55 protein-coding genes (2 of these 55 running past the window's edge) are annotated in these 57671 nt (G+C 70.2%); 24 read left to right on the forward strand and 31 right to left on the reverse strand.

What is annotated here, in order from left to right:
• Positions 1–645, forward strand: partial view of an NAD(P)H-binding protein gene (locus AB0H93_RS03965; RefSeq protein ID WP_358567052.1) — the 3' portion only. The gene continues 186 nt to the left of window position 1, outside the view; the window shows 645 of its 831 coding nt (coding positions 187–831); its start codon lies beyond the left edge, outside the window; the stop codon is at positions 643–645.
• 61 nt (positions 646–706) lie between these two features.
• On the opposite strand, the gene AB0H93_RS03970 is transcribed toward AB0H93_RS03965, so the two are convergent.
• The 3 genes from AB0H93_RS03970 to AB0H93_RS03980 all read right to left on the reverse strand — a co-directional run bounded on the left by AB0H93_RS03970 (position 707) and on the right by AB0H93_RS03980 (position 3322).
• Positions 707–1081, reverse strand: coding sequence for a hypothetical protein (locus AB0H93_RS03970; RefSeq protein ID WP_358567055.1), 375 nt, complete (start codon positions 1079–1081; stop codon positions 707–709).
• Between the two features lie 29 nt (positions 1082–1110).
• Complete coding sequence (locus AB0H93_RS03975) at positions 1111–1986, reverse strand: NAD(P)-binding domain-containing protein (RefSeq protein WP_358567057.1); 876 nt, start codon at positions 1984–1986, stop codon at positions 1111–1113.
• 241 nt (positions 1987–2227) lie between these two features.
• Entirely contained in the window at positions 2228–3322 is a 1095-nt protein-coding gene (locus AB0H93_RS03980; protein WP_358567060.1) for a chitinase, read from the reverse strand.
• Between the two features lie 183 nt (positions 3323–3505).
• On the opposite strand from AB0H93_RS03980, the gene AB0H93_RS03985 reads away from it, so the two are divergent.
• The gene (locus AB0H93_RS03985; protein ID WP_358567063.1) at positions 3506–3982 is read left to right on the forward strand and encodes a DUF2127 domain-containing protein; all 477 of its coding nucleotides are present in this window, start codon (positions 3506–3508) and stop codon (positions 3980–3982) included.
• 86 nt (positions 3983–4068) lie between these two features.
• Positions 4069–4374 carry a DUF3099 domain-containing protein gene (locus AB0H93_RS03990; RefSeq protein WP_358567066.1) on the forward strand — a complete coding sequence of 102 codons (306 nt, stop codon included), beginning with the start codon at positions 4069–4071 and terminating at the stop codon, positions 4372–4374.
• Positions 4375–4382: 8 nt separating this feature from the next.
• On the opposite strand, the gene AB0H93_RS03995 is transcribed toward AB0H93_RS03990, so the two are convergent.
• Complete coding sequence (locus tag AB0H93_RS03995) at positions 4383–5507, reverse strand: LPXTG cell wall anchor domain-containing protein (RefSeq protein ID WP_358567069.1); 1125 nt, start codon at positions 5505–5507, stop codon at positions 4383–4385.
• Positions 5508–5999: 492 nt separating this feature from the next.
• Here AB0H93_RS03995 and AB0H93_RS04000 point away from each other — a divergent pair, with 492 nt between their 5' ends.
• From AB0H93_RS04000 to thpD, 5 genes are all read left to right on the forward strand, one after another.
• Complete coding sequence (locus AB0H93_RS04000; RefSeq protein WP_358567072.1) at positions 6000–6719, forward strand: trypsin-like serine protease; 720 nt, start codon at positions 6000–6002, stop codon at positions 6717–6719.
• A 403-nt stretch (positions 6720–7122) separates the two neighbouring features.
• Complete coding sequence (gene ectA / locus AB0H93_RS04005) at positions 7123–7623, forward strand: diaminobutyrate acetyltransferase (RefSeq protein WP_132484584.1); 501 nt, start codon at positions 7123–7125, stop codon at positions 7621–7623.
• Between the two features lie 80 nt (positions 7624–7703).
• Positions 7704–8948 carry a diaminobutyrate--2-oxoglutarate transaminase gene (gene ectB / locus AB0H93_RS04010; protein ID WP_358567075.1) on the forward strand — a complete coding sequence of 415 codons (1245 nt, stop codon included), beginning with the start codon at positions 7704–7706 and terminating at the stop codon, positions 8946–8948.
• Between the two features lie 88 nt (positions 8949–9036).
• A complete protein-coding gene (locus AB0H93_RS04015) occupies positions 9037–9447 on the forward strand; it encodes an ectoine synthase (protein ID WP_358567078.1) in 411 nt (136 codons plus the stop codon).
• A 203-nt stretch (positions 9448–9650) separates the two neighbouring features.
• Complete coding sequence (gene thpD / locus AB0H93_RS04020; protein ID WP_358567081.1) at positions 9651–10553, forward strand: ectoine hydroxylase; 903 nt, start codon at positions 9651–9653, stop codon at positions 10551–10553.
• A gap of 66 nt (positions 10554–10619) precedes the next feature.
• On the opposite strand, the gene AB0H93_RS04025 is transcribed toward thpD, so the two are convergent.
• The gene (locus AB0H93_RS04025) at positions 10620–11903 is read right to left on the reverse strand and encodes a hypothetical protein (RefSeq protein ID WP_358567084.1); all 1284 of its coding nucleotides are present in this window, start codon (positions 11901–11903) and stop codon (positions 10620–10622) included.
• Between the two features lie 107 nt (positions 11904–12010).
• On the opposite strand from AB0H93_RS04025, the gene AB0H93_RS04030 reads away from it, so the two are divergent.
• Positions 12011–12370, forward strand: coding sequence for a VOC family protein (locus tag AB0H93_RS04030; RefSeq protein WP_358567087.1), 360 nt, complete (start codon positions 12011–12013; stop codon positions 12368–12370).
• A gap of 243 nt (positions 12371–12613) precedes the next feature.
• Positions 12614–12835 (forward strand): hypothetical protein, encoded by a 222-nt coding sequence (locus AB0H93_RS04035; RefSeq protein WP_358567089.1) that lies wholly within the window; start codon positions 12614–12616, stop codon positions 12833–12835.
• 132 nt (positions 12836–12967) lie between these two features.
• On the opposite strand, the gene AB0H93_RS04040 is transcribed toward AB0H93_RS04035, so the two are convergent.
• Positions 12968–13558 (reverse strand): TetR/AcrR family transcriptional regulator, encoded by a 591-nt coding sequence (locus tag AB0H93_RS04040; RefSeq protein WP_358567092.1) that lies wholly within the window; start codon positions 13556–13558, stop codon positions 12968–12970.
• A gap of 97 nt (positions 13559–13655) precedes the next feature.
• Between AB0H93_RS04040 and AB0H93_RS04045 the strand changes: the two genes are divergently transcribed.
• A complete protein-coding gene (locus AB0H93_RS04045; protein WP_358567095.1) occupies positions 13656–14588 on the forward strand; it encodes an alpha/beta hydrolase in 933 nt (310 codons plus the stop codon).
• A gap of 218 nt (positions 14589–14806) precedes the next feature.
• Here the strand turns inward: AB0H93_RS04045 and AB0H93_RS04050 are convergent, their stop codons facing one another.
• Both AB0H93_RS04050 and AB0H93_RS04055 read right to left on the reverse strand, forming a co-directional pair.
• Positions 14807–16453 (reverse strand): hypothetical protein, encoded by a 1647-nt coding sequence (locus tag AB0H93_RS04050; protein ID WP_358567098.1) that lies wholly within the window; start codon positions 16451–16453, stop codon positions 14807–14809.
• 201 nt (positions 16454–16654) lie between these two features.
• Positions 16655–18088, reverse strand: coding sequence for an MBOAT family protein (locus tag AB0H93_RS04055; RefSeq protein ID WP_358567101.1), 1434 nt, complete (start codon positions 18086–18088; stop codon positions 16655–16657).
• Between the two features lie 150 nt (positions 18089–18238).
• On the opposite strand from AB0H93_RS04055, the gene AB0H93_RS04060 reads away from it, so the two are divergent.
• Positions 18239–19093, forward strand: a complete 855-nt coding sequence (locus AB0H93_RS04060; RefSeq protein WP_358567104.1) for a phospholipid scramblase-related protein — start codon at positions 18239–18241, stop codon at positions 19091–19093.
• Between the two features lie 227 nt (positions 19094–19320).
• On the opposite strand, the gene rlmB is transcribed toward AB0H93_RS04060, so the two are convergent.
• From rlmB to AB0H93_RS04095, 7 genes are all read right to left on the reverse strand, one after another.
• Positions 19321–20274: a 23S rRNA (guanosine(2251)-2'-O)-methyltransferase RlmB gene (rlmB, locus tag AB0H93_RS04065; protein WP_358567107.1), complete on the reverse strand. Its 954-nt coding sequence runs from the start codon at positions 20272–20274 to the stop codon at positions 19321–19323.
• 3 nt (positions 20275–20277) lie between these two features.
• Positions 20278–21672, reverse strand: a complete 1395-nt coding sequence (gene cysS / locus AB0H93_RS04070; RefSeq protein WP_358567110.1) for a cysteine--tRNA ligase — start codon at positions 21670–21672, stop codon at positions 20278–20280.
• A gap of 71 nt (positions 21673–21743) precedes the next feature.
• Complete coding sequence (locus AB0H93_RS04075) at positions 21744–22424, reverse strand: HAD-IA family hydrolase (RefSeq protein ID WP_358567113.1); 681 nt, start codon at positions 22422–22424, stop codon at positions 21744–21746.
• Positions 22425–22506: 82 nt separating this feature from the next.
• Entirely contained in the window at positions 22507–22707 is a 201-nt protein-coding gene (locus AB0H93_RS04080) for a hypothetical protein (protein ID WP_358567116.1), read from the reverse strand.
• Positions 22708–22866: 159 nt separating this feature from the next.
• Entirely contained in the window at positions 22867–23349 is a 483-nt protein-coding gene (gene ispF, locus AB0H93_RS04085; protein ID WP_358567119.1) for a 2-C-methyl-D-erythritol 2,4-cyclodiphosphate synthase, read from the reverse strand.
• Entirely contained in the window at positions 23346–24035 is a 690-nt protein-coding gene (ispD, locus tag AB0H93_RS04090) for a 2-C-methyl-D-erythritol 4-phosphate cytidylyltransferase (RefSeq protein WP_358567122.1), read from the reverse strand. The genes ispF and ispD overlap by 4 nt, the downstream gene beginning before the upstream one ends.
• A 19-nt stretch (positions 24036–24054) precedes the next feature.
• Positions 24055–24543: a CarD family transcriptional regulator gene (locus AB0H93_RS04095; RefSeq protein ID WP_009947449.1), complete on the reverse strand. Its 489-nt coding sequence runs from the start codon at positions 24541–24543 to the stop codon at positions 24055–24057.
• 298 nt (positions 24544–24841) lie between these two features.
• On the opposite strand from AB0H93_RS04095, the gene AB0H93_RS04100 reads away from it, so the two are divergent.
• The 3 genes from AB0H93_RS04100 to disA all read left to right on the forward strand — a co-directional run bounded on the left by AB0H93_RS04100 (position 24842) and on the right by disA (position 28158).
• The gene (locus tag AB0H93_RS04100; RefSeq protein WP_358567125.1) at positions 24842–25429 is read left to right on the forward strand and encodes a copper chaperone PCu(A)C; all 588 of its coding nucleotides are present in this window, start codon (positions 24842–24844) and stop codon (positions 25427–25429) included.
• A gap of 252 nt (positions 25430–25681) precedes the next feature.
• Positions 25682–27058 (forward strand): DNA repair protein RadA, encoded by a 1377-nt coding sequence (radA, locus tag AB0H93_RS04105; RefSeq protein ID WP_358567128.1) that lies wholly within the window; start codon positions 25682–25684, stop codon positions 27056–27058.
• Positions 27055–28158: a DNA integrity scanning diadenylate cyclase DisA gene (gene disA, locus AB0H93_RS04110; RefSeq protein ID WP_358567131.1), complete on the forward strand. Its 1104-nt coding sequence runs from the start codon at positions 27055–27057 to the stop codon at positions 28156–28158. The genes radA and disA overlap by 4 nt, the downstream gene beginning before the upstream one ends.
• 57 nt (positions 28159–28215) lie before the next feature.
• On the opposite strand, the gene AB0H93_RS04115 is transcribed toward disA, so the two are convergent.
• Positions 28216–28809: a hypothetical protein gene (locus tag AB0H93_RS04115; protein WP_358567134.1), complete on the reverse strand. Its 594-nt coding sequence runs from the start codon at positions 28807–28809 to the stop codon at positions 28216–28218.
• Positions 28810–29160: 351 nt separating this feature from the next.
• Here AB0H93_RS04115 and AB0H93_RS04120 point away from each other — a divergent pair, with 351 nt between their 5' ends.
• From AB0H93_RS04120 to AB0H93_RS04145, 6 genes are all read left to right on the forward strand, one after another.
• Positions 29161–30063, forward strand: coding sequence for an A/G-specific adenine glycosylase (locus tag AB0H93_RS04120; protein WP_358567137.1), 903 nt, complete (start codon positions 29161–29163; stop codon positions 30061–30063).
• A complete protein-coding gene (locus tag AB0H93_RS04125) occupies positions 30063–30581 on the forward strand; it encodes a 2'-5' RNA ligase family protein (RefSeq protein WP_358567140.1) in 519 nt (172 codons plus the stop codon). Before AB0H93_RS04120 ends, AB0H93_RS04125 begins: the two co-directional genes overlap by 1 nt.
• 188 nt (positions 30582–30769) lie before the next feature.
• On the forward strand, positions 30770–31450 hold the full coding sequence (locus tag AB0H93_RS04130) for an ATP-binding cassette domain-containing protein (RefSeq protein WP_358567143.1): 681 nt from the start codon (positions 30770–30772) through the stop codon (positions 31448–31450).
• Entirely contained in the window at positions 31447–33387 is a 1941-nt protein-coding gene (locus AB0H93_RS04135) for a YhgE/Pip domain-containing protein (RefSeq protein WP_358567146.1), read from the forward strand. Before AB0H93_RS04130 ends, AB0H93_RS04135 begins: the two co-directional genes overlap by 4 nt.
• A gap of 98 nt (positions 33388–33485) precedes the next feature.
• Positions 33486–34454, forward strand: coding sequence for a hypothetical protein (locus tag AB0H93_RS04140; RefSeq protein ID WP_358567149.1), 969 nt, complete (start codon positions 33486–33488; stop codon positions 34452–34454).
• A gap of 68 nt (positions 34455–34522) precedes the next feature.
• On the forward strand, positions 34523–34831 hold the full coding sequence (locus AB0H93_RS04145) for an antibiotic biosynthesis monooxygenase (protein WP_093267950.1): 309 nt from the start codon (positions 34523–34525) through the stop codon (positions 34829–34831).
• A 99-nt stretch (positions 34832–34930) separates the two neighbouring features.
• On the opposite strand, the gene AB0H93_RS04150 is transcribed toward AB0H93_RS04145, so the two are convergent.
• Positions 34931–35932, reverse strand: coding sequence for an endonuclease/exonuclease/phosphatase family protein (locus tag AB0H93_RS04150; protein WP_358567152.1), 1002 nt, complete (start codon positions 35930–35932; stop codon positions 34931–34933).
• An 83-nt stretch (positions 35933–36015) separates the two neighbouring features.
• Here AB0H93_RS04150 and AB0H93_RS04155 point away from each other — a divergent pair, with 83 nt between their 5' ends.
• Positions 36016–36969, forward strand: a complete 954-nt coding sequence (locus tag AB0H93_RS04155; RefSeq protein ID WP_358567155.1) for an ATP-binding cassette domain-containing protein — start codon at positions 36016–36018, stop codon at positions 36967–36969.
• Positions 36970–36977: 8 nt separating this feature from the next.
• Positions 36978–37784: an ABC transporter permease gene (locus tag AB0H93_RS04160; protein ID WP_358568432.1), complete on the forward strand. Its 807-nt coding sequence runs from the start codon at positions 36978–36980 to the stop codon at positions 37782–37784.
• Between the two features lie 487 nt (positions 37785–38271).
• Here the strand turns inward: AB0H93_RS04160 and AB0H93_RS04165 are convergent, their stop codons facing one another.
• Positions 38272–41448, reverse strand: a complete 3177-nt coding sequence (locus AB0H93_RS04165) for a BTAD domain-containing putative transcriptional regulator (protein WP_358567158.1) — start codon at positions 41446–41448, stop codon at positions 38272–38274.
• 362 nt (positions 41449–41810) lie between these two features.
• Between AB0H93_RS04165 and AB0H93_RS04170 the strand changes: the two genes are divergently transcribed.
• The gene (locus AB0H93_RS04170) at positions 41811–42536 is read left to right on the forward strand and encodes a DedA family protein (RefSeq protein WP_358567161.1); all 726 of its coding nucleotides are present in this window, start codon (positions 41811–41813) and stop codon (positions 42534–42536) included.
• A 116-nt stretch (positions 42537–42652) separates the two neighbouring features.
• Here the strand turns inward: AB0H93_RS04170 and AB0H93_RS04175 are convergent, their stop codons facing one another.
• The 13 genes from AB0H93_RS04175 to AB0H93_RS04235 form a co-directional block, all read right to left on the reverse strand.
• Positions 42653–43483 (reverse strand): NAD(P)H-binding protein, encoded by an 831-nt coding sequence (locus AB0H93_RS04175; protein ID WP_358567164.1) that lies wholly within the window; start codon positions 43481–43483, stop codon positions 42653–42655.
• A gap of 71 nt (positions 43484–43554) precedes the next feature.
• On the reverse strand, positions 43555–44367 hold the full coding sequence (locus tag AB0H93_RS04180) for a helix-turn-helix transcriptional regulator (RefSeq protein WP_358567167.1): 813 nt from the start codon (positions 44365–44367) through the stop codon (positions 43555–43557).
• 98 nt (positions 44368–44465) lie between these two features.
• Complete coding sequence (locus tag AB0H93_RS04185) at positions 44466–47018, reverse strand: ATP-dependent Clp protease ATP-binding subunit (RefSeq protein WP_358567170.1); 2553 nt, start codon at positions 47016–47018, stop codon at positions 44466–44468.
• A 244-nt stretch (positions 47019–47262) separates the two neighbouring features.
• Positions 47263–48135 (reverse strand): ABC transporter ATP-binding protein, encoded by an 873-nt coding sequence (locus AB0H93_RS04190; protein WP_358567173.1) that lies wholly within the window; start codon positions 48133–48135, stop codon positions 47263–47265.
• Positions 48132–49223 carry an iron ABC transporter permease gene (locus AB0H93_RS04195; protein ID WP_358567176.1) on the reverse strand — a complete coding sequence of 364 codons (1092 nt, stop codon included), beginning with the start codon at positions 49221–49223 and terminating at the stop codon, positions 48132–48134. The genes AB0H93_RS04190 and AB0H93_RS04195 overlap by 4 nt, the downstream gene beginning before the upstream one ends.
• Complete coding sequence (locus AB0H93_RS04200; RefSeq protein ID WP_358567179.1) at positions 49220–50302, reverse strand: iron ABC transporter permease; 1083 nt, start codon at positions 50300–50302, stop codon at positions 49220–49222. The genes AB0H93_RS04195 and AB0H93_RS04200 overlap by 4 nt, the downstream gene beginning before the upstream one ends.
• A gap of 289 nt (positions 50303–50591) precedes the next feature.
• Complete coding sequence (locus tag AB0H93_RS04205; RefSeq protein ID WP_358567182.1) at positions 50592–50945, reverse strand: Lsr2 family protein; 354 nt, start codon at positions 50943–50945, stop codon at positions 50592–50594.
• A gap of 185 nt (positions 50946–51130) precedes the next feature.
• On the reverse strand, positions 51131–52585 hold the full coding sequence (gene lysS, locus AB0H93_RS04210; RefSeq protein WP_358568435.1) for a lysine--tRNA ligase: 1455 nt from the start codon (positions 52583–52585) through the stop codon (positions 51131–51133).
• 331 nt (positions 52586–52916) lie between these two features.
• Positions 52917–53711 (reverse strand): type III pantothenate kinase, encoded by a 795-nt coding sequence (locus tag AB0H93_RS04215; protein WP_358567185.1) that lies wholly within the window; start codon positions 53709–53711, stop codon positions 52917–52919.
• Positions 53712–53801: 90 nt separating this feature from the next.
• On the reverse strand, positions 53802–54278 hold the full coding sequence (gene panD, locus AB0H93_RS04220) for an aspartate 1-decarboxylase (RefSeq protein ID WP_093267982.1): 477 nt from the start codon (positions 54276–54278) through the stop codon (positions 53802–53804).
• 84 nt (positions 54279–54362) lie between these two features.
• The gene (gene panC, locus AB0H93_RS04225) at positions 54363–55256 is read right to left on the reverse strand and encodes a pantoate--beta-alanine ligase (RefSeq protein WP_358568438.1); all 894 of its coding nucleotides are present in this window, start codon (positions 55254–55256) and stop codon (positions 54363–54365) included.
• Positions 55257–55270: 14 nt separating this feature from the next.
• Entirely contained in the window at positions 55271–56170 is a 900-nt protein-coding gene (locus AB0H93_RS04230) for a DUF2520 domain-containing protein (protein ID WP_358568441.1), read from the reverse strand.
• A gap of 479 nt (positions 56171–56649) precedes the next feature.
• On the reverse strand, positions 56650–57671 hold the 3' portion of the coding sequence (locus tag AB0H93_RS04235; RefSeq protein ID WP_358567188.1) for a PrsW family intramembrane metalloprotease. It continues 262 nt past the right edge of the window; only the last 1022 of its 1284 coding nucleotides appear in the window; its start codon lies off the right edge, out of view; the stop codon is at positions 56650–56652.

Below are 57671 nucleotides of genomic sequence, written 5' to 3' on the forward strand. Positions count from 1 at the left end.
ACTCCGATGAAACCGTCCTTCTCCGCCGGATCCGTCGCCTCCTTCGTCGCCGCCGCCGAGACCGCCGGGATCGGGAAGCTCGTACTGCTCTCGGGATTGAGCGCCGGATACGGCAGCCGGCCGATGCTCTCGCGCGAGGAACCGGTGACGGAATCGGCGCTGGACTGGACGATCCTGCGACCAGGCGCCTTCCAGCAGAACTTCGCCTCGAGGCCGTACCCCGAAGCCGTCCGCGACGGCGAACTGCGGCTACCGCTCGGCGCGGCCCGCTCGGCGTACATCGACGTCGCGGACATCGCCGAGGTGGCGGTCGAAACGCTGACCACCGAGGGCCACTCGCGGCGGATCTACGAACTGGCCGGTCCCCGAGCGCTGTCGTTCCCGGAGGTGCTCGAGATCATCAGCCGCGAAACGGGCCTGCCCGTCCGGTACGTGGACGTTCCCGTGGAGGAGTGGACGGCCCGCATGCGCGCGGCCGGTGTCTCGGACGAACAGCTGGCGTGGTCGCTTGAGACGTTCGCGGCGCTCCGCCGCGGCGAGTACGCGGAGCTGCACAAAGGCGTCCAGACCGTCCTGGGCCGCGAGCCCCGGGACTTCGCCGCCTACGCCAAGGCGGCCTCGGCGGCGGGCGTCTGGGCACGTTGAGAACCAGGTGGCCGGTCAGCGCCGACCGGCCACCCAGCACCGCCGTTCGCCGGGAGACCGGTCAGAGCTGGAATTGCTGGAGGTGGCGTGGATCGAGGCCCCGGTCTCCGAGGACGTTCTGCAGGGTGGCGACGACCTCGCGGTTCACGCCGTCGTGCACTTCCGGCTTGTCCAGGGCCGTCACCAGGTCGTCGTGGTGGCAGGGGACGACGATCCGGGGCCAGCCCAGCGCCTGGAGCACGCGTTCGAAGTAGTCGTGCACCGCCGCGTTGCCGCTGGAGCCGAGGACGAGCACATCCGGCCTGGCCCCGGCGACCTCCCGCTCGACGAAGTTCGCGGTGCCGCTGAGGAACATCACGCGCAGCCGGTCTCCCACGGTGACCTGGTAGCCCAGCGTGCCGCCCTCGACCAGTTCCCCGAGAACCGGAATTCCCACTCACGACTCGGGGGAGATCGCGTTCCCGCTCAGCTCGGGTTCTTGATGCTCTCGATGATGCGGGCCAAGCCCTCCTTGCCGTGGCCGGCGTCGATCTGGCGCTGGATCAGGTTCTGCACCATGCCGATCACCTCGGTGCTGATGCCCTGGGCGGCGCTGGCGTCGATGATGTCGCCGAGACTGGAGAACTCCAGGCTCTGCTGCCCGTCCACGGTGTAGTCGCCGCCGTCGATCACGGCGGCGAATCCGGCGAACCCACCGGTCATGGCCGACAACCAGGCCGCCGACCGCTCGGCGAAGTCACCCGCCGACACCCCGGCGGGCGCCATCATGGCCGCACCGTGCACGAATCCGGCGAACATCACGTACATCCCCGACAGCAGCGCGAGGTCGTAGAGCGACGCCACCCCGGCGTCCTCGCCGAAGTAGGCGCTCTCGCCCCACAGGTCCAGCAGCGGCCGGTGCTGTTCGAAGGCGGGCTCCGACCCGCTGTAGAGGATCGACGACCCCGGCCGGCCGATCATCGACGGGACGGCCATGATGCCGCCGTCCAGGTACACCACGCCGTGCCCGGCGGCCCAGGCCGCGAACTCCCGGGACTGCTCCGGCGTGGTCGTGGTGACGTTGACCAGCGTCCGGCCGGCGAGCTCGTCGACCACCGGGTCGAGGACCTCGTGGACCGAAGCCGCGTCGTACAGGCAGGCCACCACCACGTCGGCGGCGGCCACCGCCTCGCGAACCGATCCTGCTTCGACCGCGCCCCGGTCGACCAGCGCGTCGGCCTTGCCCGCCGACCGGTTCCAGACCGTGGTCGGATACCCGGCCTCGACGACTGCGGCGGCCAGCGCGCCGCCCATCTCGCCCAGACCGAGAAGGCTGACTCGGGAATCCTTTTCGTTGCTCAACTTCGACGCTCCTCGGTGCTTCTTCCGATACCGGAATCGTTTCCGCAACCGATGAGTCCGACAAGTACCGACTAATTAGTGGGGTACTTACTTTCTGGGAAGTGATGAGCGAGCGGGTGGCCGGTCAGCGCATGCCCCGCGCCGACCGGCCACCCGGGTAGGACCTGCGTCCAGGCCCTCCGGCCGCGGGTCCCGGGCTGCTGCGCCAACCGGACGGACCCGCGACCCGCACGCAGGGCCGTCAGCGGCCCTGCAGGGACTTGACGTTGTCGCCGAAGGTCCAGGACTTCGAGCCGTCCCAGTTGAGCGACCAGGTCATCAGGCCCTTCAGGCCGCCGTTGTAGTTGTTCCACGCCTGGGCCACCAGGCCCGGCGACATGTAGCCGCCGCCCGCGCCCGGCTGGGCGGGCAGGCCGGGAACCTGCTTGTCGTAGGGCACCTTGATCGTGGTGCCCTGGATGACCAGGCCGTTGTTCAGGCAGTCGGTCTGCACCACGAAGCCCTGGACCGTGCCCGCCTGGTACGAATCGCCGGAGCAGCCGTACATGCTGCCGTTGTAGTACTGCATGTTCAGCCACCAGAGCCGGCCGTTGTCCGCGTACTTCTTCACGATCGGCAGGTACGCGCCCCAGATCGATCCGTAGGTCACGCTGCCACCGGTGACGTACGCGGTCTCCGGCGCCATCGTCAGGCCGAAGTTGGCGGGCATCTTGGCGAGCACGCCGTCGATGATGCGGATCAGGTTGGCCTGCGAGGGCGAGAGCTCGTTGATGTTGCCACTGCCGCTGAGGCCGGTCTCGATGTCGATGTCGATGCCGTCGAAGTTGTACTTCTGCAGGAGCGGGACCACCGTCTCGACGAACCGGTCGGCGACGGCGCTGGACGACAGGTCGATGCCCGCCGTGGCGCCGCCGATCGACATCAGGATCGTCAGCCCGTTCGCCTTGGCCTCGCACATCTCGGCGGGCGTGGCCACCTTCACCGTGCTGTCCATCCCGTCTTCCCACAGGACGGTGCCGTCCGAGCGGATGACCGGGAACGCCGCGTTGATCACGTTGTAGCCGTGCTCGCGGATGGCCGGGTCGGTGATCGGCGTCCAGCCGAACGGCGGGTGCACGCCGTTGGCCGCGCCGTCCCAGTTCTCCCAGTAGCCGTGCAGCACCTTGCCCGCGGGCTTCGACTTCACCGGGCACGTCTCGGCCGCCGCGGGCGCCGGGTTCGCGGCGTTCGCCACCGGCTGCGCCTCGGTCCCTGCCGCGACCTGCGGGATCGACAGCGCGGCGACGAACGCCGCCACCAGCCCGGTTCTCAGCAGACGTTTCGTCCGACCGCTCATTCCCGAATCCCTTCGCGACAGGACCAATTCCGCGATTGGTCCGGTGTTCATCCGATCGTCATCAAGAACTTTTATGACAAATTTCGCGACCGGAAACAAGATTTCGGAAAAAGTGGTATTTACCAATTTGACCGAAAGTCGCGCGAGATCGCCGGACCCGGCCCCGGGCCGCATGATGGCGCCATGGGCACCCGAACCACGTTGACCGACAAGCTCTTCCGCGTCGCCGTGCTGCTCAAGGGCCTGGACGGCGCCGTGCAGCTGATCGCCGGGGTGCTGCTGATCTTCTTGTCCCCCAACACCATCACGCGGCTCGGCCACGCCGTCGTCACGCGGGACCTGCTGGGCCCGCCGGCCGGGCCGCTGGCCGGCCACTTCGAGGAGGCCCTGCAGCACTTCGCCGGCGGCAACCGGACGTTCGTGATCACCTACCTGATCGCCCACGGCGTCATCAAGATCGGCCTGGTGATCGGCCTGCTCCGCAAGATCATGCCGCTGTACCCGGTGGCGATGGTGGCGCTGGGCCTGTTCGTCGTCTTCGAGGTGCTGCGGGCGGTGCAGACGAAGTCGGTGGTGCTGCCGCTGTTCGCGGCGCTGGACGTGGCGATCATCGTGCTCGTGCTCCGCGAATACCTCGAATTGCGCCGCCAGAACCAGTGACCGGGCCGTCGAATTGCGCCACGCTGGAAGCGCCGGGACCTCCGCAGTTTCAATTGAAACTGCGGAGCCGGCTCCGGAGGTGGGCCATGCGACGACGGCGCGAAGAGGCCGTGCTGATCACCGATGCGGCACCGTCCCTCGACGATGAGCAGCGGCACCGCAAGAGGGTCTACGCCGTGCTGATGGTGGTGCACCTGGTCGGCTTCACCGCAGCCGGGCTGCTGGCGCACTTCTGGTTGCTGGCGCTCGGCATCGTGGTCGTCACGGGCGCGCTGCCGTGGATCGCCGTCGTCCTCGCCAACGACCGCGCGTCCCGGCGCGAAAAGCCCCGCGCAAAGCGTGGTGGCGACCCCGAAATCGAGGACCGCCACCACGACCAGATCGATATTTGACGTTGTCGTCAGGGCTCGTCGCCAACCCGGCGCTTGCGCAGCACCAGGAGCAGCAGGATCCCGGCCAGCAGCAACGCAACGCCGGCGATCGTCAGCGGGCCCGCCGGCGAACCGGTGGTCGCCAGGTGGTGCGGGTTCGACGTCGATCCGCCGTCACCGCCGCCGATACCGCCACCTCCGCCCGGGCCCGGGTTCCAGCCGCCCGGCGGCGTGACGCCGTCCGTCGGGCCGGGGCCGGGCGGGCAGGTGCCGTCCGGCGGCTCCGGGCACGGCGGAACCGGCGGGCAAGTCGGCTCCGTGGGCTCGGTCGGCAGGGTGGGCTCGGTGGGTTCCGTCGGAGCGGTCGTCGATTCCGTCGGGCAGGTCGGAGGCGTGGTGGGTTCCGTCGGTTCCGTGGGCTCGGTCGGCTCCGTGGGCTCGGTCGGCTCCGTGGGCTCGGTCGGTTCGGTCGGTTCGGTCGGCTCGGTCGGAGTGGTCGGCTCCGTCGGCGGCGTGGTTTCGCCTTCCTCGCAGGAAACCCGGACGTCGCCCACCGTCACGTCCAGCAGGCTGCCGTCGTGCACCACGTTGCCCGAGGCGTCCCGCATCACCGCGTCGACCGAGACTTCGAGGGCCGCGTGCGCGGTCCCGTCGCCGGTCTCCCGGACGTGGGAAACCGCGATCGTCAACGTCACTTCGCCGATCCCCGGCAGGCCGAGGTCGCTCCCGGATGTCGTCACCGTCGACGTTCCCGCACCCACCGGCCGGGACGGGTTGTCGAACAGGTAGATCGTGTTCGAGTCGCTGGCCGCGTACGCCTCCTGGCCGGGCGTGAGCGGCGCCTGGGTGCAGCGCGCCCAGGTGTGCACGGCGCCGAAGCTGAGCACGTTCGGGCCGCCTTCGACGAGCTTGACGCCGAATCCGCTCCAAGCCGCCTCCGCCGACCGGGATCCGGTGGCGTCCGCGGTCTGGGCGGTGGCCGTGCCCGGCGGGACCGGGGTTCCGTTCCACCCGCCGACGCGGCTGCGGACACCGTCGGGATCGCTCTGGTCCCACGAATCCAGGGTGTTGCCGAGTGGGGCTTCGACCTGCCCCAGCCGGCCGGCGAACCCGTCGATGCCCGCGGTCGGGACGTTGCGGATGTCGAGTTGCATGAGGGTGCTCCCGGCACCGGGGGCCTGGGCGACGGCACCGGTTCCCGCAGCAGTCCAAGCAACCGCCGCGATCACGGCAGCGGTTGCCGCCCGTGCAACGTTTCTGATCACGCGGGGCAGCGTAGATGTCCTAATAGGACCTTGCTGACCAGCTGACATGCCCCATTGCGCGGGCAATCACCTCAACTCGCGAGCCCGCCGACCGAATGCGATCATGCGCGGTTCGGCAGCGCCCGCCCGGCGCCGGGCCCGCGAGCCCGACCCGCCCCGACGAAAAGGGAATTGATCTCGATCGCGTTTCGCGGATCCGCGAAATACGGGAATTCGCGACGGCGGTCCGACTTCTGCGACCTCCGGACATCTTGATCAATTTCGATCTTTCACCAGCAATTGGCGAATTGTGCCCAAGCGATGGACATCTTCACTCGATCGAGTGAAGAGTCTCCTCTCGGTTCGAACCAGCTGTGCCCTCGTGAACCGAAGGAGATCAGCGTGTCGCTCGCCCGAAACCTCGCCGGACTCGCCGGAGCCGTGTTGGCCGTCGCCGCCTTCGCCGCCCCGGCCCAAGCGGAGACCCCGCCGCCGGACGTCTCCACCAAGATCATCGACGGCCGGGAGGTGGACAGCGCACCCTGGGCGGCGCGGCTGTTCGCCAACGGCCAGGAGAACTGCAGCGCCACCATCATCGCCCCGGAGTGGGTGCTCACCGCCGAGCACTGCGTCGCCGGCGGCGGCTCCCTCAGCTTCAACATCGGCAACGTCGACCAGACGCAGGGCGAGAGCGCCAACGCCAAGCCCGGCGGAGTCCACGTCCACGACTCCGCCGACCTCGCGCTGGTGAACATCGACCACGCGGTCCAGACCGAGTACGCCCCGCTGGGCTCGGTCGGCGACGTCCAGGTCGGCCAGACCGTGCAGACCTACGGCTGGGGCGCGACCTGCACCGACCAGCCCGAGATCCAGTGCCAGTCGCGGATTCTGAAGGTCGCCGACGTGAACGTGACCGACATCGCGTGCGGCGACTACCGCGGCGGCACCGCGGTGTGCGCCACCCGCGGCGACGGCATCCCGGCAGGCGGCGACTCCGGCGGCCCGATGTTCTCCGGGAACGTGCAGGTGGGCGTGGCTTCGACCAGCGACCGCCAGTCGAACACGGCCTACACCAACATCACCGAGTACCGCGACTGGATCCAGTCCATCGCGGGCGTGTAGATCAAGATCGCGTAGCGGTCCGTCCGGGCGCCCGCAGGCCCCGGGCGGACCGCTTGTGCATTGATGTTCACCCGATCCGAGCAGTTTTTCGGACTATCTGAGAACTTCTTCTTGATGCATCCCGACGGCGCCGCGAAATTCAGCGTTTGCGCAGGTCAAGGCCGCACTGAATGGATTGATCTAGCAATCCCGAAGTCGATCGGTAGCATCGCGCCGAAGCGCATTGCAACGTTTGTGTAGTGCTTCTCACGTGTAAAATCGCGTCTCGCCTGGTAGACGGATAGTTATCGCGTCGAGAGCCTGACGCGTTACGGATGTTCTGTTAAGTTGGCAAAGCATGACCGGCGACAAACCGAGCCATAACATCGACAAACGGAATGGCGACAGCGGTTCAGCCGGACGGTTGGAGATCGATACTCCGGTCGTCGCGGACGGCCCTGAGCTCTACCGAATCACCCGTGATTCGGCGGTGCTCGATGTGAACTCGTCCTACGCATATTTGTTGTGGTGCCGGGACTTCGCGCAGACCTCCGCGGTGGCACGCACCGACGGTGCGGTCGTGGGATTCGTGACCGGTTACATCCGGCCGGACGCCCCCGACACGCTCGTCGTGTGGCAGATCGCCGTCGATGCATCCCAGCGCGGTGGTGGCGTGGCGGGCCGACTCCTCGGCCACCTGGTGGACCGCGTGCTGCCGCGCGGTGTGCGGTACCTGGAGACGACGATCACGGCTGACAACGCTGCATCGATCAACCTGTTCACGGCGCTGGCGCGCAAGCGCTCGGCCGGCCTGGAACGCAGCGAGCTGTTCACCGCCGACCTGTTCCCTGATGCGCACCTGGGGGAGGACCTGTACCGCATCGGGCCTTTCGAGCCCGTTCCGGCGGCCGCCGCCGGAGCCTGACGGCCGCCGTCCTGGCACGAAATCTTGTTCTTGAAGTGCCGGGCGCGCGCACAACGCGCTGCCTGGCCGAACGGAGGATCGTGAACGACATCTTCGCAACCCTGGAATCGGAAGTACGCAGCTACAGCCGCACTTGGCCGACGGTCTTCGACCGCGCCGGCGGCAGCTACCTCTACGACGAGGACGGCACCGGCTACCTGGATTTCTTCGCCGGTGCCGGCGCGCTCAACTACGGGCACAACAACCCGTTGCTGAAACGAAAACTGATCGAGTACATCGAGCGCGACGGCGTCACGCACGGCCTGGACCAGTCCACTGTGGCCAAACGCGCGTTCCTGGAGACCTTCCAGAGCAACGTGCTCAAACCGCGCGGGCTGAACTACAAGGTCCAGTTCCCCGGCCCGACCGGCACCAACTCGGTGGAGTCGGCGCTGAAGCTGGTCCGCAAGATCACCGGCCGGGAATCGATCATCAGCTTCACCAACGCCTTCCACGGCATGACGCTGGGCTCGCTGTCGGTGACCGGCAACTCGATGAAGCGCGGCGGCGCCGGCATCCCGCTGGTGCACGCCACGCCGATGCCCTACGACGACTACTTCGACGGCCAGGTCCCGGACTTCCTGTACTTCGAGAAGATGCTGGAGGACAGCGGCAGCGGCCTCAACGAGCCCGCCGCGGTGATCGTCGAGACGCTGCAGGGCGAAGGCGGCATCAACTCGTCGCGGCCGGCGTGGCTGCGCGGGCTCTACGAGCTCTGCCAGAAGCACGGCATGCTGATGATCGTCGACGACGTGCAGATGGGCTGCGGCCGCACCGGTCCGTTCTTCAGCTTCGAAGAGGCCGGCATCCAGCCGGACATCGTCTGCCTGTCCAAGTCCATCGGCGGCTACGGGCTGCCGCTGGCGCTGACGCTCATCAAGCCGGAGCACGACGTCTGGGAGCCGGGCGAGCACAACGGCACGTTCCGCGGCAACAACCCGGCGTTCGTCACCGCCACCGAGGCCCTGAAGCAGTACTGGGCCGACGACTCGCTGGAGAAGTCCACCATCGCCAAGGGCGAGCGGGTCGGCGAGGTGCTCGAGGAGCTCGCCGCCAAGTACGGCGCGGTGGCCAAGGGCCGCGGGCTGGCGCGCGGGCTCGGCTTCGAGGACACCGACGTGGCGGGCAAGGTCTCCAAGGCGGCCTTCGACCGCAAGCTGCTGGTGGAGACCTCGGGCCCGAGCAGCGAGGTCATCAAGATCATGCCGCCGTTGACCGTTTCGGATGACGAACTGGAGCAGGGTCTTCAGATCATCCGCGACTCGGTCCAGTCTGTCCTGGCCTGATCGGTCGTGAGTGTGCAACCGGGCTGGAGCCCGGTTGCACACTCACGACCACTGACCTGCACGACCACGAAGATCCACTGGAGGAACTGTGATCGTCCGGCACCTGTCGGAAATCGAGGAAACCGACGCCGACATCAAGACGGAGAACTGGCGCAGCAAGCGCATCGTGCTGGCCAAGGAGAAGGTCGGCTTCTCGGTGCACGAGACCACCCTCTACGCCGGCACGGTAAACGACTTCTGGTACGCCAACCACATCGAGGCGGTCTTCATCACCGAAGGTGAGGGCGAGATCGAGGACAAGGCGACCGGCGAGGTCCACCAGCTCAAGCCGGGCTCGCTGTACCTGCTGAACAACCACGACAAGCACCAGGTCCGGCCGCGGACGACCATGCGCACGGTGTGCGTGTTCAACCCGCCGGTGACCGGGCGCGAGGTGCACGACGAGAACGGCGTGTACCCGCTGGTCGTGGAGGACGACGAGACGCCGGTCGCCGGCTGAACTCGCTGTTCGAGCTTGCGAACCGCACGTGGCGGGTAACCGGAAGTGGTTGCCCGCCACGTGCGTTGACGGGTCTTCCCACGCGCTGACGTGGGGAGTTGCGGGCGCATACGTGCGCCGCTTCTAACCGAGGAACCGAGAAATGGCGGCGGTGCCACCTGCACCGGCCGCTCCGGCGGGAATTCGCGAAGGAGGCGCAAACCATGACCGTCGCTGATCTGAGCACCCAGGATCGCTATCCGACCCGGGTGAGCGCCGAGCCGGCGTTGATCCGGCGAGAGGACCCCACCGTCTGGCCCGGCGTGACGGCCGGCCCGGCGACCGCGGAAGAGCTCGCGGCCCACCAGGCCAAGGGTTTCCACGTCGTCGAGGGCCTGCTGTCACCGGCCGAGGTCCAGACCTACTGGCAGGAGCTGGAACGGCTCACCAGGGACCCGGCGGTGCGGGCCGATGAGCGGACCATCGTGGAGCGCAGCTCCGACGAGGTCCGCTCGATCTTCGAGGTGCACCGGATGAGCGAGCTGATCGCGGAGCTGGTGCGTGATCCGCGAGTGCTGGACCGGGCCAGGCAGATCCTCGGCTCGGACGTGTACGTGCACCAGAGCCGGATCAACTACATGCCCGGCTACCGGGGCACGGGCTTCTACTGGCACTCCGATTTCGAGACCTGGCACGCCGAGGACGGCATGCCGGCGATGCGCGCGGTGAGCATCTCGATCGCGCTGACCGACAACTACCCGTACAACGGCGGGCTGATGATCATGCCGGGCTCGCACCGGACGTTCGTGTCCTGCGTGGGCGAAACGCCGGACGACAACTACAAGTCGTCGCTGAAGCAGCAGCGCATCGGGGTGCCGACGGAGGACGACATCACGAAGCTGGCCTACGAGCACGGCATCGAGCAGTTCACGGGTCAAGCGGGGTCGGCGCTGTGGTTCGACTCGAACTGCATGCACGGCTCGGGGAACAACATCACGCCGTTCCCGCGCTCGAACATCTTCGTGGTGTTCAACAGCGTGGAGAACGAGCTGGTGGAGCCGTTCGCGGCGAGCAACCCCCGCCCGGACTTCGTCGCCTCCAGAAGAACGATCCCGATCCAACGCTGACCGGCGGAAGTGCGGGGCACCTGCGACCCCGGGTGCCCCGCACCCTCCCCGTGGCGGAGCGGAAGGTCAGCGGATGGGGTGGGCTGCGAGGATCGCGCCGACCTGGTCGGCCACTTCCGGGTCGAGCATCGGGTAGCGGCCTCCCGCTACGAAGCGCTCCGAGAGCTCGAAGGTGACCACTTCGCCTTCCGCCAGCAACCGGCCCGCCGCCACCGGGTCCACCGCGACGTTGTCCGGGTGCGTGACCGTGATGTTGGCGAACGTCGCCGCCAGGTACGGGCTCGCGAACTGGGTGAACGAGTCGCCGACCATCCGCACCGGCCGGTCGATCATGCCCGGCAGCGCCGGCGACTCCAGGTGCAGCGGCTGGTGGAAGTCGCTGGGCTTGAACTGCGTGTTGTCCTCCGGCCCGCCGTCGGGCGCCAGCGAGTACGCCTGGATCGGCACGGTCCGGTCCTGCCCGAGCAGGTCCGGGATGTCGGCGCTGTGCTGGTACTGCCGGGACGGCCGGACCAGCCAGCTGCTCGTCACGCCCGGCTGCAGGCGTTCCGCGAGCTGGTAGATCATGGCGATGCCGCCCTCGTGGGTCCAGTGCGTGTCGATGTCGTGGTAGATCGGCCGCTGGTTGCGCGCCGCGACCTCGCGCAGCTGGGCGCGCAGGTCCACCGCGCCGGTCGCGGCGGGCACCCGGCGCCAGAACTCGTCGCGGACCTGCGTCGAGCAGTCCTTCCCGGCGTAGCCGTCCGGCATGTTCTCCGGGTAGACGGTGGACTTGTCCGGGGCGATGACCAGCTGGAACTTCCGGCCCGACGCCTCCACCACGGCGCGCCAGCGGCGCAGCCCGGCGATCACCTCGTCCAGCGTCCGCTTCGGCACGCACCGGTACGCCACGTCGTGGCCGAGGTACAGCCAGCCGTTCTTGCCCTCGATGACGGCGGGGAACACGTTCTCGTTGATCGGCGGTTTCTCGTCCACCTGCCCGGCACCTATCGGCGAGGTGTGCGAGCCGCCGGCCAGCCGCGCGGGCTCGCCGAACACGCCGCGGCTGAGCGCGTCGACCGACTGCACGGCGCCCTTGCGGAACGGCAGGTTGTCGGTGGCCCACGCGTTCAGCCCGGTGAAGAACCCCCAGCCTTCGGTGACGCTGGGGAAGGCCGCGAGCGGGCGGTTCTCCAGCTGCTCGGCGCGCGCGCCGAAGACCCAGGTCACCACCGGCGCGGTGAAGAACAGCACCGCGCACACCAGCGCGGCCAGCTGGCGCCTGCCGTGCCGGGGCCGGTGCAGCGGGTGTTCCCGCGGCAACCACGCCTCGTGGACCGGGGGAAGATCGGAATGCTCCTGCCGCGACACGGCACCACGTTAACCGGGCACGCACCGCAACCGGCCCAGAACTCGCGGATTCCCGGCGCCTCGGTGCGCAGCGGTGGAATTTCCGGGCTCGGCGGTAGCGTCCACGCATGTTCCGCGAAGCCTTCCCGATCTTGTCGACGCCCGACCTCGGCCGTGCGATGCGCTTCTACTGCGATGTGCTCGGATTCGAGCCGCAATACCGGTTCCCCGCCGAAGGCGAACCCGAATTCGTCACGCTCCGCCTGGAATCCCTCAAGCTCGGCCTCGGCGCGAATCCCGAAGTGCGGCCGGGCCGCCATTTCGCCCTGTGGCTCTACACCGACGACGTCGACGAAGCGGTGGGCCGCCTCCGAGCCGCGGGCGTCCCGATCCTCCAGGAACCCCAGGACATGCCCTGGGGCGAACGCATCGCCACGGCCGCCGACCCGGACGGCAACCAGATCCATCTCGGCGCAGCGATCACCTGACCGACACCGTTTTTCCGCCGGCCCGACCCGTGAGTGTTTTGTGTTGTCATAGCGGCACAAACCACTCACGGGCCGCTACCTGCCGAAAAACGACCGGCTCGCGTTCGCGGCGCCATAGGGGAAGGCGGGTGTCCTCTTCGGGCAGTTTGTGCTCCGGATTCTTGGGCGGGCACTCCGCACCCGGATAGCGTTTTCCACGAAAGCGGATCCGCGCAACATTCCTACTATCTCGGAGGAATCATCGTGCTTCGCAAGATCACCATCGGGGTCGCGGCCGTCGCCGGACTCCTCGCCTTCAGTGCCCCGGCCATGGCCTCCGGTGGCCCGTACCCGGCAGGCGTCTACCCGTCGTACGAAGCGGCTGAGGCGGCGTGCGAGGCCGGGAAGGCCCAGGGCCGCTGGACCGGCTGCTCCATCGAGGCCGGCATGGGCGACCCGATCCTCCTGTGGGTCTGGACCGACTGAACGAACTGACTTCCAAGCGCCGCCCCACATCCGAAGAAGGCGGCGCACCAAGACGCACACCCCGGGGTGCGGGTTCAACAGGCGCATTGAACCTGCACCCCGGGGTGCTTCTTCTCAAGAACGGACTGCGTATCAGCCAGCAGGGGTAAGCCGGCCTGCGACGGTCTCGCAGGCGAAGCGCACCACGGTCCGCAGCTCCCGATCCGACGCGCCGGCGCGGCTGAGCACCGCGAGGGATTGGTTGATCGCGACGACGTAGATGGCGAGGTCGTCGAGCGTCGCCGGATCGGCGCGCGGATCGTCGAGCGCGGCTCGGACGCGCGCCTGCTGGATGTCGAGCAAGCGGCGGACGTGCGCGGCGCTTTCGGGCGTCAGCGCGGACGACTGGGCGACCGACTGGGCAACGAGGCAGCCCTCCGGCACAGCGGGGTCGTTGATCCTGTCCAGGATGACGCCGAAGAACGCCTCGACGGCACGGGCCGGATCGCCCGGGTGCGCGGTGAGCGCGTCCTCGTAGCGGGAACCGTACGTCGCGGAGTACCGGTCCAGCGCTCGGCGGAACAACTCGTCCTTGCCGCCGAACGCGCCGTAGAGCGATCCCCGGCCCAGCCCGGTGGCAGTGCCGAGCATGTCCAGCGACGCGTCCGCGTATCCCCGCTGCCAGAACACCGCCATGGCCTTGTCCAGGGCTTCGTCGACGTCGAACTGCTTGCGACCCGACATGCGCCTCCTCCCGCTTCGACGTGAGCCTACCTACTTCTTGGAACGAACGGTACAAGAATCATGGACCGATCGATCCAAGATGGTTTACGGTCGGAGCATGGGAGAAACAACCGAGCCCGCTGGCCGCGGCTCCGCGAGCGGCGCCCCCGGGCTGCCCGCCGGGTTCACCGACACGTTCCGCAGCCGCTGGGTGCAGGTCGGTGACCTGCGCCTGCACGCCGTGACCGGCGGCGACGGGCCGCCGTTGCTGCTGCTCGCCGGCTGGCCGCAGACCTGGTACGCATGGCGCGAGCTGATGCCGGCGCTGGCGCGGGACTTCACGGTCGTCGCACCCGATCCTCGGGGCGTGGGCCTGTCCGGCAAGCCGGACGCCGGCTACGACACCGGCACCCTCGCCGCCGACATGGCCGGCCTGATGAGCGCGCTGGGCCACGACCGCTTCGCGATGGTCGGCCACGACGTCGGCATGTGGACCGGATACGCGCTGGCCGCGGACCACCCGGAGCGCGTGGAACGCCTGGCCCTCGCCGAGGCCGTGATCCCCGGTTTAGCGCCCTCCCCACCGCTGTTCGCGCCGCAGGAGGCCGTCGATCGGCTGTGGCACTTCGGGTTCAACCGGCTCGGCTCGCTGAACGAGGAACTCGTCGCAGGCCGGGAACGGCTCTTCTTCGGGTACCAGTTCGCGACCAAAGCGGCCCGCCAACTGCCGGAGCACGCCGTCGACCTGTACATCGAGGCCCTGGCCACCGATCGCGAGGCCCTGCGCGCCAGCTTCGAGTTCTACCGCGCGATCGACACGACGATCGAGCAGAACGCCCGGCGCAAGGCGCGGAAGCTGACCATGCCCGTGCTGACCATCGCCGGCGCTCGCTCCGTCGGCGACCTGGTCGGCGAAACCCTGGCCCCCGCCGCCGAAGACGTCGCGAGCGTCGTCCTGCCCGACTGCGGGCACTACCCGGCCGAAGAAGCCCCGCAGGAAATGCTCGCCGCCCTGACCGAATTCCTGACCCCGTACCGCGCCGCATTCTGATCGTCAGAACCAGTAGTACTGATGAATGAAAGTCCGGGACTGGCGGAGATCACCCACCGGACGGCACCGAACTGCACCTTTCGCCTTTGGGCGAGGTGGACATTCGGTGTTGCTGGTTGATCCCGGACGGCCTGACGGCCAGTCAACGACGCCCGAGCCAGACGACCATCCGGCCGAACCTTCTGATCTCATTCGCCATCTCTATGTGCGCGGTGCGCTCAGCCGCCGCCAGTACCGGTGTCGCTGCCGGTGCCACCGGTGCCGCTGTGGCCGCCCGTGCCAGTGCCGGTATCGCTGCCGGTGCCGCTGCCACTGGTGTCGCTGCCAGTGCCGCTGCCACTGGTGTCGCTGCCGGTGCCGGTGCCGGTCCCGCTGTCGCTGCCGGTGCCGGTCCCGCTGTCGCTGCCAGCGCCGGTGCCGCTGTCAGTGCCCCCGCCGGTACCGCTGTGACCGCCGGTTCCGGTGTCGCTGCCAGTGCCGTCGCCTGTGCCGGTACCGCCGGTGTCGCTGCCGGTGCCGCCGGTGTCGCTGCCGGTGCCGCCGGTGTCGCTGCCGGTCCCGGTGCCGGTGCCGCTGCCGCCGCCAGTGCCGGTGTCGCTGCCAGTGCCGGTACCGCCGGTGTCGCCGCCGGTGCCGCTGTGGCCGCCGGTGTTGCTGCCGCTGTCGCCGCCAGTGCCGGTGCCGCCGGGGTTGCTGCCGTGCTGCCCAGGCTCGAACGGGTTCGGGGGTGCGGGTGCTGCCGGGGGCACCACTGGCTCACTGTTCGTGCCCTTACCGGGCTCGAACGGGTTCGGCGGCACCGGTTCCGGGACGTGAGGCGGTACGAACGGGTTCGGGGGCGGGGATTCGGGCCCACCGAACGGGTTCGGCGGCGGGGATTCAGGTCCGCCGAACGGGTTCGGCGGCACCGGTTCCGGAACATGAGGTGGCACGAACGGATTCGGCGGCGGCGGTTCCGGTGCTGCCGGTGTCGACGGGGCCTGCACTCCGGGAGGTTCGGGAGGCCGTGGCTCGGGAGCACCCCCGCTCGGCCAGAACGTGTAGATCAGGCCACCGACGGCGACCACTGCGCCCACCACGGCGACGACCTTCTTGAAACGCCCCTTGACGACCTCGAACCCGACTTGCGCCGCCTTGACCAGACTCGTGCCTGCCAGCCACTTCCCGATCTGGCTCACCATGCCCGGGCCTTCGGAAGGCTCCGCTACACCCGGTCCCGGCGCCGGAGGCAGCTGGGCACCCGGCTCACCGGCAGGTCCCACGGGCGACGGCTCGGAAGGTCCGGGGGTCGGCTGCGCCTGGCCCGGCTTCAGGGTCCAGTCCGGCGTTTTCTCACCGGTGCGCAACGTGGTCGTCTTACCGGCACCCGCATCCACCGCCGGCGGCTCGCCGGCACCCGGCATCGGCTCCGCAGGCTCGGTGACCGGAAGCTCAACGTCATCACCGGCCGGCCGACCCGGTTCGTAACCCTCGACCGGCCCCAGACCGGAATCTTCAGGCGGCGTCACGCCGAACTCGTCCAAAGCGGTTTGGTCCGCCCAGTTGTCCCCTTGGTGGCCGTTCAGGAAATCCTCGCTCGCGCGGGACCCGTTGAGGCGAGCGGTCCGCGCCTCCTCGATGCGTTGCCTGGTCGCCTCGATCTCCCGCTGACCGTCCCGGATTTCGTCGCTGAGCCCGCGTGCGTCCTCATCGAGGTGCTCGACCTCCGACACCGGTTTGCCGAGGGCCTCGGCCTCCTGCACCTCCGGCCGATGCATCTTCTGGTGCATCGCCAGCGCCTTCTGGGCGACCTCCAGGCCCCTCTCCTGGTTTTCGATGTAGTTGTCGATCGCCTTCTGGACGACCTGCTGCTTCGTGGTGACCATTCGTCCCCGCCTCCGGATCCTCCACGCGCTCGTCCGAAGAGAGGGCTGCGCCAGCGGACGCCGTCCGGCCGGACCACCATGTGGTGCAGCCGTCCCCGACAGGCCGGGAATCTCCACTTCCCAGTCCACGCCACATCCATTCGTGGACCGACAGAGCAGAAAGTCCCAACGAGCAAACGCCTGGGCAGGGCCCGGTGATGGTCAGAATTGGTAGTACAGGAACGGGCTGAAGGAGCCGGTGGCGACGAGCAGGCCCGCGTAGCCGAGGCCGAGGGTCAGGACGCCGATCCGGAGCGCGTAGGCCTGCGGGGTCCGGACCGCCTCCAGGAACGGGCCCGTGCCCGAGTTCGCCGGCAGCGCCACGACCACCAGCGCCAGCAGCAGGAACACCAGGCGCTGGTTCGTCACCGACGCCGCGACGATGTCCGTCAGGCCCGCGAAGTCCGGCAGCAGCATGTGGCCCAGCATCACGAACGCGCTGCCCAGGTCCGGCGACCGGAAGAACACCCAGCCGATCACCACCAGCAGCATCGTCAGCGCGCGGCGGCCGAGGCGGGCCCGGGTGCTGCTCGGCGCGTGCGACCAGCCGAAGGCGCGCTCCACCACCAGCAGCGCGCCGTGGAACAGCCCCCACACCAGGTAGGTCCACGCCGCGCCGTGCCAGAAACCGGTCAGCACGAAGATGATCGCCAGGTTCCGGTAGGTGCGCGCCGTGCCTCCGCGGTTGCCGCCCAGCGGGATGTAGACGTAGTCCCGGAACCAGCGGGACAGCGACATGTGCCAGCGGCGCCAGAACTCCGTGACGGTCACCGACGAGTACGGCCGGGCGAAGTTCTCCGGCAGCCGGAACCCGAGCATCCGGCCCAGCCCGATCGCCATGTCCGAGTAGCCGGAGAAGTCGAAGTACAGCTGCATCGTGTACCCGATCGCGCCGAGCCAGGCGATCGCGAACGTCATGTCCTCGTTCGGGGTGGCGAAGCAGGCGTCCACCATCGGCGCCAGCGTGTCCGCGATGACGACCTTCTTCGTCAGGCCCCACGCGAACCGCGGGAAGCCCGCCGCGATGTCGTCGAGCCGGTGCGTCCGCTGCTGCGGGAGCTGGTCGGCGATCTCCCGGTAGCGCACGATCGGACCGGCCACCAGCTGCGGGAACATCGCGATGTAGGTGATGAACGAGACCGGATCGCGCAGCGCAGGGCGCTCGCCCCGGTAGATGTCCACCACGTAGGAGATGTGGTGGAACGTGTAGAACGAGATCCCGATCGGCAACGCCAGGTGCAGCACCGGGAAGTCGCCGCCGAACCACTGGCCGAGCACCGCGAGCTGCGCGGTGGCGAACCCGGCGTACTTCCAGATCGCCAGGATCGCGAGGTTGAACGAGATCGTGCCGATCAGCAGCCACTTCCGCCGGTTCTGCTCGAAACCCCAGTCGTCGGGCTCCAGCCGCCGGCCAGCGAAGTAGTTCACCACGATGCAGGCGAGCAGCAGCAGCGTCGTCCCGCCCGCGCCGCTGACGTAGAACAGCAGGCTCGCCACGGCGATCACGACATTGCGTCCGCTGCGCGGTGCGATCAGCACGGCCGCGAGCACGGCCGGCAGGAAGTACCAGAGGAACAGCGGACTTGCGAACGACATCGGGGGCCTCGGGGTACGGGAGGCCCTCGCCTCCTCGCTGGTGCTGAATTGCTCCGTCGGACTCTAGCCGAGCCCGGACCGTCACCAGCCCGGAACGCGATGAGTGCAAACCCGGGACGGCCGCCGCGACGATCGCCTAGCCTGAGGCCCATGAACGCTCCGCCGCCCGGCTGGTACCCGGACCAGGCAGACCCGCGTTACGTGCGCTGGTGGGACGGTCGGCAGTGGACCCCGCACGTCCAGCCCGCCCAGCCGGTCCAGCAGCACCCGCAGTACGCGCAGCAGCACCCGGCCGCGCAGCAGAACGACGCCTCGGCCATCGAGCTGGCGATGGGTGGCACCGGCGACGCGGCGTCCGTCCAGCAGCAGGTGCAGCAGCGCGCCGGTGTCGGCGGCACGATCGCCGGCGGCGGTGGCACGCTGTTCAGCGAGCCGGTGCTGGTGATCAACCAGAAGGCGAAGCTGATCGAGGTGGCGAACGAGTACGCCGTCTACGACCAGCACGGCCGCCAGCTCGGCTCGGTCATGCAGGTCGGCCAGAGCGGCGCGCAGAAGGCGCTGCGGATGTTCACCAAGCTCGACTCGCTGATGACCGTGACGCTGGAGATCCGCGACGTCACCGGCCGGCCGATGTTGGTGCTGACCCGCCCGGCGACCATGTGGAAGGGCACGGTGCACGTGCAGCGGCCGGACCAGTCGCCGGTCGGGGACATCAAGCTGGCGAACGTCTGGGGTAAGGCCAGGTTCGACTTCGAGGTCAACGGGCAGCGCATCGGCGGCATGCGCGCGGAGAACCTGCGCGCCTGGGACATCAAGGTCCTGGACCACGCCGACGCCGAGATCGGGCAGATCACCAAGACCTGGCAGGGCCTGGCGAAGGCGGCGTTCACGACCGCGGACAACTACGTCCTGCAGATCCACCGACCGCTCCAGGACCCGCTGCTGAGCATGGTCGTCGCATCGGCCCTGACGGTCGACACGATCCTCAGCCAGAACCAGTCCTGACGTCCCCGCCCGCAGTTTCAATTGAAACTGACCCTCAAGTTTCAATTGAAACTGCACCCCCCCGGCGTGTCGGGGTCACGACGCACCGGAGGGTGTGGACAACGTCGTACGGCTGTGGACAACTTCCGCAATTTCAATGGAAATCGGTCCTTCGATTTCCATTGAAATTGCGGACCAACGGACCGTTCCCGGTCGGCCGGGCCCGAGGGGTGGTGCCCCGGCCGGGGTCAGTTCCTGCGGCGGCGGGCGACCTCGGCGAGGACCACGCCCGCGGCGACCGAGGCGTTGAGCGACTCCACTCCTCCTGCCATCGGGATCGACACCGTCTGGTCGCAGGTTTCCCGGACCAGCCGGGACAGCCCGCGCCCCTCCGAGCCCACGACGACCACCAGCGGTCCCGTCGCCAGCTCCAGCTCGTCCGAGGTGACGTCGGCATCGGCGTCCAGGCCGATGACCATCAGCCCGGCTTCCTTCAGGTCCTTCAGCGTGCGGGTGAGGTTGACCGCCTTGGCCACCGGCAGCTTCGCCGCCGTGCCCGCGCTGGTGCGCCAGGCGACGGCCGTGATCCCGGCGCTGCGCCGCTGCGGCACGATCACGCCGTGCGCGCCGAACGCCGCCGCGGAGCGGATCACCGCACCCAGGTTGCGCGGGTCGGTCACGCCGTCGAGCGCGACGATCAGCGGCGGCATGCCGGAATCATGCGCCGCCGCGAGCACGTCCTCCGGGTGCGCGTAGGAGAACTGCGGCACCTGGAGCGCGAGCCCCTGGTGCATCGCGTTGTTCGTCATCCGGTCGAGCTCGATGCGCGGCACGTCCACCACGGAGATCCCGCGCGACTTCGCCTCCCGCACCGCCTCGGTGACCCGGTCGTCGATGTCGATGCCCTGCGCCACGTACAGCCCGGTCGCCGGCACGCCAGCCCGGATGCACTCCACCACCGGGTTGCGCCCGGCCACCAGCTCCGGCTGCGTGTCCTGCTGCGCCTTGCGCTTCGCGCGCTGCTGCTCCGCCTTGCTGCGCGCGTCGGCGCGCCGCTTCGCGGGGTGGCTGACCCGGTCCTCCGCCTTCGGCGTCGGCCCCTTGCCGATCAGCCCCCGGCGGCGCTGCCCGCCGGATCCGACGACCATGCCCTTCTTGTTGCTCTTGCGCATGCCGCCGCGGCGTTTGTCGTTGCCGGCCACGTGTTACCCGTCTTTCAATGTCCACATCGGACCGTCGGGGGTGTCCTCGACGGCAATCCCGCTGTCCTGCAACCGATCGCGCAGCAGGTCGGCGGTGGCGAAGTCGCGCTCCTTGCGGGCCTGCTGGCGCTGGTCGAGCATCGCCTGGACCAGGTCGGCCAGCGCGGTGTGCGCGGCATCGTCCGAACCGGCGTCCTCGGCCCACTTCTCGGACAGCGGGTCCAACCCGAGCACGTCCATCATGGCTCGCACCGACGCCGCCGCGTCGCGAGCCGCCTCGTCGTCGCCGCGGTCCAGCGCCGCGTTGCCCTCCCGGACCGCGTTGTGCACCGCCGCGATCGCCTGCGGCGTCGACAGGTCGTCGTCCATCGCCTCGGTGAACTCCGCGGCCAGCTCGCCGGGCTCGACGGTGCCGGCGCGCTGCCCGACGCGGCGCACGAACGACTCGATGCGCCGGTACGCGGCGACCGCCTCGGCCAGCCCGCCCTCGGAGAACTCGATCGTCGACCGGTAGTGCGGCGTGACCAGGTAGTAGCGCAGCTCGGCCGCGCGGGCGCGCTGGAGCACCGCCGGGATGGACAGCGTGTTGCCGAGCGACTTCGACATCTTCTCGCCGCTCATGGTCACCCAGGCGTTGTGCATCCAGTAATGCGCGAAGCCGTCCCCGGCCGCGTTCGACTGGGCCAGCTCGTTCTCGTGGTGCGGGAACACCAGGTCCAGGCCGCCGCCGTGGATGTCGAACTCGCTGCCGAGGTAGAAGGTGGCCATCGCGGAGCATTCCAGGTGCCAGCCCGGGCGGCCGTGGCCCCACGGCGTCGGCCAGCTCGGCTCGCCCGGCTTCGCGCCCTTCCACAGCGTGAAGTCGCGCGGGTCGCGCTTGCCGCTGGCCAGGGTCTCGCCCTGCTGCACCTCTTCGAGGCGCTGCCCGGACAGCTTGCCGTAGTGGTCGGCGTAGGAGGCCACCGCGAAGTAGACGTCGCCGCCCGCCGCGTAGGCGTGGCCCTTGTCGATCAACCGCTGGATCAGGTCGACCATCTGCGTGACGTGCCCGGTCGCGCGCGGCAGCACCGACGGCGGCTGGCAGCCGAGCTGGTCGTAGGCCAGCTCGAAGGCACGCTCGTGCGTCGCGGCCCACTCCCACCACGGCCGGCCCGCTTCGCCGGCCTTGGTGAGGATCTTGTCGTCGATGTCGGTGACGTTGCGGACCAGGCGCACGTCGTAGCCGACCCGCTGCAGCCAGCGGCGCAGCACGTCGAAGTTCAACCCGCTGCGGACGTGGCCGACGTGCGGAATGCCCTGCACGGTGGCACCACAGACGTAGATCGACGCCACTCCGTCGCAGCGCGGGTGGAATTCGCGCGTCGTGCGGGTCGCGGTGTCATGCAGGTGCAGGCTCACGCCCCTGATGGTACGGGGACAGGTCGGCGCGCAATCACGACAGGGGCTGGCGCGTCAAGGGGTAGTGATCGTCAGCGCAGTACGTCGGCGACGGCGGTCAGCAATCCGTCCGGCCGCTCGGTGGTGGACACGGGGTCGACGATCGCCACCCGGCAGCCGACCGCCGCCGCGCCGCCGTCGGCCTCCTCGCTGTCGCCGACCATCAGCGCCTCCTCCGGCGCGACGCCGAGCCGCTCGCAGGCGCGCAGGAAGATCTTCGGGTCCGGCTTGATGACGCCTTCGAGGTAGGACAGCAGGAACTCGTCGACGTAGCCGGTGACGCCGATCCGCTCGAACGCGGGCCGGATGTCGAAGGCGATGTTGCTGATCACGCCGATCTTGGTGCCCGCCTCGTGCAGCCGGCGCATCACCTCGACGGTGTCCGGGTACACCGTCCAGAAGCCGGGGTCGATCAGCCGCTCGTAGAGGCCCTCGGCCTGACCGTCCTGCACCCCGGAGCTGCGCAGCACCTCCAGGTAGACCTTGCGGTGCAGGGCCGGATCGAGGTCGCGGTTCTCCCACGCGTCCTGGAATTCCGGGCCGAGCTGCACGATCTGGCCGACCGGCGCCGTCATCCGGCGCATCACCTCCGCCTGCGCCGCCAGGTCGAACGGGGCGCCGTCGGCGTCGGCGAGGTCGCTGAACCAGGACTCGTCTTCTTCGAGACGGAACAGCGTGCCGGAGAAGTCGAAGAGCACCGCGCGCGAAGTCACGCCACCAACGTTAAGTGGACTGGACCGGGCCGGGCACCGACATGCGGCCAAGCTCACGACCCGGACCACCCCTCCGCCGCAGTCAGCAGCGCCGCGCCTGGTGGCTGCGCATCGGGACGACGATGCCCGCGATGCAGATGGCCGCACTCACCCACAACAGGATCACGGCCGCCGCCAGGCCGAGGCCGCTGCCCCCGGACCACAACACGAACGACACTGACCACATCAACACCGGCTGCACTACGAGCAGCCGACGCACCCACCGGTTCCGCTCGATCACCATGCGTCGAGCATGGCGCGCACCGACCCCGGCATTCCAGACCGCGAGCCCTGAGTTTTCCCTGACTCCGCCAACCCGTTACGCCCAGCTATCCGCCCGTTACTCGACGGGCCAGGCTCAACCGCCGATCAGGTGCCGTGCCCTAATGTCCAGCCGGAACCGTCAGGCCGCCGGGAAGACCAGGGCGGTGGCCACAGCGGCGATGCCTTCGCCGCGGCCGGTGAGGCCCAGGCCGTCCGAGGTCGTGCCGGACACCGACACCGGCGCGCCGACCGCCTCCGAGAGCACCTGCTGCGCCTCCGCGCGGCGCTTGCCGATGCGCGGCGCGTTGCCGATCACCTGCACGGTCGCGTTGCCGATCCGAAAACCCGCCGCAGCGACCCGGTTCCGCACCTCGACCAGGAAGTCCGCGCCGTGGGCGCCGGCCCAGCGGTCGTCGTCGGTGCCGAACACCGCGCCGAGATCGCCGAGGCCCGCCGCCGACAGCAGCGCGTCGCACAGCGCGTGCGCCGCGACGTCGCCGTCGGAATGCCCGGCGCAGCCGTCCACGCCCGGCCAGAGCAGGCCCGCCATCCAGCAGTCGCGCCCGGCTTCGACGGGGTGGACGTCGACGCCCTGGCCGACTCGGGGCAGCAGCTCGGTCACTCGGGTTCTCCAGCCAGGGCCAGCACCGACTCGGCGATGGCCAGATCGAAGGCGGTGGTGATCTTCAGGGCGTGCGGGTGCCCGGCGACGGTGTGCACCTTGCCGCCGACCCGCTCCACGAGCCCGGCGTCGTCGGTGGCCACGTCACCGGCCGCGGCGTAGGCCGCCCGCAGCACGTCGATGGCGAAACCTTGGGGCGTCTGCACCGCCCGCAGCTGCGAGCGGTCCACGGTCGAGACGACGTCGCCCGCGTCGTCGACCTGCTTGATCGTGTCGGTCACCGGCAGCACCGGGATCACCGCAGGAGCGCCCTGCTCGACCGCGGACACGACATCCCGGATCATCGAAGCCGGGGTGAAAGCACGTGCGGCGTCGTGCACCAGCACGACCCGCGCATCCGGCGCGATCCGCTCGACCGCGTCGAGCGCGCGCCGCACGGAGTCGGTCCGCTCCGCTCCCCCGGCGACCACGTGCGCGGATGGCAACGCGGCCAGCTCCGCGGTCACGACCTCGACCTGATCGGCCGGGGCCGCGACCACGACGTGCTGCACGCGGCCCGAGGCCAACAGGCCGCGGACCGCGCGCAACAACAACGATTCACCGATCACCGGAACCAGCGCCTTCGGCATCCCGGCACCCAGGCGCACCCCGCGGCCGGCCGCGGGTACCAGCGCGACAACGCTCACGCTCGTCTATTCCCGATGATCACACTGCGGTGGCGAGGACTTCGTCCAGCAGGGTTTCCGCCTTGCCTTCGTCAGTACCTTCGGCCAATGCCAACTCGCTGACCAGGATCTGCCGCGCCTTCGCGAGCATTCGCTTCTCGCCTGCGGACAGGCCACGATCCTTCTCGCGTCGCCAGAGGTCGCGCACCACTTCGGCCACCTTGTTCACATCGCCGGAGGCGAGCTTCTCCAGGTTGGCCTTGTACCGTCGAGACCAGTTGGTGGGCTCTTCGGTGTGCGGGGCCCGCAGCACGTCGAAGACCCGATCGAGCCCCTCCTGGCCGACAACGTCCCGGACGCCGACGATCTCGGCGTTGTCCGCGGGAACGCGCACGGTCAGGTCGCCCTGCGCGACCTTGAGGACGAGGTACTGCTTTTCCTCGCCCTTGATCACACGAGTCTCGATTGCTTCGATGAGCGCGGCACCGTGATGCGGGTAGACGACGGTCTCTCCGACCTTGAAAACCATGTGTCCTCTGCCCCTTTCGCTATGCCCAGTTTAGCACGTCGGGCAACCGGGCCTCGACCACCTCGCCATCCGTATTCGCAGGTCAGGCGGCGGACGGGGGTTGACAAGGATGCCCCGAACGTGCAAGGAGGCACCTTTCGGCCCACTGAAATCGTCCACTATGGATAGTCTGGACGGAGTGCCATCCGAGCCTTCGGGGACCCGGAAATAGGTAGTTCGGCTAGCCCCTGGAACGGCCGCGCGGGGTGGGGATTAAGCTTCCAGCGGTTGTCCGGCAATCAGGAAGGACGCTGCATCCGTGAGCCGCCCTCAGCACCTCAAGGCCGTTCGCCTGCGGTTGATCCCGGCCGTCATCGGGCTCGGCGCCGTCGTCGCCCTCGCCGGGTGCAGTGCCGGTCAGGTGACCGAGACCGACACCCAGGTCGCCGCAGTCAACGGCGGCAGCGGTGACCTCAAGCAGATCTCGATCCGCGACGCCACCTTCACCTTCCCGACCACCGACGCGCGCTACCCGGCCGGTTCCTCCGCGCCGGTGCAGCTGGTGATCGCCAACGAGGGGCCGAGCGACAAGCTGGTCCAGGTCTCCAGCCCGTACGCCGCGTCGGCGACGCTCGGTGGCATCACCGACCTGCCGAGCCGTACCGCGCTGCACGCCGTCGGCAAGTCCGCGCAGGTCCAGCAGGCCGAGACGGCCGCGGACCGCGTGGTGGAGATCACGCTGAACGGGTTCAAGCAGGACATCACGCCGGGCGTGACGGTCCCGGTGACCTTCGTCTTCGAGAAGGCCGGCTCGGTCACCGTGCAGGTGCCGGTGGGTGCCGACCACTCGCCGCGCCCCGAGCACGGCAGCCCGGTGTCGGGCACCGAGCAGGGCGGCGGTCACTGACCGCAGGCTTCGCCGGAACGGGCCGTCCGCACGCGCGGGCGGCCCGTTCTCGCGTCTCGTGGTGCCGCAATTTCCATTGAAATCGAAGGTCCGATTTCCATTGAAATTGCGGCACCACGGACGGCGTGCCGGGCTGCGGGGAGGGTTGTCGACCGCCTGATCCACTCGATCGCGGGGAATCCGGCACGGTCGTGGGACCGGCGCGCGATGCTGGTGACCGGGCCTGTCGTCGCGGGCGGATAGCCTCGCCGCGTGCCCCCGAAGAACACCCGCACCGCCCGTCCCGGATACCGCTGCGCCGACTGCGGCCACGAGGTCGCCAAGTGGGTCGGCCGCTGCCCGAGCTGCCAGGCGTGGGGCACCATCGACGAGACCGCCGCCGCCCGACCCGTGCTGACCAAGGTCGCGGCGGGCGCCCCGTCCACCCCCGCCCGGCCGATCGCCGAGGTCGACCTCGACTCCGCCCGCGCGGTGTCCACCGGCATCGCGGAGCTGGACCGGGTGCTGGGCGGCGGGATCGTGCCCGGCGCGGTCGTGCTGCTGGCCGGCGAGCCCGGAGTGGGAAAGTCCACACTTCTGCTGGAGGTCGCGCACCGCTGGGCCGCGGGCGCCTCGCCCGGCCCGTCGCTCTACGTCACGGGTGAGGAATCCGCAGGTCAGGTGCGACTTCGCGCGGAGCGCACCGATTCGGTGCACCCGGAGCTCTACCTCGGCGCCGAGAGCAACCTGTCCGCCGTGCTCGGGCACGTCGACGCGGTGCAGCCGGGCCTGCTGATCGTCGACTCGGTGCAGACCGTGCAGTCGCCCGAAGCCGACGGCAGCCCCGGCGGCGTCACGCAGGTCCGCGCGGTGACCACGGCGCTGGTGTCGCTGGCCAAGGAGCGCGGCCTGCCGGTGGTGCTGGTGGGGCACGTCACGAAGGATGGCGCGGTGGCCGGTCCGCGCGTGCTGGAGCACCTGGTCGACGTGGTGCTGCACTTCGAGGGCGACCGGCACTCGGCGCTGCGGATGCTGCGCGGCGTGAAGAACCGGTTCGGGCCCGCCGACGAGGTCGGCTGCTTCGAGCAGCGCGACGACGGCATCGCCGAGGTCCCGGACCCGTCCGGGCTGTTCATCAACCGCAACGAGACCCAGGTCGACGGCACCGCGGTGACCGTGATGGTCGAGGGCAAGCGCCCGCTGCTGGTGGAGGTCCAGTCGCTGGTGATGAAGACCCAGATGGCCATGCCGCGGCGGTCGGTCAGCGGCCTGGACTCGGCCCGGGTGTCGATGATGCTCGCGGTGCTGGGCAAGCACGGCAAGGTGCCCACCGGCGAGTACGACGTGTTCGCGGCGACGGTCGGCGGCACGAAGGTGCACGAGCCCGCCGCGGACCTCGCGATCGCGCTGGCCATCGCCTCCTCCCAGAAGGGCAAGCCGCTGCCGCCGAACCTGATCGCGGTCGGCGAGGTGGGGCTCGCCGGGGAGATCCGGCGGGTCAGCAGCGTCGGGCGGCGGCTGGCCGAAGCGGCCAGACTCGGGTTCGACCGGGCGCTGGTGCCGCCGGATGCGGGCCCGCTGCCGAAGGGCGTGCGCGCCACGGTGGTGTCGAACGTCAGCGAGGCGCTCAAGATCGTGGGTGTCAAATGAGCCACGAGCAGCTGCGCGGCACGCTCGCCCGGCTGGCTCCCGGAACCGCGCTGCGGGACGGGCTGGAGCGCATCCTGCGCGGCCGCACCGGCGGCCTGATCGTGCTCGGCTACGACCCGGCGGTGGAGGCGCTCTGCGACGGCGGGTTCCACCTGGACATCGAGTTCAGCGCGACCCGGCTGCGCGAGCTGTCCAAGATGGACGGCGCGGTGGTGCTGTCCACGGACGCGACGCGGATCATGCGGGCGAACGTGCACCTGGTGCCCGATGCGAGCACGCCCACCGAGGAGTCCGGCACCCGGCACCGCACGGCGGAGCGCACCGCGATCCAGACCGGCTACCCGGTGGTGTCGGTGAGCCAGTCGATGAGCATCATCAGCGTCTACACGCAGGGCCACCGGCACGTGCTGATCGGCTCGCCGGAGATCCTCTCCCGCGCCAACCAGGCGCTGGCGACCCTGGAGCGCTACACCGCGCGGCTGGCCGAGGTCGCGCAGGCGCTGTCGGCGCTGGAGATCGAGGACTACGTGACGTTGCGCGACGCGATGACCGTCGTGCAGCGGATGGAGATGGTGCGGCGGATCGCCGACGAGATCGAGGGCGACGTCGTCGAGCTCGGCAAGGACGGCCGGCTGATCGAGCTGCAGCTGGACGAGCTGGTCGGTTCCTCGCGGGAGGCGCGCGGCGGTCGCGCCAGGGACGGCATCGACCTGGACCGCGAGCTGATCGTGCAGGAGTACCTGCCGACCAGCGGCGCGATGCCGACCTCGGAGCAGGTCGAGGCGGCGCTGCACGAGCTCGACGGCACGGAGCTGCTGGACCTGACGGCGATCGCCGGCGCCTTCGGCTACTCGGACAACCCGGAGGCGTTGGAGGAGCACCTGAGCCCGCGCGGCTACCGGCTGCTCGCGAGGGTGCCGCGCCTGCCGACGGCGGTGCGGCGGCAGCTGGTGGAGCACTTCGGCTCGCTGCAGCGGCTGCTCGCGGCGACGGTGGCCGAGCTGCGCGAGGTGGATTCGATCGGCGAGGCGAGGGCGAGCTCGATCCGGGAGGGCCTCTCCCGCCTGGCGGAATCCTCCATAGTGGACCGCTTCGCCTGACGAACCGGCCCGGCAGACTCCTGATTTTTCCTGGAATCAGGGGATTTCGGGCCGCGGTCAGTTGGCCGCGGTCAGGCGGAACGGGGTCGGGGAACTGTTGAGCGCCGCCAGCCGGGCCACCACCTGGTAGTCGCCCGCCTGGGCCTTCGCCTGGCCGTCTTCGCAGTCCGATGTGGACGTCTGGCCCGACCACTGGATGTCGTTGCGCACCGACTGGCCCGGCTGCAGCAGCGGCTGCTCGTTCGTCGACTCCGAGTAGCAGTCGTTGCTCGACCACACGTGCTTCCCGCCCGGGGTCGACACCGTCAGCTCGCGCAGCAGGCGGTTGATGTCGCGCACGCAGGCGCGGTCGCTCGCATTGGTCACCACGACGCTCATGCCGACCCGCTCGCCCACCTTGAACTCCGGGCGGGCCACCTCGGCCACGACGCGCATCGACTCGTCCGCGCACGGCTGCGGCGGCGCGTCGGCCGCCACCGCGACCGGCGGCCCCGGCGGCGGCGCCGGGACGGCTTGCGGCCCCGAAGCCCCGCCCAGCAGGGCGATCGCGCCCCAGCCGAGGAGCGCCACCACCAGCACGACCGCACCGATCGCCACCGCGCGGCGACGCCAGTACACCGTGGGCGGGAGCGGTCCGGTCGGATCAAGCACGGCAACGACAGTAACCCGGCGACTACTCCGAAGAGCGTTACCAACGATCACCCAATTGGGCGTATCACGGCCGATCAGGCCCCGGCGCCCGGGAACCTGCGCCCGTCGAACGCGCTCCCGACCGCCGCGTGGAGCGGCGCGATTCCTCGCGAAATCGACGTTCACCCGGGTGACCGGTCGATTTCTCGGGAAGTCGCACATGACGCCGGGATCCGAGGTCATCTTCGCAGGTGGGCAAGGCTGTTCCGGGTCTAGTCGTGTGGAGGTTCGCGCGACGGCCGGGATGACTCCGCGTGGTCCTTTCGGGCGTGTTCTCCCGCGCGCCGGGGGCCTGGCAGGATCGGTGGTGCCATGAAGACCACCGCCGCGCATCCCGCTCCGCCCCTGGATCCGGTCGAGCTCATCGACTGGTTCGCCGCCACCGCCCGGCCGCTGCCGTGGCGCGCGCCCGGCACCACGGGCTGGGGCGTGCTGGTCAGCGAGACGATGCTGCAGCAGACCCCGGTCAACCGGGTCCAGCCGATCTGGGAGGAGTGGATGCGCCGCTGGCCGCGCCCCTCCGACCTGGCCGCCGAGCCGCAGGGCGAGGTGGTTCGGGCCTGGGGGAAGCTCGGCTACCCGCGCCGGGCCCTGCGGCTGCACGAGGCCGCCGCGACGATCGCCGCCGAGCACGGCGACGTCGTGCCGTCCGACGTCGACACGCTGCTGGCCCTGCCGGGCATCGGCGCCTACACCGCCCGAGCGGTGGCGGCCTTCGCCTACGGCAAGCGGGCTCCGGTGGTCGACACGAACGTCCGCCGGGTGGTGGCGCGCGCCGTGCACGGCGCGGGCGACGCCGGTCCGCCGTCGACCAAGCGCGACCTCAACGACGTCGACGCCCTGCTCCCGGCCGACGACGCGAGCGCCGCGAAGCTCTCGGCCGCGCTGATGGAGCTCGGCCAGATGGTGTGCACCGTGCGGTCGCCGCTGTGCGAGGCCTGCCCGATCGCGCACGACTGCGCCTGGCAGCACGCCGGCCGCCCGGCCTACGCCGGACCGCCGAAGAAGGTGCAGAAGTTCGCCGGCACCGATCGCCAGGTGCGCGGCAAGCTGCTGGACGTCCTGCGCGGCTCGACCGGTCCGGTGCTGCGCGAGCAGCTGGACGCGGTCTGGTCGGACGCCGGGCAGCGCGACCGCTGCCTGGATTCCCTGCTGGTGGACGGGCTGATCGAGCAGACCGACGACGGCCGCTTCGCACTGCCCGGCGAGCACTGATGGCGCAGGCGGTGGTGGCGTTCTTCGACGAGGCCGCGGATTCCGCGGTCCGGGCGCTGTGGCGGCGCCTGGACGCGGCCGGGGTGCCGAGCGTCGCCGCGCGCAAGCACCGCCCGCACGTCATCTTCGCCGCGGCCCGCGCCATGCCGACCGCGGCGCGCAAGGCGCTGCGCTCCGAGCTGGAGCTGCTGTCCATTCCGGACCTCTGGCTGCACACCCTGGGAACGTTCCCCGGCGAGGAACGGGTGCTGCTGCTGGGCGCGGTCGTGGACACCGAGCTGCTGGCGGTGCACTCGGCGGTGCACGACGCGCTGGCCGGACGGGTGCAGCACCCCTCCGCCTACTACTTCCCGGGCGCGTGGATCCCGCACTGCACGCTCGCCCAGGGCATCACCGACGACCAGCTGGCGGCGGGTTTCCGGGCGCTGCAACCGCCGGAACCGGTGCGCGCCGGGATCGGCGAGATCGCCATCGTCGACACCAAGACCGGCGAGGCCGAGACCGTCACCACCCGCTGATCACCGGTGGCGCAGTTTCAATTGAAACTGCGCCCAGGAGGCGGGTTTCCACAGTTTCAATTGAAACTGCGATCAGCACGAGCCGGACCACGGACAGTTATCCACAGTGGACTACCGTCGATCACGAGTTGCCGACCTCCGCGCGAGCCGCCACTTTGGAGCAGCAAATCGCGCACTCAGGAGGGTGAATGGACGTCGACGGCGTGGCCATCCTCGCCCGCGGAATCGCCGCCAGGGGCCCGGAGGGCATCGTGTTCGCCAACCTCGACCTGCGCGTCGAACCGGGCGCGCTGGCCGTGATCACCGGGCCTTCCGGCACGGGCCGCACCTCGCTGCTGCTCGCGCTGTCCGGCAGGCTCCCGCTCGTCACCGGGCACCTGGACGTCTCCGGGCACGTGCTGCCCGCGCAGGCCAAGGCGGTGCGGCAGCTGATCCGCCCCGCGCGGCTGCGCCCCGGCTACGAGCTGGAGGACAAGCACCGGGTCCGCGAGGCGATCGCGGAACGCCGCCTGATCAGCGGCGTCTCCGAGCGCGCCGTCGAAGCCGCGCTCGACCGGGTCCGGATCGCCCCGGACCGCACCGCGCTGATCGACGAGCTGCACCCCGCCGAGCGGCTGCTGTTCGCGGTGGCGCTGACGATCGCCGCCTCCCCCGCCGGGATCCTCGTCGACGACGTCGACGCGGGCCTCCCCCGGGCGGCCCGCGCGCAGGTGTGGGCCGGGTTGCGCGAGGTCACCCGCACCGGGATGACGGTGCTGGCCAGCGCGACCGATCCGCCGTCCGGCGACGTCGAGGTGATCCCGCTGCCCGTCCGCGAGCCGGAACGGCCCACGAAGGTGCTCGACCGGCAGGAAGAGGTCGCCCGGTGAAAGCGTTCAAGCTGGCCTGGCTGGAGCTGCGGCGCTTCCGCGGGCCGCTGCGCCGCTTCGTGCCGCTCGTGCTGATCCTGGTCCCGCTGCTGTACGGGTCGCTGTACCTGTGGTCGAACTGGGATCCCTACGGCCAGTTGAACCGGGTTCCGGTCGCGGTGGTCAACTCCGACCTGCCGGTCGACGCGCGCGGCGAGCACATCAACGCCGGCGAGCAGTTCGTCCAGCAGCTCAAGGCGACCGACATCTTCGACTGGAACTTCGTGGATTCCGCCGAGGCCCGGCACGGCCTCGTGGAAGGCCGGTACTACTTCACGATCGAGGTCCCCGCGGACTTCAGCGCGAAGCTCGCGACCGCGGCCGACCGCAACCCGGAGCGCGCCGCGCTGCAGATCGTCAAGAACGACGCCAACGGCTACATCGCCGGGATCATGGCCGACACGGTGCAGACCGAGCTGCAGAACCAGATCAACGCCGCCGCGCACGCCACCTACGCCCGCGCGCTCTACGGCGAGCTGGACCAGGCGCGGGAGAAGCTGCAGCTGGCTTCGGAAGCGTCGAAGCAGCTCGTCGAGGGCACTGACCTGAGCAAGCAGGGCACCGCGGCGCTTTCCAAGGGCCTCAACGGAGTTCGCGACGGCACCGGCCAGGTCTCGCGCGGCGTGCAGGACATCTCGGACGCCACCGCGCAGCTGAGCAAGCAGCTGTCCGCGGTCAGCAACTTCACCGCCGAGCGGCTGCCCGGCGCGGTCAACGCCCTGGTCAACGCGAGCAACATCGCGGTCAACAGCCTGAGCACGATCAAGACCACCGCCGGGTTCCTCAGCCAGCGCGCCGCCGACGGCCGCTCGGCGATCGAGGAACTCGGCAAGCGGCACCCCGAGATCGCCCAGGACGCCGCCTACCAGCGCGCCCTGGACAACGCCCAGAAGCTGGCCGATTCCGCGAGCACCGCGGACAAGGACGCCCAGCAGGCCCTGGCCACGGCGCAGGACGCCAACTCGCAGGCGCTGACGCTGCAGAACAACATGGGCCCGCTGCAGAACCAGATCCGCGCGTTCACCGCTCCGGCGGACACGCTGCGCGCGGGTGTCGCGGAACTCTCCGGCGGCGCCAACGGCATCACCAACGGCCTGGACACGCTGGCGGCGAGCAGCGGGGTGCTGGAGACCGGCGCCGGGCAGCTCAACGACGGCGCGAAGAACCTTCAGGGCCTGGTCGACGACACGCTGGGCAAGATCCCGCCGACGAACCCCACCGAGGTCGCGCAGGCCGCCGACGTCCTCGGGTCGCCGACCGAGATCCACACCGACAACCTGAACCCGGCGCACGTCTACGGGCGCGGGCTGGCGCCGTTCTTCTTCGCGATCGCCCTCTGGGTCTTCGGGCTGTTCGCGTACCTGCTGCTCAAGCCGGTGAACCTGCGCGCGCTCGCGGATCGCGTCGGGGCGTTCACCATCGCGTTCGCCGGTTTCCTGCCCGCGGCGGTGCTGGGCATCGTCGGCGGGCTGGTGCTGTACGCGGTGGTCGACTTCGGGCTAGGGCTCGACCCGGTGCACGTCTGGTGGACGATCGGGCTGGTCTCCCTCGCCGCGGTCGCGTTCGTGGCCATCGACCACTTCCTGCGCACCGCGCTCGGCGCGGTCGGCGACCTGCTGTCGCTGGTGCTGCTGATCATCCAGCTCACCGCCTCCGGCGGGCTGTACCCGATGGAGACCGCCCCGGCGCCGTTCCAGGCCGTGCACCCGTTCCTGCCGATGACCTACCTGGTGGACGGGCTGCGCGTGACGATCTCCGGCGGCGTCACCGAGCACCTGCTCCGGGACGTGGCGGTGCTGGCGGGCTTCCTGGTCGTCTTCCTGGCGCTGACCACACTGGTCGTCCAGCGCCAACGGGTCTGGAACATCGGCCGCCTGCACCCGCAGATCGAGCTGTAGAGCCTGTTTCCAAACTCGTTCTGCGCTGCGGTGCCGGTAGCGGGACCTCAGGCGGTACCGGGTCGAATTGTCATCGGGCTTCGCTAGCGTTCGGCCACATGGCACAAACTTTTGCTGCGGTGGAAGTCCCGGAGTGGTGCGGCGTCTTCGACGCCGAGCAGTTCGAGGCGTTCCGCGAAGAGGTCGACGACGCTTGCGACTGCTTCGGCGCCGGAGGGCAGAACCTCGAATCGGGCTTCGTCGAGTTGGTCTCGGGGGCCTACTCCGACGGCTACGAGTTCCGGCTCGAACAGCTCGCCAAGCGGTGTGCGGAAGCACCGCGGGAGGACTGGGAGGGCATTTGCTTCGGCCAGATCGACGCGTGGAGCATGGCGGAGGCCCAGTCGGAATGGCTGGAGCAGGCATCCTTCGAGCAGGTGCGGGATCTCCTGCGGATCCACCTGTTCGACGGAAGCCCGCGCTCCGAGGCGGATGAGTCGGAGGAGCCCGACGAGTCCGAGGAGTGGTTCCGGCTACCGCTGGCCGACGGGCTCTGGATCGGGCTGGTCGTAGCGGACGCGCCATCGTCGGACGAGGACGAGCCCGAGATCGACACCCAGGTGCACAACGCGGCGGTGCAGGCCTGGGGCGTGGAGCCCGAGCAGCTGGTCGAGGCGGCTCTCGCGAACCTGCGCCGGGAGGAGGAGACCCCGGCGTGGGGCGAGGTGTCCGTCGAGCTGTCCGATGAGGACGACGAGCCCGTCGCGACGATCACGGTGCTGACCGTCGAGAACGCCCCGTGGGCGCTGCTGCTCGACGAGATCGAGCCGGAGTTGGCGGAGCGCGGAGTGGTGCTGGCCGTTCCCGCGCAGGACGCCGTGCTCGTGGCGGAGGTGCCCGAGCCCGGCATGCTGGACCTGGTCGTCACCGCGGTCTCCGCGGTGGCGCGCGATCACGTCGATGCGGCCGAAATCGGCTACGACATCGGCGACAGCACCTACTGGTACCAGAACGGCGAGTTCAGCAGGTTCGAGGAGTCCGAGTCGGACGACGACCAGCACGACGGCGAGGCGGGACCGGTCGGGTAGGGCCGGGCCGGCGGATGCCTCGGGCCGTGCGGTCGCCGGTGGTCGCGGCGGGCTCGTAGGCTGGCTGCATGGCTGTTGTGAAGATCAATGCGATCGAGATCCCTGAAGGTGCCGGCCCGGAGCTGGAGAAGCGGTTCGCTTCGCGGCACGGCTCGGTGGACAGCGCTCCCGGGTTCCTCGGGTTCGAGCTGCTGCGCCCGGTGAAGGGCGAGAACCGCTACTTCGTGTACACGAAGTGGGAGTCCGAGGAGGCGTTCCAGGCGTGGGCCAGCGGCCCGGCGAAGGAGGCGCACGCGGGCGAGGCCAAGAACCCGGTGGCCAGCGGGTCCAGCCTGCTGGAGTTCGAGCTCGTCCAGGAGTCCCACCCCGGCAAGTGACCGCCCGGGATGCCGTTCCGGCTGTTCAGGACCCGTGAGTGTTCTGGGGGCGCTACAGCACCCCAGAACACTCACGGGCACTGACCTGCGGCGGCGCGATCAGCCGGTCAGGACGACCGTGGCGAGGATCGCGCGGTGATCGGCACCGGCCACGTCGATGGTGCGGAACGACTGGGGCGCGATGCCGCCGCTGGTGAGCACGTGGTCGATCGTGACCGGCGGCGGGAACCAGGTGCCCGGGCCCGGCCAGGTCGGGTGCAGGCCGTCGCCGGTGGCCTCGGCGACGTCGGTGTAGCCCAGGCCGATCAAGTACTTGAGCCGGGTGTGGTCGAGGGTGGCGTTGAAGTCTCCGACCAGCATCCGGGGCGTGCCGTCGGTGGCCGGCGCCGGCAGCTCGCGCATCTCGCGGTCCCAGACCTCGGCCGTGTCCCGGCCCATCGGGTACAGCGGGTGCACCGCGACGATCTCGAAAGCCGGTGAGCCCGGCCGCTGCACCCGCGCCGATGGCTGGGCCAGCGTCGAATCCGGCACCAGCGACAGTTCCTGCAGCGGGTAGCGCGACGCGATCCCGGAGCCGTCCGCCTTGGGCCCCGGCTGGAACACCCGGTGCGGCAGCGTCTCGGCGAGCCCGGCGTCGTCCAGCGCGGCCACCAGCTCGGGCGTGAGTTCCTGCAGGCTCAGCACGTCGACCTCGTTCTGCCGCACGAGGTCCACGACCTGCGCGGCATCCGCCCCGCCGAAGAAGCCGTTCAGCGACATCACCCGCAGCGCAACGCCCTGCGCCGGAGTCGCGTCGGGAATGGCGCGCGGCGCGACGGAGAGCACCAGGATCGCGGTCGCCAGGCCGACGACGAGCGCGGTCAACCAGCGCCGCAGGATCACGGCGAGCAGCGCCAGCACGATGCCGGTCAGCGCCGCGTACTGGGTCAGCGCCGCCAGCGCCACCAGGTACCGGCCGCTGTCCCAGCCCGACAGCGGCAGCATCGCCCAGGCCAGCAGGCCGATCGCGGCCAGCACCAGCAGCACCGTGACCACGCGGCCACCGGGCTTGCGCCGCGGCGGGTCGTCCCGCTCCGGCTCGACGACCAACGTCCGATCCATCCTGGCTCCCCATGTCGTCCGCGTCACCCGGCCTGTCAGCGAGCTGTGCGCGGGCTGTCAGCATCCCCCCGGAAAGTGAAAGCATGTCATTCGCGATCCAGGCCGAGGGCCTGGTCAAACGATTCGGCTCCACCACCGCGCTGGCCGGGGTGGATCTCGCCGTGCCGGCGGGAACGATCCTCGGCGTGCTCGGCCCCAACGGTGCGGGCAAGACCACCGCGGTCCGGATCCTGGCCACGTTGCTGCGGCCGGATGCGGGCACCGCGACCGTCGCGGGCTACGACGTGCTCCGCCAGCCGGTCGCGGTGCGCAGCCGCATCGGGCTCACCGGCCAGTACGCCTCGGTCGACGAGGAGCTCACCGGCATCGAGAACCTGGTGCTCATCGGCCGGTTGCTGGAAATGCCGAAGCGCGACGCCAAGGCGCGGGCGGCCGAACTGCTGGAGCGGTTCGCCCTCACCGACGCCGGCGGCCGCGCGATCAAGACCTACTCCGGCGGCATGCGGCGCCGCCTGGACCTCGCGGCGAGCCTGATCGGCCGCCCCGAGGTCCTCTACCTCGACGAGCCCACCACCGGGCTCGACCCGCGCAGCCGCAACCAGGTGTGGGACATGGTGCGCACGCTCTCCGCCGAGGGCGTGACGGTGCTGCTGACCACCCAGTACCTGGAGGAGGCCGATCAGCTGGCCGACCGGATCAGCGTGATCGACCACGGCCGGGTGGTCGCCGACGGCCGCGCCGACGAGCTCAAGCGCCGCGTCGGCGGCCAGACCCTGCAGGTGCGGCCGACCGATCTGGCGAACGTGCCCGCGGTGCGCCGGATCCTCGCCGAGCTGACCGGCGCCGAACCGGCCACGAACGACGACAGCGGGCTGCTGACCACGCCGGTCGACGACCCGGTGCTGCTGTCCACCCTGGTCCGCCGGCTCGACGACGCCGGGATCACCGCCGACGAGCTCGCGCTGCGCCTGCCCAGCCTGGACGAGGTGTTCCTGGCCATCACCGGCAAGGCCGCCGAGGAGGAGACCGCCGCGTGACCGCCACGATCGAACGCCCGCCGACCGCGCCGACGACCGCCTCGGAGCGCATCGGCCCGATCCGCGCGCTGCGGCACGGCCTGACGCTGGCCGGGCGCAGCATCCTCAAGATCCGCAAGTCGCCCGAGGGCCTGATCGACGTCACCATCCAGCCGATCCTGTTCCTGGTCATGTTCGTCTACCTCTTCGGCGGGGCGATCGTCGGGGACACCGGCTCCTACCTGCAGCTCACGCTGCCCGGCGTGATGGCGATGAACATGGTCTTCGCCAGCCTCGGCACCGGGTGGGCGCTCAACACCGACATCTCCAAGGGCGTGTTCGACCGGTTCCGCAGCCTGCCGGTGGCGCGGTCGGCGCCGCTGATCGGCGCGGTGCTGGGCGACATCGTGCGCTACCTTGTGGCGCTGGCGGTGCTGCTGGTCTTCGCCACCATCATGGGCTTCCGCATCCAGACCGATCCGCTGTCCGCGCTGGCCGCGATCGTGGTGGTGATCGCCTTCGCGCTGGCGATGTGCTGGATCACGGTGTTCCTCGGGATGCTGATCAAGAACCAGCAGGCGCTGCCCGGCGTGGCCATGGCGTTCATGTTCCCGCTGACCATGGGCAGCAACGTGTTCGTGCCGACCGAGACGATGCCGGGCTGGCTGCAGGCGTGGGTGACCATCAACCCGGTCACCAAGCTCGCGGACACCGCTCGCGGCCTGATGATCGGCGGGCCGATCGCCGGACCGCTGACGGCGACGCTGATCTGGATGGTCGCGATCGTGGCGGTGTTCTTCCCGCTGGCGATGTGGGCGTACCGCCGCCGGATGTGACCGTCGGCGCCGCGCTCTGGAGCGGCGTTTCCGCAGGCAGGGGGCCGTGCGCGTGTTGTGTCGCGATAGCAGCGCAACACGCGCACGGCCCCCGTGACCAGCGGTGACGGCGGCGTTATCGGTGGTCGCCGGGAGGTGTCCCCGACCGGAGCGGAATAATCTTCATGACCACCTGCGGTCGAGCCCTCCCGCGTCGGGGGCGGGAGGGACCGACCGCAGGTCCGGCGAAACCGATCACGGCAGAAGCCGATCTTGGGCAACATGGACGCATGAGACGCACGGATCCGGCCGAGCGCCCACTCCACGGTGGTTCCCTCCGGCGATCACCCTGACCGGCATCGTCCTGAACATAATCACGATCTCCTGGTACCCGCGCGGTTCGTGGGCGCAGTACGTCGTTCCGGGCCTGGTGCTCGTTGCACTCGCGGCCTGGGCCGTACTCGCCGTCCGCGAACAACGCCGCCGCCGGAATCGGGGCTTACGCCCCTCAACGCCCCAACGCGTCGCGGAGCTCCGCGAAGGCGTCGTCCCGCGAGAGCGCGGCTGCGCCGTCGCGCTCTTCGCGGTGCTGCCCATCCAGCTCGCGCAGCAGCGCTCGCACTTCGGGGTCTCCTTCGTCGACCAGGCCGCGCAGCACGGTGGCGATGCCGATCAGGCGGGCCGCCCGCTGCGGCCGGCCGGCGGCGAACTCCACGCATGCCGCTTGCTCCGCGATGGTCGCGTTCAGCGGCATGTCGCGGAGCGCCAGTCCCACGGCGAAGGCTTCGGCGAGCAGTGCCAGCGCCTCGCCGGGCTCGCCTTCGGCGAGGCGTAGCCGCGCTTCGCCGAGCAGTTCCATCTGCCGCAGCGGCTCCGGCGCCGTCGCCGCCTCCGCCAGCGCCGCGCGCGCCGCGGCCAGGTAGTCGCGGGCCTGGTCCCGGTCGCCGGAATGCCGGGCGACCTCGGCGAGTCCGGTCAGCGCCGCGATCTGGTGGTAGAGGAACCTGTTCCGGCCGATGCGTTCGGCGCGCAGCAGGTCGGCGCGCGCCCCGTCGAGGTCGCCGCCGCGCAGTCGCTCGATGCCGATCCGCGCCAGCGCAGGCACCAGGTCCTCGGTGGCGCGCAGTTCGCGGAACGTCTCGACGGATTCCTGGAATGCCTCGATCGCGCCCTCGTGGTCGCCGCGCCGCGACCGGAACTCGGCGATGCTCGTGGTGGTCTGCGCGCTGCCCCACCGGTCGCCGATGGCGCGGAACTCGGTGCGCGCGGCGAGCATGTCCTTCTCCCCGGCGATGGGATTTCCGTTGTGCTCCGCGCCGAATCCCCGGCAGAACAGGCCGGCGGCCCGCGCCCACGGGTGCGGGTGCTGCAGCGCCCCCTCGACACATCTGTCCAATTCGGACTGTTCGCGGATCAGCATCCAGCCGATCGGTTCCATCACCGTCGCGTACAGGTAGCGGAAGCGCGCGCCGGTGTCGCGGGCAGCGGTCACCGCGGTGCGCAGGCCCTCGGCCCAGTCCGGGGTGGAGTCGACGGCCATCACCAGCATCAGGTCGACGATCGCCCGGCTCTCCGGCGGCGCCGCGCCCGGCAGGGCGGCCACCTCTTCCAGCCGGCCCTTCAGCTCGTCGTGCTGCGCGGACATCGACCAGTACCAGCTCAGCGCCGCGCTCAACCGGAATCCCCGGTCCGCGTCGCCGGACTCCGTCGCCCAGTGCAGCGCGGCGATGATGTTGTCGTGGTCGGCGTCCAGCCGGTTCAGCCAGTCGATCTGCTCCGCTTCGTGCAGCCGGGGCGCGGCGGATTCGGCGAACTCGACGAAGTACGTCGCGTGCGAGCTGCGCAGGGCGTCCTTCTCCCCGGCCGCGGCGAGCTTCTCGGCGCAGAACGCGCGCACCGTCTCCAGCATCCGGTACCGCATGCCGAGTTCCGAATCGACCGCCTCCACCAGGGACTTCTCCACCAGCGAGACGAGCACGTAGAACACGTCCGCGGCAGGCATCCCGGCGTCGGCGCACACCGCGGAGATCGCGTCGGCCGAGGCGTACCCGGCGAACACCGACATCCGCCTGGCCAGCACCTGCTCCGGCCCGGTCAGCAGATCCCAGCTCCACTCCACCACCGCGCGCAGCGTCCGGTGCCGCGGCATGGCAGTGCGATTTCCGCTGGTGAGCAACCGGAATCGGTCGTCGAGCCGCTCGGCGACCTGCCGGACGCTCATCGCCCGCAGCCGGGCCGCCGCCAGCTCGATCGCCAGCGGCATGCCGTCCAGCCGACGGCAGATCTCCACCACGTCGCGGGTGTTGCCGTCGTCGAGCGCGAAACCGGGCCGGGCGCCCGCCGCCCGATCCACGAACAGCCGCACCGCCGCGGCCTCAGGCGCCGCGTCCTCGGCCTCCGGCAGCTCCAACGGCCCGACCGGCAGCAGCCGCTCGCCGGTGAGCGCCAACGGCTCCCGGCTGGTCGCCACGACCCGCAGCTGCGGGGCCCGGCTCAGCACCTCCTGCACGAACTCGGCGGCGGCCTCGATCACCTGCTCGCAGTTGTCCAGCACCAGCAGCGCCGGCTCCGCCGAGAACAGGTCCGCCGCCCGGTTCAACGCGTGCTTCGTCGGCGATTCCAGCAGCCGGGTCTCGCGCACCCCGAGCGCGGCGAGCGCCGCCGCCGTCACGTCCTGCCCGTCCCGCACCGGCGCGAGCTCGACGAACCACACCCGCCGATCCGACATCCCGGCGGCGGTCTCGACCGCCAGCCGCGTCTTCCCCGCGCCGCCGGGACCGAACAGGGTGACCAGCCGGGAATCCGCCAGCTCCGCGCGAACCCGCTCGATCTCCCGCTCCCGGCCGACGAAACTGCTCAACCGGGTCGGCAGCACCGGCCGGATCGGCTCCCACCGCAGCTCGTCGCGCGAATCCGGCTCCGGCCGCGATGCCGGACGCGGCGCCAGGCCGGGATCGCCGCGCAGCAGCGCGACCTGCAGATCCCGGAGCTCCTGCGACGGCGACACCCCAAGCTCCTGGTCCAAGCGGCGCCGCAATGCCTCATAAGCGGCAAGCGCATCGGCCTGCCTGCCGCTCGCGTAGAGCGCGCGAACGCGCAGCGCCGTGAGCCGCTCGCGCAGCGGAAAACGCGCGCAAAGCGTCTCCAGCTCGGGCACCAGATCGGCATGCCGACCGGCACCGAGATCGGCCTCCGCCCGATCCTCGACCGCGGCGATGCGCAGCTCCCCCAACCGCGCCGCCTGCGCCTCGGCGAACGGCGCGTCGACGAAGTCGACGAGCGCGTCCCCCTGCCACAACTCCAGCGCCTCGCGGAGCGCGGCAGCGGCAGCATCGTGCCGGCCGCTGCGGAGCAGGCCGCGCCCCTCTGCCGCGAGCGCGGCGAAGCGGATGGCGTCGACGTCGTCGGGATCCACCAGGAGGGCGTAGCCCGACTGGTCGGAGCGCAAGGACAGCTCGCCCGCGAGCGCGCGGCGCGCGCGAGACACCAGCGACTGGAGCGCGTTCAGCGCGCTGGCCGGCTGGGCGGAGCCCCAGAGGTCGGCGATGAGGAGCTCGGTGGAGACGGTGCGGCCGGCGTCGAGCGCGAGTCGCGCGAGGAGCGTCCGCACCCGGAGGCCGCCGACCGCTATCGCCCGACCGTCGGGTGCGTTCAGCCGAAAGGGCCCCAGCAACGCCACGCGCACCGCACCAGCTTCGCAGAAGGGACCGACCCGATGCCCGCCATTTCGGGCGTTGCGCACGCGGCCGCACGGCGAAACCCCGGAGATCACCGGCCGCCCTGCAGGGCGCATCCTGTCGGTACCAGGGAAGACCGAAGACCGTTTTGCCTGTTTCGTCGCGTTCCGATCTCAGGCGAAACCGGAAACCTCCCGGGCTGGCTCGGCCCGCGAATTATGGGGTAGATCACCTCCCGTCGGGCCGGAGTACCGCCGCGGGCTGGAATCATGGAACAAACGGACATACCACCGATCATGTTCCGCCGGCACGGCTCGCACGCCGACGTGCTCCACACCGTCCGGGCGGGGCGCTACCCGGAGCCGCTCGAATGGATCTGACGACCTTGGCCGCCACCTCCGCCGAACCGACCGGCTTCACCGCCTGGGTGATCTCCGTGATGGAGGCCCTCGGCGGCCCGGGAGCGGGAATGATCGTCGCCCTGGAGAACCTCTTCCCGCCCATCCCGTCCGAGGTGATCCTGCCGCTGGCCGGATTCACCGCCAGCCAGGGCAACATGTCCGTGATCGGCGCGATCCTGTGGACGACGCTCGGCTCGCTGATCGGCGCGCTGGCGCTCTACGGCATCGGCGCGACGCTGGGCCGCGACCGCACCCGCGCCATCGCCGCGAAGATCCCGCTGGTGAAGATCTCCGACATCGACCGGACCGAGGCGTGGTTCGCCAAGCACGGCATCAAGGCGGTCTTCTTCGGCCGGATGATCCCGCTGTTCCGCAGCTTCATCTCGCTCCCGGCCGGCGTCGAACGCATGCGCCTGGCCACGTTCGCCCTGTTCACCACGCTCGGCAGCCTGATCTGGAACACCGTCTTCGTGCTGGCGGGCTACCTGCTGGGCCAGAGCTGGTACCTCGTCGAGGAGTACGCGGGGCTGTTCTCCCGCGCGGTCCTGATCACGGCGATCCTGACGGTCGCGGCGTTCATCGCGATCCGCATCCGCAACAACCGCCGCGAACGCCAGCTCTCGGAAGCCCCCACGGTCCGCCTCGCCCGGGTGCGCGCCGAGGCTCCGACCGAGGAGATCCGCCGCATCCGCTGACCAGCGCCGGGCGCGATTTCGCGAGGAATTGCGCGCCGCCCGGGTGAGCCCCAGCGGCAGACGACTGCATCGCATCACGATCGGCGCGTCGTGGCCGCTGGAGCGTCACCCCGGGGTCAGCGGAAGTCCGACGCGTGGTCCGCGGCCCACTGGGCGAAGGTGCGGGCCGGGCGGCCGGTCAGGACCTCCACCGTGTTCACCACCGGCAACGGGCGGCCGTCCTGGCCCGCGAGGTACCGCAGGAGGGTGTCGGCGAGGTACCCCATGCCGTGCTCCGCCATCGTCGCGCGGTACTCGTCCGGGCTCTGCGGCACGAACTCGACGGGGCGGCCGATCGCTTCCGCGATCGCCTCGGCCTGCTCGCGCTGCGTGATCGACTGCGGCCCGCTCAGCGGGTAGGCCCTGCCCTCGTGGCCGGGCTCGGTCAGCGCCCGCACCGCCGCGTCCGCGATGTCCGCCTCGTGGATCAGGTCGGCGTGCGCGTCCGGGTACGGCGCTTCCACCACGCCTCGGGCGCGGATCGACCCGGCCCACGCCAGGGCGTTCGTGGCGAAGCCTCCCGGCCGCAGGAAGGTCCAGGCCAGCCCGGAGTCGAGCACCGCCCGCTCGGCCGACGCGTGCAGCCGGATCAACGGGTCGTCGGGGGCGCCCGGGGTCGTGACGACGTTGGCCGACAGCAGCACGACGTGCTCGACACCAGCGGTCCGGGCGGCGTCCAGGAAACCGCCCACCCCACCGCGATCGGCGTAGAGGAACACCGCGGACACCCCGTCCAGCACCGACTCCGGCGGTTCGGCGAGGTCGCCCCGGACCACCTCGATCTGCTCCGGCAGCCGGGTGGCGGCGGGATCGCGGCTGATCACCCGCGGCTTCTCCCCGGCGCTCAGCAACTGCTCGACCACGCTGCGCGCCACGCTGCCGCGTCCTCCGGTCACCAGGATCGTCATCTGATCTCCCTTCCAGCGATGTGCCACCACGATCGCCGCAGCGGCGGGCGCGCGGGAGAGACCGGTCGAACCTAGGTCTGGCGATCCCAGTTCCGGAGGTCCTGCAGCGCCTTCCCGGTGGGCGAGCCCTCGGGCGCGGTGAAGAACATCAGCCGCTGGTCGACCTCGGGGATCAGCAGGACCTCGCAGTCCAGCTCCAGCTCGCCGAAGACCGGGTGCACGCCGCGCTTCGGCGTGCTGCGCTGCACCTGGACCTCGTGCGCGGACCACATCTCGGCGAAGGCGGGGTTCCGCTCGCCCAGCTCGTCGACCAGCGCGCGAACGCCGGAATCGCCCGGGTAGCGGCCGGCGGCGCGCACGCTCGCCACGCACGACTTGGCGAACCGCCGCCCGTGCTCCGTCTCCAGCACCGACGGCTGGTGGCAGAACATCCACCAGAGCATGTTCCGCTCCTTCTCCGACCGGCGGCCGAAGTCGCCCATCAGGCCCACCGCCATCCGGTTCCAGGCGAGGATGTCGTACTTCACGTCGAGCACCAGCGCGGGAACGTCGTCGAACCGCTCCAGCAGCCGCAGCACGTTCGCCGGGACCTCCCGCGACGACACGACCGACGGGGCCTCGCCCACCAGGCGGAACAGGTAGTTCCGCTCGTCGCCGGACAACCGCAGCGCGTCGGCGAGCGCGTTGAGCACCTGCCGGGACGGGCGCGGCCCGCGCCCCTGCTCCATGCGGATGTAGTAGTCCACGGAGATCCCGGCGAGCCGCGCGACCTCCTCCCGCCGCAACCCGGGCGTCCGGCGGCCGCTGCGCGCCTCCAACCCGACATCGGCGGGCCCGACGCGGGACCGCCGGTCCCGGAGGAACTCCGCCAGTTCAGCCCGCACCCGAACTCCTCCACAACTCCAGGCCCACCGTCTCCGCAGGCCAGTACCCAACGCAGAAGGCCCCGCGCCGTGGAGCGCGGGGCCTTCTGGGTCTTGCGTCAGGCGGACTCGGAGTCCGTGCCCTCGGACTTCTCCTCGGAGGCGGCCGAGACCGCGACCGGCGGGGCGTCCGGGACCAGCGACGGCTTCTGCTCGCCGCGGAAGGTGAAGTGCGCCTTGTCGTCGGCGCCTTCGCCGTCCCAGCCGTCGACGTCCACGATCACGATCTGACCCGGCTGGATCTCGCCGAACAGGATCTTCTCGGACAGCTTGTCCTCGATCTCCCGCTGGATCGTCCGGCGCAGCGGCCGCGCGCCCAGCACCGGGTCGAACCCGCGCTTGGCCAGCAGCTTCTTCGCCTTGTCGGTCAGCTCCAGGGCCATGTCCTTGGCCTTGAGCGCCTTCTCCACCCGACCCGAGAGCAGGTCGACCATCTGGATGATCTCCTGCTCGGTGAGCTGGTGGAAGACGATCACGTCGTCGATGCGGTTGAGGAACTCCGGCCGGAAGTGCTTCTTCATCTCCTCGTTGACCTTGGACTTCATCCGCTCGTAGTTGGACTCAGCGCCCTGACCACTGGAGAAGCCCAGGCCGACGGCCTTGGAGATGTCCTGCGTGCCGAGGTTCGAGGTGAAGATCAGCACCGTGTTCTTGAAGTCGACCGTGCGGCCCTGACCGTCGGTCAGGCGGCCGTCCTCCAACACCTGCAGCAGCGTGTTGTAGATCTCCTGGTGCGCCTTCTCGATCTCGTCGAAGAGCACCACCGAGAACGGCTTGCGCCGGACCTTCTCGGTGAGCTGGCCGCCCTCCTCGTAGCCGACGTAGCCCGGAGGGGCACCGAACAGCCGCGAGGCGGTGTAGCGGTCGTGGAACTCGCCCATGTCGATCTGCACCAGCGCGTCGTCGTCCCCGAACAGGAACTCCGCCAGCGCCTTCGACAGCTCGGTCTTGCCGACGCCCGACGGCCCGGCGAAGATGAACGACCCCGACGGCCGCTTCGGGTCCTTCAGGCCCGCGCGGGTGCGGCGGATCGCCTGCGACACGGCCTTGACCGCGTCGTTCTGGCCGATGATCCGCTTGTGGAGCTCGTCCTCCATGCGCAGCAGGCGGGTCGTCTCCTCCTCGGTGAGCTTGAACACCGGGATGCCCGTCCAGTTCGCCAGCACCTCGGCGATCTGCTCGTCGTCGACCTCGGCGACCACGTCGAGGTCACCGGCCTTCCACTGCTTCTCCCGCTCCTCCTTCTGGCCGAGGAGCTGCTTCTCCTCGTCCCGCAGGCGGGCGGCCCGCTCGAAGTCCTGCGCGTCGATCGCGGACTCCTTCTCCCGGCGCACGTCGGCGATCTTCTCGTCGAACTCGCGCAGGTCCGGCGGCGCGGTCATGCGGCGGATGCGCATCCGGGCGCCGGCCTCGTCGATCAGGTCGATCGCCTTGTCCGGCAGGAAGCGGTCGTTGATGTAGCGGTCGGCCAGGCTCGCCGCGGCGACCAGCGCGGAGTCGGTGATCGACACCCGGTGGTGCGCCTCGTAGCGGTCCCGCAGGCCCTTGAGGATCTCGACGGTGTGCTGCAGCGACGGCTCGCCGACCTGGATCGGCTGGAAGCGGCGCTCCAGGGCCGGGTCCTTCTCGACGTACTTCCGGTACTCCTCGAGAGTGGTGGCACCGATGGTCTGCAGCTCGCCGCGGGCCAGCATCGGCTTGAGGATGCTCGCCGCGTCGATCGCACCCTCGGCGGCGCCCGCGCCGACCAGGGTGTGGATCTCGTCGATGAACAGGATGATGTCGCCGCGGGTCTTGATCTCCTTGAGCACCTTCTTCAGGCGCTCTTCGAAGTCACCGCGGTACCGGGAACCGGCGACCAGCGAACCCAGGTCCAGGGTGTAGAGCTGCTTGTCCTTCAGCGTCTCGGGCACCTCGCCCTTGACGACCTTCTGGGCCAGCCCCTCCACGACCGCCGTCTTGCCGACGCCGGCCTCGCCGATGAGCACCGGGTTGTTCTTGGTGCGCCGCGAGAGGACCTGCATGATCCGCTCGATTTCCTTCTCCCGGCCGATCACCGGGTCGAGCTTGCCCTCGCGGGCGCTCTGCGTGAGGTTGCGGCCGAACTGGTCCAGCACCAGCGACGACGACGGGGTGCCCTCGCCGCGGCCGCCGGCCTCCGCGGGCTCCTTGCCCTGGTAGCCCGAGAGCAGCTGCAGCACCTGCTGGCGCACCCGGTTGAGGTCCGCACCGAGCTTGACGAGCACCTGTGCGGCGACGCCCTCGCCCTCGCGGATCAGCCCGAGCAGGATGTGCTCGGTGCCGATGTAGTTGTGGCCGAGCTGCAGCGCCTCGCGCAACGACAGCTCCAGCACCTTCTTGGCCCGTGGGGTGAACGGGATGTGTCCGCTGGGGGCCTGCTGCCCCTGGCCGATGATCTCCTCGACCTGTTGGCGCACGCCCTCAAGCGCGATACCCAGCGACTCCAACGCCTTGGCGGCGACACCCTCACCCTCGTGGATCAAGCCCAGGAGAATGTGCTCGGTGCCGATGTAGTTGTGGTTGAGCATCCGGGCCTCTTCTTGGGCCAGGACGACCACCCGCCTCGCGCGGTCGGTGAACCTCTCGAACATTCGCACTCCCTGACTGCTGCGCCGGCGGTCTCGTTGGCGGGACACGGCTCCTGCATCGCCGATGCCCACGACGGGGTTCAGCACTCTTGAGGACCACTGTAGTAGCCCCACCCGGTCGCGGTCCGTGCCCGCTACGGCCTACTGCCCACATTCTTGTCCGGCACCCTGACCAACGGCACGCTGGCCTGCGAGATTCCGGATTTGGACCGATCGGATGGCCCTGTCCGCTCAGCGCGAACAGGTCTTACTGCTTGGACTGATCGGCGGACGAGCCGCGCCTCCCGCCGATCGGCACCACCATCGGGGTACCCGCGACGGGATCAGCAATCACCCGCGCCTTCAGACCGAACACCTCGGCCAGCAACTCCTCGGTGAGCACCTCGCCCGGCTCGCCCTCGGCGACGATCGCGCCGGCCTTCATCGCCACCAGCCGGTCGGCGTAGCGGGCGGCCAGGTTCAGGTCGTGCAGCACCATCACGACGGTACGACCGCTCTCGTCGTGCAGCTGCCCGACCAGCTCCAGCACGTCCACCTGGTGCGAGAGGTCCAGGTAGGTGGTCGGCTCGTCGAGCAGCAGCAGGTCGGTGCCCTGCGCCAGCGCCATCGACAGCCAGGCGCGCTGCCGCTGGCCGCCGGAGAGCTCGTCCAGGGTGCGGTCGGCGAGGTCGGCGATGCCGGTCATGCCCAGCGCCTCGGCCACCGCCGACTCGTCGTCGGAGGACCACTGCCGGTACCAGGACTGGTGCGGGTGCCTGCCGCGGGCGACCAGGTCGGCGACGGTCAGGCCCTCCGGCGCCACCGGCGACTGCGGGAGCACCCCGAGCACCCTGGCGACTTCCTTGGTGGACATCTTGTGGATCTGCTTGCCGTCCAGCAGCACGCTCCCGCGTCGCGGGTTCAGCAGCCGGCCCAGCGCGCGCAGCAGCGTCGACTTGCCGCAGCCGTTCGGGCCGATCACCGCGGTGATGGTGCCGTCCACGACGTCGAAGTCGAGGCCGTCGACGATGACGCGGTCGCCGTAGGCCAGCTGCAGGTCGGTGGCGTGCAGCCGCTGCCGGTCGCCAGAGGGCACCGCGCGTCCGTCATCGGTCGTCTTGGACGTGGCGGATGCGGTCATGCGCGGGCCTCCCGGTACCGACGAACGAGCAGGTAGATCAGGTACGGGGCGCCGAGGATGGCGGTGATGATGCCGACCGGCAGCTCGGTGCCGCCGAAGGCGGTCCGGGAGATCACGTCCGAACCGACGACGAGCGCGGCGCCGAGCACCGCGGAGGTGAGCAGCGGCGGCCGCGAGGTGCGCGCCACGCGCAGCGCGATCTGCGGGGTGGCCAGCGCGACGAACTGGATCGGGCCGGCCGCGGCGGTGGCGATCGACGCCAGCGCGACCGAGGCCAGCAGCAGCACGCCGCGCGAGAAGTCCATCCGGACGCCCAGGCCGCGCACCGTGTCGTCGTCGAACTGCAGCGCGCCGAGCACGTGCGCGCCGATCAGGGCCAGCGGTATCAGCACGACCAGGGCGACCCCCACCGGGATGACGTGCTCCCAGCCGCGCGCGTTGAGGCTGCCGGTCAGCCACACCATGGCCCGGCTCGCCTCGGTGACGTCGCCGACGGTGAGCAGCCAGTAGGTCGCGTTGCCCGCCAGCGCGCTGACGCCGACGCCGACCAGCACCAACCGGAAGGAGTCCACGCCGCGGCGGTAGGCCAGCCCGTAGACGGCGATGCCGGTGACCAGCCCGCCCGCCAGCGCCACCAGCGGCAGGCCATAGTCGGCGAGCGCGCCCGCGAGGCTGCCCGCGGTGCCGCCGAGCACGATCACCAGCGTTGCGGCCGTGCCCGCGCCCCAGGTGATGCCGAGCATGTCCGGGCTGGCCAGCGGGTTGCGGGCGAGGGCCTGCATGATCGCGCCGGCGAGGCCGAGCGCGGCGCCGACCAGCAGGCCGGTCAGCGACCTCGGCAGCCGCAGCTCCCAGATGATGATCTGCTGCGCCCGGTCGCCGCCGCCGAACAGCGTGTTGAGCACCTCCAGCGGGCTGATCTGGTACTCGCCGAGGCCGACGTTGAGCACGAACACGGCCAGCAGCACGACCAGGCCGCCCAGCAGCGCCACCAGCGGCCGCAAGCGCAGCACGCCGGAGAACGGGCCCACCCGGACCGGCCGGCGACCGGAGACGCCCGACTGCTCGTCTTCGAGGACCTGGGTCACAACCGCACCAACTTCCGGCGGCGCACGAGCGCGATGAAGAACGGTGCGCCGACCATCGCCAGCATCACCCCGACCTGCACTTCGGACGGCCGCGCCACGACCCGGCCGAGCACGTCGGCGAGCAGCACCAGCGACGCGCCCAGCAGCCCGGCGAACGGCAGCAGCCAGCGGTAGTCGGCGCCGGTGAAGTAGCGGGCCACGTGCGGCACGATCAGCCCGACGAACCCGATCGGCCCGCAGATCGCGACCGCGCCGCCGACCAGGATCGCGATCGCGGCGATGCCCATCCGGCGCGCCCACTCGACGCGGTGGCCGAGCGAGCGGGCCACGTCGTCGCCGAGCGAGAGGGCGTTGAGGCTCGACGCGTTGGCCAGCGCCAGCACCACGCCCACCACCAGGAACGGCAGCACCTGGGGGATCACCGCGGTGTCGGTGATCGCGATGGAGCCGACCTTCCAGAACCGGTAGGTGTCCATGGTCTGCTGGTCGGAGATCACCAGCGCCGAGGTGATGGCCTGCAGCAGGTGGCTGATCGCGGTGCCGGCCAGCGCCAGCGTCACCGGGGTCGGGCCGCCGCGGCCGAGGGAGCCGATCGCGAACACCGCGAGCGCGCCCAGCATCGCGCCGGCGAAGCCGAACCAGATGAAGCCGAGCAGCGTCGTGACGCCGAAGGTGTAGACCGCGAGCACGACGGCCAGCGCCGCGCCCTGCGTGATGCCGAGGATGCCCGGGTCGGCGATCGGGTTCCGGGTGTGGCCCTGCATCAGCGCGCCGGCCAGGCCCAGCGCAGCACCGGCGAGGACGCCGACCACGGTGCGCGGGACGCGCAGCTCGCGGATGATCAGGTCGTTCTCCGTGCCGGTCGGCGCGAACAGCCCGGCCCACACGTCCGCCAGCGGGATCGTCTTGGCGCCGATCACCACGCTGAGCACGCAGCTGACCGCCAGCACGACCAGCAGGACGACGATGCCCGTGACCCGGCGGCGCCGGCGTTGTCGCAGGCGTTCGCCGCCAGCAGCGGTGGACGCCGCGGCCTGCTCGGACCCGGGAGGGCCGTCGACGGCCACGCTGCGACTCACGTCCCACTCCCTCTGTTCACCCGTCCGGACCGCACTTAGGTTAGGCCCACCTAAGGCTGAACCAACAGGGTGGGCCGGAATGTCCGATGTCACACGCCGGCTGAGGGCGGCGGTCTACCGGAGCCGAGGCAACCGGGAAAAAGGGCAACACGGGTCGCAATCGGACAAGATCTCGCGTTGATCAATCGCCACTTTTCGACCCGGTAAGCGGCGAATAGAGTTATCCGAACGCAACGAGGGGCGTTTGCGGGGCCCATCGGCCCGCAAACGCCCCTCGGCGTCGGTTACTTCAGTTCGCCTGGTGGTACTGCTCGACGATGTCGGCGGGGATACGGCCCCGGTCCGACACCTTCAGACCGCGCTTGCGAGCCCATTCCCGAATGGCCTGGTTCTGCTCGCGATCGGCACTCGTGGAACCGCCGGTGGAACGCGCCGTGGCACCCGGGCGCGGACCCGGCTTCTTCCGGCCGCCCGCCCGGCGCGCGTTCGAGACGTAGTTCGCGAGCGCATCCCGCAACTCACCGGCATTGTCGGCGGAAAGGTCGATCTGGTAGGCGACGCCGTCCAATCCGAACTCGACGGTTTCATCCGCCTGCCCGCCGTCGAGATCGTCGACAAGGGTGACTGTGACCTTCTGCGCCATCTTCGAAGTCCTCCCCGGAGCAAAAAATGTGCAATAGCGGGACAGCGACCTCGCCAGGAGCGCAACTCCCTTGCGAGTACGTCAATAAGCCGTCACCGGAACATTCTGAGCACAGGTTAGCGCAGTAACTGCGACAATGCACTCACCCGGGCCGGAAAATTCACCGCCTCCCGCCCCTGATCGGGTCATTCCGGCCGGACCAGCGGGAACAGGATCGTCTCCCGGATACCGAGACCGGTCAACGCCATCAACAACCGGTCGATACCGATTCCGACCCCGCCGCTGGGCGGCATTCCGTACTCCAGGGCGCGGAGAAAGTCCTCGTCGATCGGCATGGCCTCGTCGTCCCCGGCGGCCGCGAGTGCGGCCTGTTCCTCGAGGCGAGCGCGTTCCACGACCGGGTCGACGAGTTCGGAGTATCCGGTCCCGAGCTCGAACCCGCGAACGTACAGATCCCATTTCTCCGCGACGCCCGGCTCGGTGCGGTGCTGCCGGGTCAGCGGGGAGGTCTCCAACGGGAAGTCGCGAACGAACGTCGGCGCGGTCAAATGATCGCCGACCAGGTGCTCCCAGAGCTCCTCGACGAGCTTTCCGTGGCCGTGCTTGGGATCGGTCTGCAATCCGTAGGAGTCCGCGTGCTTGCGCAGCGCCTCCACCGTAGTTTCCGGGGTGATCTCCGAATCCAGCGCTTCCGACAAGGAGTCGTACATCCGCAGCGACGTCCACTCGCCGGACAAGTCGTACTCGGTTCCGTCGAACCAGGTGACCACCTGCGAACCCGCGACCGCCTCGGCCGCTTCCTGGATCAGCGACCGGGTGAGCTCGGCCATGTCGTTGTAATCGGCATACGCCTGGTAGAACTCCAACATCGCGAACTCCGGCGAGTGGGAAGAATCACTTCCCTCGTTGCGGAAGTTCCGGTTGATCTCGAAAACTTTCTCGATCCCGCCGACCACGCATCGCTTCAGATACAACTCCGGCGCGATCCGCAGGAACAGGTCGATGTCGAAGGCGTTGGAATGCGTCGTGAACGGGCGCGCCGCGGCACCGCCTTGCAGCGTCTGCAACATCGGGGTTTCCACCTCGACGAAACCGCGCCGGTCGAACGAATCCCGCAGCGATCGCTGAACCGCGGCGCGGGTGCGCACCGTGTCGGCGGCCTGCTTCCGCACGATCAGATCGACGTAGCGCTGCCGGACGCGGGTTTCCTCGCCGAGGTCCTTGTGCATCACCGGCAGCGGGCGCAGCGTCTTGGCCGCCATCCGCCATTCGTCGGCCATCACGGACAGCTCGCCGCGCCGGGAGGTGATCACCTCGCCGTGCACGAAGACGTGGTCGCCGAGGTCGACATCGGCCTTCCAGGCCGCCAGCGAGTCCTCACCGACCTGCTTGAGGCTGAGCATGGCCTGCAGCTCGGTCCCGTCGCCGGCGCGCAGCGTGGCGAAGCAGAGCTTTCCGGTGTTGCGCAAGAACATCACGCGGCCCGCGACGCCGACCTGGTCGCCGGTGGCGGTGTCGGGCTCCAGGTCCGGGTACGCGGCGCGCACCTCGGCGAGGCCGTGCGTGATCGGCAGGTTCACCGGGTAGGGGTCGACTCCGGCGGCGAGCAGGCGCTCCCGCTTCTCCCGCCGGATCCGCATCTGTTCCGGCAGGTCGTCGACGCCGTCAGCGCTGGTTGCCGGAGGGTTGGGAAGGTCCTGGTCAGTCACGGCCTCCAAGGGTACGTTTCGCGCTCCGCGACGCCGCCACCAGGCGTCCTTTCAGCGGTTGACACCACCCGGCCCGTTTCGCGGGCGGTGTGGAGCGAACGGCCTGTTCGCCTCGATGGGCGAGGTGAACGGACCGTTCACCTCATCTCCCCGATCCGCTGGAATGAGGTGAACGGACCGTTCGTCCCGATAGGGGAGGTCAACAGGCCGTTCACACCACCCACCGAAAGACGGGCCATGCACCGAGAACGCACCCCGGGTGTCAGCGGAAGTTGCGGTCGAAGACGAGGCGGAGGCCCAGCAGCGTCAGGTCCGGGACGTGGTGGGTGATCGTCGTCGACTCGGTGACCACCAGCGGCGCCAGGCCGCCCGTGGCGAGGACCGTCGTGGGGCCGCCGTGGGTGGACTCCAGCTCGGCGACGATGCGGCGCACCAGCCCGTCCACCTGGCCCGCGAATCCGAAGAGGATGCCGGACTGCAGGCACTCCACGGTGTTCTTGCCGATCACCGAGCGAGGGCGGACCAGCTCGACCTTGCGCAGCTGCGCGGCCCGGGAGGCCAGCGCGTCCAGCGAGATCTCGATGCCCGGGGCGAACGCGCCGCCCAGGAACTCGCCCTTGGACGAGATCACGTCGATGTTCGTGGACGTGCCGAAGTCGACCACCACGCAGTTCGTCGCGTGCAGGTGGTGCGCCGCCAGGGTGTTGATCACCCGGTCGGCGCCGACCTCCTTCGGGTTGTCCACCAGCAGCGGCACCCCGGTGCGCACGCCCGGCTCCACGACCACGCGCGGCACGTCGCTCCAGTACCGGCCGAGCATCACGCGGAGCTCGCGCAGCAGTGCGGGCACTGTGGACAGCGCCGCGATGCCGGTGATCTCCTCCGCGTAGTCGCCGAGCAGCCCGCGCATGGTCAGTGCCATCTCGTCGGCGGTCATCCGCGGCTCGGTGCGCATCCGCCAGTCCCGCACCAGCGTCTTCGCGACGTCGGCATCCGGGCGGTCGGCGTAGAGGCCGAGCACGATGTTGGTGTTTCCGACGTCGATGGCGAGCAGCACCGTCGTTCGTCCCTTCGGGAGATTCGTGCCAGGTCACGACTCGTGAGTGGTCGTTCCGGCCTTGCCGGAACGACCACTCACGACAGCTGCTCAGTGCTCCGGCTGCTGCAGGAGGGCGTCGAGCTTCGCGGCGTCGTCCGTCTCCGCCGTGGGATCGGCCAGCACGGCGCCGCTGGTGAGCCCGGAGCCCTCCGGGGCGCGGGCCGGGTCCTCGCCGCGCTCCACGATGCGGTTGTCCGCGTCGACGAAGATCACCTTCGGCCGCACCGAACGCGCCTCCATCTCGTCCATCACCCCGTAGGAGATCAGGATGACGAGATCGCCGGGCTCGATCAGGTGCGCGGCCGCGCCGTTGATGCCGATCACCCCGGAGCCGCGCTCGCCGGTGATCACGTAGGTCTCCAGCCGGGCGCCGTTGGTGACGTCGACGATCGCGACCTGCTCGCCTTCCAGCAGGTCCGCGGCGTCCATCAGGTCCGCGTCCACCGTCACCGAGCCGACGTAGTGCAGGTCGGCCTGGGTCACCGTCGCACGGTGGATCTTGGACTTCAGCATGGTGCGGAACATCGCAGACCTCCTACTGCCGATACCGCGGCTTGCCGACGTATCTTGCGCGACACCCGATCGGGTCCGACGGGCGCCTTCCCCGACTCACGACCGCTCCGCCAGCCCGGGGCTGCCCAGCAGCACCAGCGCGTTGTCGAGCAGCCTCGTCGAGCCGACCTTGGCCGCCACCAGCAGCCGCGCCTCGCCCTCGGCCGGGACCGGGCCCAGCTCGGTGTCGCGCAGCTCCAGGTAGTCGACCGCCACCGACGGCTCGGTGGCCAGCACCGCACCGGCGGCTTCGAGCACCGCGTCCGCGCCGGCCGCACCCGCGTGCGCCCCGGCCGTCAGCGCCGCCGAGAGCACCAGCGCCGCTTCGCGCTGCTCGGCGGTGAGGTAGGCGTTGCGGGAGGACAGCGCCAGGCCGTCGGCTTCCCGCACGGTGGGGATGCCCTGGATCCGGGCGTCCAGGTTCAGCTCCCGCGCCATCCGCCGGATCAGCACGAGCTGCTGGTAGTCCTTCTCCCCGAAGAAGGCCAGGTCCGGGCGCACGATGTTGAGCAGCTTCAGCACCACGGTGAGCATCCCGTCGAAGTGCCCCTGGCGGGAGGCGCCCTCCAGCTGCTCGCCCAGCGGTCCGGAGTGGACGGTGATCTGCGGGTCGGTGCCGTACATCGTCTCGACCGACGGCGCGAAGACCAGCTCCGTCCCGGCCTCCCGGCACGCCGCCAGGTCGGTCTCGAAGCTGCGCGGGTAGCGGTCGAAGTCCTCGTTCGGCCCGAACTGCAGCGGGTTCACGAAGATCGACACCACGGTCACGGCGTTGATGTCCTGCCGGGCCCGGCGGATCAGCTCCAGGTGGCCGCGGTGCAGCGCGCCCATGGTCGGCACCAGGTGGATCTTGCGGCCGGTGGCCCGCAGGGCGCGGGTGACCCCGGCAAGCTCGGCGGGATCGCGGTGCACGGTCAGCTCGCCCCACGCGAAACCCGGGCTTTCACTCATGACGACTCCAGTGCTCATGACGGCTCCTCGCCCAACGCCTCGCGGACCGCTTCGGCCCCGTCGGCGCGCAGGATTCCGGCGTCCTCGGCGCGCTCCGCGGTCCGCTTCGCCAGCTCGCGGTAGCTGGGCACGACCTCGGGGTTCGCGCCGGACAGCGCCGCGAGGTGGGCCCGGACCGTGCCGGCGTCGCCGCGCATCACCGGGCCGGTGATGGCGCGGTCGCCGAGGCGCAGCGCGTTGTCCAGCGAAGCGGACAGGATCGGCGCCATCACCCGCTCCGGCACCTCGATGCCCGCGCCGCGCAGCAGCTCGGCGCACTCGTTGACCAGCGTGATCAGGTGGTTGGCGCCGTGCGAGAGCGCGGCGTGGTAGAGGCCGCGGGACTCCTCCGGGACCCGCACCGGCTCCATCCCGAGCTCCAGCGCCAGCGCCTCCGCGACGTGCCAGCCGGCCTCGTCCGCAGTGGACGCGGTGACGGCCATGCAGGCGGTGGCGAGGCGTTCGACGTCTTCCGCGCGGCCGGTGAAGGTCATCGCCGGGTGCAGCGCCAGGGGCAGCACGCCGATGTCGGCGGCTGCGGCGAGGACGTCCACGCCGTGCGCGCCGGAGGTGTGCACGAGGATCTGCCCGCCGCGCAGCGATTCGGTGGCGACCAGGCCGCGGACCAGCCCGGCGATCGCGTCGTCCGGCACGGCCAGCAGCACCAGGTCGGCCTGCCTGGCGACCTCGTCGGGCGGCAGCACCGCGACCCCGGGGAGCAGCTCCTCGGCCCGGCGCAGCGAAGCCTCGGACACCGCGGAAACCGCGGAGACCTGATGACCCGCGCGCCGCAGCGCCGCGCCCAGCACGGCGCCCACCCGACCGGCGGAGATGATTCCGACCCGCAGCCGAGGGCCCGTGCGACCAGCAGCAATCGCCACGTCGTCCTCCAATACCGTTCCAGTCCCAACCACCGGGTACCGGACAGCAGCGCGAGAGTAGCCCGCGAATCCCGCCGCCGTGCCCATCAGGTGGCGAGGACCACGCAATCCGGTCCCGCCACCCGCCCCAGCCCGGCAGTCTCCAGGCCCGCAACCCCGACGAACACCCGGGGCCCACTTCCCGGCCCCCCAGGACTCGACGTCCAGGGAACCCGGAACCCGGCTTCCAGAGAACCCGGGTCCCGGCTTCCAGGGAACTCGGGTCCCGGCTTCCACGGAATCCGGGCCCAGTTTCAATTGAAACTGGGCCCCGGGTTTCAGTCGAAACCGGACCCCGGTTTCGGTTGGAACCAGGCCGGGACCATCCACACCCCTCCGGTGTGTCGTGCCCCGACACACCGGAGATCCGCAATTTCAATGGAAATCGAAGGTCCGATTTCCATTGAAATTGCGGTCCGTCACCCGATCCGCGGTCAGTCGCGGGAGCGCTGGATCGGGGGCTTGGGGCGGTTGCCGGGGTACGGCGGGCGCTTGAGGTTGTGCTGCGTGAGCTCGTTGATCTTGATGCGCGCCGTCTGGATCGCCTGCTGGGTGCCCGCCGCCGACCGCCGGGCCTGCTTCAGGTCCGCGATCAGCTTCTCCCGGCGCGCCCGGCGCGCCGCGCTGGTGGTCCGGCCCTGCTCCGCCCGGTGCTGAAGGAACGCCAGCTCGGTCACCGCGATCTGGTAGTCCCGCACCGCCTTCGCCGCCTCGTGCCCGGCGCTGCGCCGCACCTTGCGCAGCCAGCCGCGACGACCCGCGAGCGTCGCGAGCATCTCCATCTCGCTGCGCACGATCAGCCCGGCCCGCTCCAGCACCGGCAGCTGCTGGATGACGATCCGCTGCTCCCGCTTGCGCTGCCACACCACCAGCCAGAAGGTGCCCAGGAAGATCGGCACCATGATCAGGAAGTAGACGTTCAGGAACTCCGCGCCGCCGAACAGCGTGGACGCGTTCCACACCGCGTGCAGCAGCACCGCGCCGGCGAAGCCGAGCACCAGGTACAGCACCCGGATCCGCTTCCGGTCGGTGCGCGAGGCCAACCCGATGCCGATGCCGAACATCGAGCTGAACAGCGGGTGCGAGAACGGCGCGAGCACGCCGCGCACGATGAACAGCGCCACGACACCGCCGCTGACGCCGCCGAGCCCACCGGCCACGAACGCCTTGCCGAAGTACAGGATGTTCTCGGTGAAGGCGAAGCCCGCCGCGGTCAGCGCCGCGTACACGATGCCGTCGACCAGCCCGTTGAACTCCGACCGGCGGCGGAACCACAGCGCCACCACGAACAGCGCCTTCGCCGCCTCCTCGACCAGCGGCCCCATCACGGCCGTGGCGAAGAACCGGTCGCCGCCCGCGTCGAACAGGACGTTGCCGAGCCCGATCATCGCGTCGTTGAGCAGCAGCGAGCACGCGGTCGCCCCGCCTGCGCCCCACAGGAACGCGCCGAGCAGCA

The organism is Saccharopolyspora sp. NPDC050642, assembly GCF_040654735.1.
Taxonomy (GTDB): Bacteria; Actinomycetota; Actinomycetes; order Mycobacteriales; family Pseudonocardiaceae; genus Saccharopolyspora; species Saccharopolyspora elongata.

Coding starts and splice junctions, on each gene's coding strand:
- AB0H93_RS04130 (WP_358567143.1), top strand. CDS start 30,770: ATGGACGTCGACGGCGTGGCCATCCTCGCCCGCGGAATCGCCGCCAGG.
- AB0H93_RS04050 (WP_358567098.1), bottom strand. CDS start 16,453: ATGGTCACCACGAAGCAGCAGGTCGTCCAGAAGGCGATCGACAACTAC.
- AB0H93_RS04170 (WP_358567161.1), top strand. CDS start 41,811: ATGGATCTGACGACCTTGGCCGCCACCTCCGCCGAACCGACCGGCTTC.
- panD (WP_093267982.1), bottom strand. CDS start 54,278: ATGTTCCGCACCATGCTGAAGTCCAAGATCCACCGTGCGACGGTGACC.
- disA (WP_358567131.1), top strand. CDS start 27,055: ATGAGCCACGAGCAGCTGCGCGGCACGCTCGCCCGGCTGGCTCCCGGA.
- lysS (WP_358568435.1), bottom strand. CDS start 52,585: ATGCGGATCCGGCGGGAGAAGCGGGAGCGCCTGCTCGCCGCCGGAGTC.
- AB0H93_RS03990 (WP_358567066.1), top strand. CDS start 4,069: ATGCGACGACGGCGCGAAGAGGCCGTGCTGATCACCGATGCGGCACCG.
- AB0H93_RS03985 (WP_358567063.1), top strand. CDS start 3,506: ATGGGCACCCGAACCACGTTGACCGACAAGCTCTTCCGCGTCGCCGTG.
- AB0H93_RS04205 (WP_358567182.1), bottom strand. CDS start 50,945: ATGGCGCAGAAGGTCACAGTCACCCTTGTCGACGATCTCGACGGCGGG.
- AB0H93_RS03980 (WP_358567060.1), bottom strand. CDS start 3,322: ATGAGCGGTCGGACGAAACGTCTGCTGAGAACCGGGCTGGTGGCGGCG.
- AB0H93_RS04080 (WP_358567116.1), bottom strand. CDS start 22,707: ATGGTGATCGAGCGGAACCGGTGGGTGCGTCGGCTGCTCGTAGTGCAG.
- AB0H93_RS04040 (WP_358567092.1), bottom strand. CDS start 13,558: ATGTCGGGTCGCAAGCAGTTCGACGTCGACGAAGCCCTGGACAAGGCC.
- AB0H93_RS03995 (WP_358567069.1), bottom strand. CDS start 5,507: ATGCAACTCGACATCCGCAACGTCCCGACCGCGGGCATCGACGGGTTC.
- AB0H93_RS04190 (WP_358567173.1), bottom strand. CDS start 48,135: ATGACCGCATCCGCCACGTCCAAGACGACCGATGACGGACGCGCGGTG.
- AB0H93_RS04155 (WP_358567155.1), top strand. CDS start 36,016: ATGTCATTCGCGATCCAGGCCGAGGGCCTGGTCAAACGATTCGGCTCC.
- AB0H93_RS04060 (WP_358567104.1), top strand. CDS start 18,239: ATGAACGCTCCGCCGCCCGGCTGGTACCCGGACCAGGCAGACCCGCGT.
- AB0H93_RS04045 (WP_358567095.1), top strand. CDS start 13,656: ATGGGAGAAACAACCGAGCCCGCTGGCCGCGGCTCCGCGAGCGGCGCC.
- AB0H93_RS04175 (WP_358567164.1), bottom strand. CDS start 43,483: ATGACGATCCTGGTGACCGGAGGACGCGGCAGCGTGGCGCGCAGCGTG.
- AB0H93_RS04095 (WP_009947449.1), bottom strand. CDS start 24,543: ATGGTTTTCAAGGTCGGAGAGACCGTCGTCTACCCGCATCACGGTGCC.
- AB0H93_RS04145 (WP_093267950.1), top strand. CDS start 34,523: ATGGCTGTTGTGAAGATCAATGCGATCGAGATCCCTGAAGGTGCCGGC.
- AB0H93_RS04150 (WP_358567152.1), bottom strand. CDS start 35,932: ATGGATCGGACGTTGGTCGTCGAGCCGGAGCGGGACGACCCGCCGCGG.
- AB0H93_RS04140 (WP_358567149.1), top strand. CDS start 33,486: ATGGCACAAACTTTTGCTGCGGTGGAAGTCCCGGAGTGGTGCGGCGTC.
- AB0H93_RS04125 (WP_358567140.1), top strand. CDS start 30,063: ATGGCGCAGGCGGTGGTGGCGTTCTTCGACGAGGCCGCGGATTCCGCG.
- AB0H93_RS04055 (WP_358567101.1), bottom strand. CDS start 18,088: ATGTCGTTCGCAAGTCCGCTGTTCCTCTGGTACTTCCTGCCGGCCGTG.
- thpD (WP_358567081.1), top strand. CDS start 9,651: ATGACCGTCGCTGATCTGAGCACCCAGGATCGCTATCCGACCCGGGTG.
- AB0H93_RS04030 (WP_358567087.1), top strand. CDS start 12,011: ATGTTCCGCGAAGCCTTCCCGATCTTGTCGACGCCCGACCTCGGCCGT.
- AB0H93_RS04120 (WP_358567137.1), top strand. CDS start 29,161: ATGAAGACCACCGCCGCGCATCCCGCTCCGCCCCTGGATCCGGTCGAG.
- panC (WP_358568438.1), bottom strand. CDS start 55,256: ATGAGTGAAAGCCCGGGTTTCGCGTGGGGCGAGCTGACCGTGCACCGC.
- AB0H93_RS04185 (WP_358567170.1), bottom strand. CDS start 47,018: ATGTTCGAGAGGTTCACCGACCGCGCGAGGCGGGTGGTCGTCCTGGCC.